At 70.6% G+C, this 57671-nt stretch carries 41 protein-coding genes (1 of these 41 only partly in view); 18 read left to right on the forward strand and 23 right to left on the reverse strand.

All coding sequences use genetic code 11. The features are described from left to right. The 5 genes from ACZ48Z_RS34495 to ACZ48Z_RS34515 form a co-directional block, all read right to left on the reverse strand. Nucleotides 1-1718 carry the 5' portion of a CocE/NonD family hydrolase gene (locus ACZ48Z_RS34495; RefSeq protein WP_468739841.1) on the reverse strand. It extends 37 nt beyond the left edge of the window, so the window shows 1718 of its 1755 coding nt (coding positions 1-1718); it begins with the start codon at nt 1716-1718; the stop codon falls past the left edge of the window. Between the two features lie 130 nt (nt 1719-1848). Next, nucleotides 1849-2772, reverse strand: coding sequence for a S66 peptidase family protein (locus ACZ48Z_RS34500; RefSeq protein ID WP_468739842.1), 924 nt, complete (start codon nt 2770-2772; stop codon nt 1849-1851). Then, nucleotides 2769-4730, reverse strand: a complete 1962-nt coding sequence (locus ACZ48Z_RS34505; protein WP_468739843.1) for a S9 family peptidase — start codon at nt 4728-4730, stop codon at nt 2769-2771. The genes ACZ48Z_RS34500 and ACZ48Z_RS34505 overlap by 4 nt, the downstream gene beginning before the upstream one ends. 5 nt (nt 4731-4735) lie before the next feature. After that, complete coding sequence (locus ACZ48Z_RS34510) at nt 4736-6040, reverse strand: M20/M25/M40 family metallo-hydrolase (RefSeq protein WP_468739844.1); 1305 nt, start codon at nt 6038-6040, stop codon at nt 4736-4738. After that, the gene (locus ACZ48Z_RS34515) at nt 6033-6866 is read right to left on the reverse strand and encodes a M55 family metallopeptidase (protein WP_468739845.1); all 834 of its coding nucleotides are present in this window, start codon (nt 6864-6866) and stop codon (nt 6033-6035) included. The genes ACZ48Z_RS34510 and ACZ48Z_RS34515 overlap by 8 nt, the downstream gene beginning before the upstream one ends. Nucleotides 6867-7012: 146 nt before the next feature. On the opposite strand from ACZ48Z_RS34515, the gene ACZ48Z_RS34520 reads away from it, so the two are divergent. Beyond that, on the forward strand, nt 7013-8128 hold the full coding sequence (locus tag ACZ48Z_RS34520) for an acyltransferase family protein (RefSeq protein ID WP_468739846.1): 1116 nt from the start codon (nt 7013-7015) through the stop codon (nt 8126-8128). A gap of 94 nt (nt 8129-8222) precedes the next feature. Here ACZ48Z_RS34520 and ACZ48Z_RS34525 read toward each other — a convergent pair whose 3' ends face one another. The 4 genes from ACZ48Z_RS34525 to ACZ48Z_RS34540 form a co-directional block, all read right to left on the reverse strand. Beyond that, nucleotides 8223-8948: a class I SAM-dependent methyltransferase gene (locus tag ACZ48Z_RS34525; RefSeq protein ID WP_468739847.1), complete on the reverse strand. Its 726-nt coding sequence runs from the start codon at nt 8946-8948 to the stop codon at nt 8223-8225. 140 nt (nt 8949-9088) lie between these two features. After that, nucleotides 9089-11557, reverse strand: a complete 2469-nt coding sequence (locus tag ACZ48Z_RS34530) for an ATP-binding SpoIIE family protein phosphatase (protein WP_468739848.1) — start codon at nt 11555-11557, stop codon at nt 9089-9091. A 178-nt stretch (nt 11558-11735) separates the two neighbouring features. Further along, complete coding sequence (locus tag ACZ48Z_RS34535; protein ID WP_468739849.1) at nt 11736-14102, reverse strand: MFS transporter; 2367 nt, start codon at nt 14100-14102, stop codon at nt 11736-11738. 148 nt (nt 14103-14250) lie between these two features. Beyond that, nucleotides 14251-14694: an SRPBCC family protein gene (locus ACZ48Z_RS34540; RefSeq protein ID WP_468739850.1), complete on the reverse strand. Its 444-nt coding sequence runs from the start codon at nt 14692-14694 to the stop codon at nt 14251-14253. Nucleotides 14695-14836: 142 nt separating this feature from the next. Here ACZ48Z_RS34540 and ACZ48Z_RS34545 point away from each other — a divergent pair, with 142 nt between their 5' ends. The 4 genes from ACZ48Z_RS34545 (at nt 14837) to ACZ48Z_RS34560 (ending at nt 18606) form a co-directional block, all read left to right on the forward strand. After that, nucleotides 14837-15868: an Rv2578c family radical SAM protein gene (locus tag ACZ48Z_RS34545; RefSeq protein ID WP_468739851.1), complete on the forward strand. Its 1032-nt coding sequence runs from the start codon at nt 14837-14839 to the stop codon at nt 15866-15868. 135 nt (nt 15869-16003) lie between these two features. Next, on the forward strand, nt 16004-17581 hold the full coding sequence (locus tag ACZ48Z_RS34550) for an alpha/beta hydrolase (protein WP_468739852.1): 1578 nt from the start codon (nt 16004-16006) through the stop codon (nt 17579-17581). 57 nt (nt 17582-17638) lie between these two features. Further along, nucleotides 17639-18037, forward strand: coding sequence for a RidA family protein (locus ACZ48Z_RS34555; RefSeq protein WP_468739853.1), 399 nt, complete (start codon nt 17639-17641; stop codon nt 18035-18037). A 41-nt stretch (nt 18038-18078) separates the two neighbouring features. Further along, entirely contained in the window at nt 18079-18606 is a 528-nt protein-coding gene (locus tag ACZ48Z_RS34560; protein ID WP_468739854.1) for a GNAT family N-acetyltransferase, read from the forward strand. Here the strand turns inward: ACZ48Z_RS34560 and ACZ48Z_RS34565 are convergent. Continuing rightward, entirely contained in the window at nt 18596-19186 is a 591-nt protein-coding gene (locus ACZ48Z_RS34565) for an adenylosuccinate lyase (RefSeq protein ID WP_468739855.1), read from the reverse strand. The genes ACZ48Z_RS34560 and ACZ48Z_RS34565 overlap by 11 nt on opposite strands. Nucleotides 19187-19568: 382 nt before the next feature. On the opposite strand from ACZ48Z_RS34565, the gene ACZ48Z_RS34570 reads away from it, so the two are divergent. From ACZ48Z_RS34570 to pssA, 9 genes are all read left to right on the forward strand, one after another. After that, nucleotides 19569-21374 carry a 3-hydroxyacyl-CoA dehydrogenase family protein gene (locus ACZ48Z_RS34570; RefSeq protein ID WP_468739856.1) on the forward strand — a complete coding sequence of 602 codons (1806 nt, stop codon included), beginning with the start codon at nt 19569-19571 and terminating at the stop codon, nt 21372-21374. A 142-nt stretch (nt 21375-21516) separates the two neighbouring features. Further along, on the forward strand, nt 21517-22344 hold the full coding sequence (locus ACZ48Z_RS34575) for a TetR family transcriptional regulator (RefSeq protein WP_468739857.1): 828 nt from the start codon (nt 21517-21519) through the stop codon (nt 22342-22344). A 698-nt stretch (nt 22345-23042) separates the two neighbouring features. Next, the gene (gene ccrA, locus ACZ48Z_RS34580) at nt 23043-24380 is read left to right on the forward strand and encodes a crotonyl-CoA carboxylase/reductase (protein WP_468739925.1); all 1338 of its coding nucleotides are present in this window, start codon (nt 23043-23045) and stop codon (nt 24378-24380) included. 122 nt (nt 24381-24502) lie between these two features. Continuing rightward, nucleotides 24503-26569, forward strand: a complete 2067-nt coding sequence (locus ACZ48Z_RS34585; protein WP_468739926.1) for a protein meaA — start codon at nt 24503-24505, stop codon at nt 26567-26569. Beyond that, entirely contained in the window at nt 26566-27525 is a 960-nt protein-coding gene (locus ACZ48Z_RS34590) for an HpcH/HpaI aldolase/citrate lyase family protein (protein WP_266820829.1), read from the forward strand. Before ACZ48Z_RS34585 ends, ACZ48Z_RS34590 begins: the two co-directional genes overlap by 4 nt. 2 nt (nt 27526-27527) lie before the next feature. Next, a complete protein-coding gene (locus ACZ48Z_RS34595) occupies nt 27528-28040 on the forward strand; it encodes a MaoC family dehydratase (RefSeq protein ID WP_468739927.1) in 513 nt (170 codons plus the stop codon). A gap of 2 nt (nt 28041-28042) precedes the next feature. Beyond that, entirely contained in the window at nt 28043-29248 is a 1206-nt protein-coding gene (locus ACZ48Z_RS34600) for an acyl-CoA dehydrogenase family protein (RefSeq protein ID WP_468739858.1), read from the forward strand. 170 nt (nt 29249-29418) lie between these two features. Next, nucleotides 29419-30075: a phosphatidylserine decarboxylase gene (locus tag ACZ48Z_RS34605; RefSeq protein ID WP_468739859.1), complete on the forward strand. Its 657-nt coding sequence runs from the start codon at nt 29419-29421 to the stop codon at nt 30073-30075. Nucleotides 30076-30097: 22 nt separating this feature from the next. Further along, on the forward strand, nt 30098-30916 hold the full coding sequence (gene pssA / locus ACZ48Z_RS34610) for a CDP-diacylglycerol--serine O-phosphatidyltransferase (RefSeq protein WP_328753447.1): 819 nt from the start codon (nt 30098-30100) through the stop codon (nt 30914-30916). 85 nt (nt 30917-31001) lie between these two features. On the opposite strand, the gene ACZ48Z_RS34615 is transcribed toward pssA, so the two are convergent. From ACZ48Z_RS34615 to ACZ48Z_RS34625, 3 genes are all read right to left on the reverse strand, one after another. Beyond that, entirely contained in the window at nt 31002-32120 is a 1119-nt protein-coding gene (locus tag ACZ48Z_RS34615) for a glycerate kinase (RefSeq protein WP_468739928.1), read from the reverse strand. Nucleotides 32121-32554: 434 nt separating this feature from the next. Further along, nucleotides 32555-34063: an arabinofuranosidase catalytic domain-containing protein gene (locus ACZ48Z_RS34620; protein ID WP_468739860.1), complete on the reverse strand. Its 1509-nt coding sequence runs from the start codon at nt 34061-34063 to the stop codon at nt 32555-32557. Nucleotides 34064-34252: 189 nt separating this feature from the next. Then, nucleotides 34253-35677 carry a non-reducing end alpha-L-arabinofuranosidase family hydrolase gene (locus ACZ48Z_RS34625; RefSeq protein WP_468739861.1) on the reverse strand — a complete coding sequence of 475 codons (1425 nt, stop codon included), beginning with the start codon at nt 35675-35677 and terminating at the stop codon, nt 34253-34255. An 833-nt stretch (nt 35678-36510) separates the two neighbouring features. Here ACZ48Z_RS34625 and ACZ48Z_RS34630 point away from each other — a divergent pair. Then, nucleotides 36511-37005 carry an NUDIX domain-containing protein gene (locus ACZ48Z_RS34630; protein WP_468739862.1) on the forward strand — a complete coding sequence of 165 codons (495 nt, stop codon included), beginning with the start codon at nt 36511-36513 and terminating at the stop codon, nt 37003-37005. A 22-nt stretch (nt 37006-37027) separates the two neighbouring features. Here the strand turns inward: ACZ48Z_RS34630 and ACZ48Z_RS34635 are convergent, their stop codons facing one another. After that, nucleotides 37028-39898 carry an ATP-binding protein gene (locus tag ACZ48Z_RS34635; RefSeq protein WP_468739863.1) on the reverse strand — a complete coding sequence of 957 codons (2871 nt, stop codon included), beginning with the start codon at nt 39896-39898 and terminating at the stop codon, nt 37028-37030. Nucleotides 39899-40154: 256 nt separating this feature from the next. On the opposite strand from ACZ48Z_RS34635, the gene ACZ48Z_RS34640 reads away from it, so the two are divergent. Together ACZ48Z_RS34640 and ACZ48Z_RS34645 are read left to right on the forward strand one after the other, a co-directional pair. Beyond that, nucleotides 40155-41066 carry a hypothetical protein gene (locus tag ACZ48Z_RS34640; RefSeq protein WP_468739864.1) on the forward strand — a complete coding sequence of 304 codons (912 nt, stop codon included), beginning with the start codon at nt 40155-40157 and terminating at the stop codon, nt 41064-41066. A gap of 89 nt (nt 41067-41155) precedes the next feature. After that, a complete protein-coding gene (locus tag ACZ48Z_RS34645) occupies nt 41156-42613 on the forward strand; it encodes an RICIN domain-containing protein (protein WP_468739865.1) in 1458 nt (485 codons plus the stop codon). Between the two features lie 384 nt (nt 42614-42997). On the opposite strand, the gene ACZ48Z_RS34650 is transcribed toward ACZ48Z_RS34645, so the two are convergent. From ACZ48Z_RS34650 to ACZ48Z_RS34660, 3 genes are read right to left on the reverse strand one after another with little or no spacing between them, the layout of a single operon-like run. After that, the gene (locus tag ACZ48Z_RS34650; RefSeq protein ID WP_468739866.1) at nt 42998-43483 is read right to left on the reverse strand and encodes a methylated-DNA--[protein]-cysteine S-methyltransferase; all 486 of its coding nucleotides are present in this window, start codon (nt 43481-43483) and stop codon (nt 42998-43000) included. 19 nt (nt 43484-43502) lie between these two features. Then, nucleotides 43503-44984, reverse strand: a complete 1482-nt coding sequence (locus tag ACZ48Z_RS34655) for an AlkA N-terminal domain-containing protein (protein ID WP_468739867.1) — start codon at nt 44982-44984, stop codon at nt 43503-43505. 49 nt (nt 44985-45033) lie between these two features. Next, complete coding sequence (locus tag ACZ48Z_RS34660) at nt 45034-47052, reverse strand: heavy metal translocating P-type ATPase (RefSeq protein ID WP_468739868.1); 2019 nt, start codon at nt 47050-47052, stop codon at nt 45034-45036. Nucleotides 47053-47087: 35 nt separating this feature from the next. Between ACZ48Z_RS34660 and ACZ48Z_RS34665 the strand changes: the two genes are divergently transcribed. Continuing rightward, nucleotides 47088-47444: an ArsR/SmtB family transcription factor gene (locus ACZ48Z_RS34665; protein WP_468739869.1), complete on the forward strand. Its 357-nt coding sequence runs from the start codon at nt 47088-47090 to the stop codon at nt 47442-47444. Nucleotides 47445-47481: 37 nt separating this feature from the next. Here the strand turns inward: ACZ48Z_RS34665 and ACZ48Z_RS34670 are convergent, their stop codons facing one another. The 6 genes from ACZ48Z_RS34670 to ACZ48Z_RS34695 form a co-directional block, all read right to left on the reverse strand. Beyond that, nucleotides 47482-51339, reverse strand: coding sequence for a glycoside hydrolase family 2 TIM barrel-domain containing protein (locus tag ACZ48Z_RS34670; RefSeq protein ID WP_468739870.1), 3858 nt, complete (start codon nt 51337-51339; stop codon nt 47482-47484). A gap of 256 nt (nt 51340-51595) precedes the next feature. Continuing rightward, nucleotides 51596-52189, reverse strand: coding sequence for a hypothetical protein (locus tag ACZ48Z_RS34675; RefSeq protein ID WP_468739871.1), 594 nt, complete (start codon nt 52187-52189; stop codon nt 51596-51598). A 194-nt stretch (nt 52190-52383) separates the two neighbouring features. Next, the gene (locus ACZ48Z_RS34680; RefSeq protein WP_468739872.1) at nt 52384-52893 is read right to left on the reverse strand and encodes an O-acetyl-ADP-ribose deacetylase; all 510 of its coding nucleotides are present in this window, start codon (nt 52891-52893) and stop codon (nt 52384-52386) included. Nucleotides 52894-53043: 150 nt separating this feature from the next. Beyond that, a complete protein-coding gene (locus ACZ48Z_RS34685; protein ID WP_468739873.1) occupies nt 53044-54453 on the reverse strand; it encodes a phytoene desaturase family protein in 1410 nt (469 codons plus the stop codon). Between the two features lie 150 nt (nt 54454-54603). Continuing rightward, complete coding sequence (locus ACZ48Z_RS34690; protein ID WP_468739874.1) at nt 54604-55449, reverse strand: inositol monophosphatase family protein; 846 nt, start codon at nt 55447-55449, stop codon at nt 54604-54606. Nucleotides 55450-55676: 227 nt separating this feature from the next. After that, nucleotides 55677-57506 carry a gamma-glutamyltransferase family protein gene (locus ACZ48Z_RS34695; RefSeq protein ID WP_468739875.1) on the reverse strand — a complete coding sequence of 610 codons (1830 nt, stop codon included), beginning with the start codon at nt 57504-57506 and terminating at the stop codon, nt 55677-55679. Nucleotides 57507-57671: the final 165 nt, after the last annotated feature.

Here is a 57671-nt window from a genome sequence, read left to right on the forward strand (position 1 = left end):
CTACGGGGCGCGCTCACCACGGTCACGGACTTGATCCCCCGGTTCCCGAAGTACGCGTCGTCGCTCGCCGCGATCACGAGCTGGAGCCGGTGTCCCTTCTCGTACCGGTGGACGACGCCCGGGAGGGTCACCGTGAACGGCTTCGTCACGTCGGGCACCCGGACCGGGGCCACGAGCCGGTGGGCGAGCGTCCTGGTGCCGTCGGGCGCGAGGTCGTAGATCTTGGCGAACAGGACCAGCTTGTCGGCCGCGTCGCCGGAGTCCTGGGTGCGCTCGGCCTCGGGGGACCTGACCTTGAGGGTGACCTTGGGGGCGCCGACGACGTCGAGGGTCCGGGTCAGTGGCGCGCTGGTCCAGTCGGCGTAGGTGCCGGCGGTGTCGTACGGCGCCGGGTCCGGGAGGCCGACGATGCCGGCCAGTGAACTCTCCGAATGGCTCGTGGGGGCAAGCTGGTTGCTGTACGACCGGCTCCCGCGCGCGACCTTGCGGCTGTTGTCGACGAGCTTGCCGTCGCCGGAGAGGTAGAGCCTGTGGCTGAGGGCGGGCAGGCGGCCGGCGGTGGCGTAGGTGCCGTTCGGGTCGGTGATCCAGTCGCGGTAGTAGGCGAAGGCCGGGCCGGTGTCGGTCTTCTTCTGCCGGTGCAGGTAGCGGTCGAACCAGGCGAGGATCCGCCGGCCGACATAGCTGGTCTCCAGGTTGCCCTGGGCGAAGTTGAGCTCACCGGCCGCCGGGTCGGTGACCCCTCCGCTGTGCCCCCAGGACTGCCAGATCATCTTGGCGGTCGTGCCCTGCGCCCTGAGCGTCTTGTACGTCGCCGTCGCCTCGTTGAGGTTGAAGAGGCTGTCGGCCTGCCCCTGGACCAGCAGGGTGGGTGCCGTGACGCGGCTCAGGTACGACACCGGCGAGACGCTGTGGGAGTAGTCGAGGAGCTCGGCCGTGCGGTCGGCCGGATAGGTCCCGGAGTTGAGGGTGCGGACGGTGTCGCAGGCCTTGGTGACGAAGTGCAGACAGCCGAGGGAGTTGATCCGGGTCGGGTCGAGGTTCGCCGCGGTCAGCGGCAGTCGCTCGCCGACGAGGTAGAAGCCGTTGGCCCACTGCCACTTGAAGGCACCCGGGACGCCTGTGCGGCCCGTCGTGTTGTTCGGGTCCAGGGAGTACGCCAGGTCGTTCCAGGTGATCATCGGCACCAGCGCGTCCACCCGGTGGTCCACGGCGGCGGTCGCCAGCTGGACGGCGCCGCCGTAGGAGCCGCCGATCATGCCGACGCGCGGGTCCCCGGGGCCGTCGAGGGTGACGAAGTCGGCCCTGGTCCCGTCATCGGCGGCGCGCTTGCCGGCCAGGAAGTCGATGAGCGCCGAGGCGGCCCTGGCGTCGATGCGGGGGTCGTCGAGGGAGATGAGACAGCCCGACCCGCCGAAGCCGAGCCCGGAGTAGGCGAGCGAGACATAGCCGCGCTGGGCGAAGGCCCTGGCGGTGGCGGCGGTGGAACCGTCGGACTTGCTGCCGCCGAAGCCGTTGGTGGTGAGCACGGCGGGTGCCCTGCCCACGCCGGAAGGGCGGTACAGGTCGGCGTCGACGGTGCAGGAGCGGCCGTCGGCCTGGACGGTGAACTTCAGTGCCGTGACGGTGTATTGGCCGTCCGCGGTGGCGGGAGCGGTGAGTGTGGCGCCGAGCAGGAGAGCGAGCGGAACACAGGATCCGAGCACACGACGGGACACAGGACCTCCACGCTGAGGACAACCCGACCTACCGACCGGTACGTACCGGTCGGTTGTCATGGTGTGACACGTGTCAGACAGGGTCAATCGCCGTGACGGGTGTTTCTGACAGAAGTTCAGCGAGCGGTGCTCATCGCAGGGCCGGTTCGTCGAGTGTCAACGTGCCCGCGTCGGCGTCGAGTTCGGCCGCCACCCCGAAGGGCACGGTCAACGCCCCCTCGCAGTGGCCGAATCCGAACTCCTCGACGACGGGCACTCCGAGACCACCGAGCCGGTCGAGCAGCAGCGCACGCACCCTCTCGTACGGATCGCACCTCTCCCACGACCCGAGGAGCACCCCACGCACCCCGTCGAGCCAGCCGGCGCGCAGGAGTTGGGTCAGATAGCGGTCGAGGCGGTACGTCTCCTCACCGACGTCCTCCAGACAGAGCAGCCCGCCGCGCGCACCCGTCCTGGCGTGCGCCGAGCCCAGTTCGGAGGCGAGCAGGCACAGACAGCCGCCGAGGGTGACACCGCGCGCCCGGCCGGGGACCAGGGCCGTGCCGCCGGAAGCGATCGTGCGGACCGTCTCCGGCGCGAACAGGGTCGCCTTCAGGTGCTCCTGGGCCCGTGCGTTCTTGATGAAGTCGGCGCCCGCGGCCATCGGCCCGTACAACGTGACCAGGCCGAGCCTGGCGGCGAACGCCTCGTGCAGCGCGGTGACGTCGCTGAACCCGACCAGCACCTTCGGCCCGGCCGCGCGCATCGCCTCCCAGTCGAGCAGTTCGACCATCCGCATCACGCCGTAACCGCCGCGGGCGCACAGCACCGCGTCCACGGACGGGTCGCACCAGGCGTTCTGGAGATCGGCCGCCCGGTCGGCGTCGGTGCCCGCGAGGTAGCCGAACTCGCCGTGCCGGTCCAGGACATGGGGCCCCGCCACGGGGTCGAGGTCCCAGCCGCGCAGTACGTCGAGTCCGGCCTGGAGCCGCTCCTCCGGTACGGGCCCGCTGGTCGCGACCACGGCCACGCGGGCGCCGGGTGCGAGTCTGGACGGCCTCAGCAGTGCTGTCACTTGGTGAGCTCCAAGGTCGGGACGCCGGGCGGGTTCAGCCCGAACACCTGGGCGTACAGGGAGAGTTCGGACTCCAGTGCCCGGGTCATCGTCTCGGCCCGCCGGAACCCGTGCCCCTCCCCCTCGAACGCGATGTACGCGTGCGGTACCTGGCGCCCCGAGATCCGGGAGAGGAACCGCTCGCACTGTGCGGGCGGGCAGATCACGTCGTCCAGGCCCTGGAGCAGCAGGAAGGGCACGGTGACCCGGTCGGCGTGCTCGACGGGTGAGCGTTCGGCGTATCGTCCGGGGACCTCGGCGAGCGGTCCGACCAGGCTCTCCAGGTACTGCGACTCGAAGTCGTGGGTCTCCCCGGTGCCCCAGCCCGCCAGGTCGAGGATCGGGTAGACGATCGTCCCGCAGGCGTAGACGTCGGTCACGGTGAGCGAGACGGCCGCGGTCCAGCCACCGGCACTGCCGCCGCGGACGGCCAGCCGGTCCCGGTCGGCGGTGCCCTCGTCGGCGAGGGCGAGCGCGACGGCCGCGCAGTCCTCGACGTCGACCACGCCCCACTGCTCGCGCAGCCGGTTACGGTACTCCCTGCCGTAGCCGGTCGAGCCGCCGTAGTTGACCTCGGCGACGCCGATGCCGCGGGAGGTGAAGTAGGCGATCGAGAGGTCGAGCACGAGCGGGGCGTGTCCGGTCGGGCCGCCGTGCGCCCACACGACGTAGGGCGGCAGCTCGCCGCCCGGCGCCACGTACCCGGGGTGGTGGGGCGGGTAGACGTGGGCGTGGATGTCCCGGCCGTCCGGTCCGGTGAAGGTGCGGATCTGCGGTTCGGGGTAGTGGACGGGGTCGACCGGGTCGTCGTGCCCGGCACCGATCACCCGGGCCCGGCCCGTGCGCGTGTCCAGCTCGACGACCTCGTAGGCGGTGCGCGGGCTGGCGCCGACGCCGACAACCCGCTCGCCGTGCACCGCGAGGGTGGGCGCGAACTCGGTCCAGGGGCCCGCCGCGTCGACGAGTTCACCGGTCTCGGGGTCGAGGATGCCGAGCGCGGTCGAGCCGCTGCCGTGCACGACGGCGATCAGACCGCTGTCCAGCGGGGCGAACCAGCGGTGGCCGAGCTTCCACAGGGCTCCGCCGAACTCCTCCTCGCGCGGGCAGAGTTGCTCGCCGTCGCGGTAGAGATTCCACCAGCCGGTGCGGTCGCTCGCGTACAGGAGACGGCCGTCGGGCGACCAGTCGGCCTGGGCAATGGACTCCTCCGGTCCGCCGGCCACCGTGCGGGGCTCCCGGAGCGTGCCCTGGTGGACCTCGGCGACGATCAGCTCCGTGCCGTCCCAGGGCATGCGCGGGTGGTCCCAGGCGAGCCAGGCGGCGCGTGAACCGTCGGGTGAGAGCCGGGGTCCGGTGACGAACCGGTGGCGGTCGTCGCTGAGTTCACGCACCGCGTCCCGGTCCTGTGCGGCCGAGCCGTCCAACGGCACCGCGGCGAGCACCCGGCGTACGTCGGTGGGCCCGTCGCCGGTGAACTCCTCCAGGACGCACCACACTTCGCCGAGGTCGAGCCTCACCTGCGGTTCCGCCCACCGGAGTCCGCCGCCCACCGGGGACACGGGGGTGAGGGGGCGCGGCTCGGCCCCGGGCTCGTACCGGTACAGCCGCTGGTCGGCGAAGTGCACGAACACCACGAGGGGTGCGCCGGCCATCACCGCACCGGCCCAGGGGTGACCGCCGTACTCGATGACCCGGCTGCGCACGTTCCACGGCGCGGGCAGCACCGACTCCTCCCGGCCGTCGGCGCGTCTGCGGACCAGGGTGCGGCGGCCGCCCTCGGCGGGCCGTGGTTCGGTCCACCACACCTCGTCCCCCACGAAGCCCAGCCATTCGGGGTGTCCGTCGTGCGCGGCCGCGAGCGCCGCATCGACGGGCGAGGGCCAGGAACCGTATGGCGACGTCTGCACGTTCTCCCCCATGGTGTTCAGGCTGTCCGCAGGAACCGGTCGAGTACCCGTACGCCGAAGTGCAGTGCCTCCACCGGGACGCGCTCGTCGACCCCGTGGAACAGGGCCTGGTAGTCGAAGCCCACCGGGAGCTTCAGGGGCGCGAACCCGTACCCGGTGATGCCGAGACGGGAGAACTGCTTGGCGTCCGTGCCACCGGACATGCAGTACGGCACGACGTGCCCCTCGGGCGCGAACTCCTCCACGGCGGCTCGCATACCGGCGTACGTCGGTGAGTCGACCGGAGCCTGGAGGGCGACCTCGCGATGGCTGAACTCCCAGTCCACGTCAGGCCCTGTGAGCTTGTCGAGGGTCTCGCGGAACTCGTCGTCGCCGCCGGGCAGACAGCGGCCGTCCACGTACGCAACGGCCTCCCCCGGGATGACGTTGACCTTGTAACCGGCGTCCAGCATGGTCGGGTTGGCGCTGTTGCGCACGGTCGCCTCGACCAGCTTGGCGGCGGGGCCCAGTTTCTCCAGCAGACCGTCCACGTCGGCGAGGTCGGTCTCGATGCCGTAGAGGGCGGCGAGTTCGGTGAGGGCGGCGCGGACGGTCGGGGTCAGCCGCAGCGGCCATTCGTGCTCGCCGATGCGGGTCACGGCGGCGGCGAGCCGCGTGACGGCGTTCTCCTTGTTGACCTTGGAGCCGTGTCCGGCGCGACCGCGTGCGGTGAGCTTCAGCCAGGCCGTACCGCGCTCCCCCGCCGCGATGGGGTAGATCTGCCGGCCCGCGCCGTCGTGGAAGGTGAACGCCCCCGACTCGCTGATCCCCTCCGTGCAGCCCTCGAACAGCTCGGGATGCCCGTCGGCGAGGAAGCCCGAGCCGTCCACGGCGCTGGCCTCCTCGTCCGCGGTGAACGCGATCACGAGGTCCCGCCGGGGCCGTACGCCCCGCCGGGCCCAGCTCCGCACGACGGCCAGGATCATCGCGTCCATGTTCTTCATGTCGACCGCGCCGCGCCCCCAGACGACCCCGTCGCGGATCTCCCCGGAGAAGGGGTGCACGCTCCAGTCCGCGGCCTCGGCGGGCACGACGTCCAGGTGACCGTGGACGAGCAGCGCGTCCGCCGACGGATCGGTGCCCTCGATGCGGGCGACGACGTTCGTACGGCCCTTGGTGCGCTCCAGCATCAGGGGCTCCAGGCCGGCTCCGGCCAGCTGCTCGGCCGCGTACTCGGCCGCGGGGCGTTCCCGGCAGTCGCCGCCGCCCCGGTTGGTGGTGTCGATACGGATGAGGTCGGAGGTGAACCGGACGACCTCGTCCAGTGCCTGCTGGTCAGCCATACTGCTCCTCCACGGCGGCCGAGACGATCGTCGTGACCGCCTTGAAGGTACGAATTCCCTCGTACATGGTCTCGTGGGTGTACGCCACCCTGCGCGCCCCGATCCGCTCCACGCCCGGCACGACGGTCGCCGCCATGGCGAGGTGCTCGGCGTCGAACTCGACGGCGATCGTGAACGGCCCCGCCTGGACCGGCTCCTGACGGACCGCCAGCCGGGCCGCCTCCTTGGCCGCGGCCCGGATGTCGGCGGCCGTGCGGGCCGGTGTACGGCACACGGCGGCATAACGCGAGACATGGTCCTTCACGGCGACCTTCAGCGCCTCGGGGGCGTAGCCGAGGGCGTCCTCGCAGGCCACGTCGTCCCCGGTGACCAGGACGACGGGGATGCCGTACTCGGCGACCACGTGCGCGTTGAGGTACCCCTCGCTCGCGGGTACGTCGTTCAGCCACACCCCGGTGATGGAGTTGGCGAGGTAGGTGTGGGCGAGGACGCCCTCCTGGCCCGCGCCCGCGTGGTAGCCGAGGAACGCGATGCCGTCGACGTCGCCGTGTTGGACACCCTCGACCATGGACAGCGACTTGTGCCGCCCGGTGAGCATCTGCGCGCGCTCGTCGAGCCGCTCCAGGAGCAGGTTGCGCATGGTCCAGTGGGCCTCGTTGACGAGTACCTCGTCGGCGCCCCCGTCGAAGAAGCCCAGCACGGCGGCGTTCACGTCCGAGGTGAACATCGACCGGCACCGCTCCCACTGCGGCGTCCCCGGCAGCACGTCGGCCGGCCAGGTCACGCCGGTGGCGCCCTCCATGTCGGCGCTGATGAGGATCTTCATGGTCCGCCACGTTACGCGTCGGAGAGGTTTACGTCGCCCGCACATGGTGAGGCGAGCAGAATGCCGCCCACCCCCGCCTCACAGCCAACTCATGGAAGACGCGTATCCTCCCTCGCGGGTTCCACAGGAGACGGACAGGGAGAAGCGTGAGCGACACCGCACGGCCCGCAGAGGCGGCACAACGGACGACCGCGGCCACCACGCCGGGGCCCCCGCCCGGACGTCCGAAGCAACGCGACGCGTTCTTCGACAACGCCAAGTACCTCGCGATCGTGCTGGTCGCGATGGGGCACGCCTGGGAACCCCTGCGCTCCGACAGCCGTGCGGTCACCGCGCTGTACACGGTCGTCTACGCCTTCCACATGCCGGCGTTCATCATCGTCTCGGGCTACTTCTCGCGCTCCTTCGACGCGAGCCCGGCGAAGATCAAGCGTCTGATCACCGGGGTCGTCGTCCCTTACGTCGTCTTCGAGACGGCGTACACCTTTTTCACCCGGTGGTCCGACGGTGTCCCGGATCGGGCGGTCAGCCTGCTGGACCCGCTGTATCTGACGTGGTTCCTGGCCGCGCTGTTCATCTGGCGGCTGACCACGCCGATCTGGCGGAGCGTGCGGTGGCCGCTGCCGATCGCCCTCGCGATCGCCGCGCTCGCCACCCTCAGCCCGTCCATCGGCCATGACCTCGACCTCCAGCGCACCCTGCAGTTCCTGCCGTACTTCGTGCTCGGTCTGTGTCTGCGCCCCGAGCACTTCTCGCTGGTGCGGCAGTGGCGGGTGCGGCTGGCGGCGGTGCCGGTGTTCGCGGCGGCGCTGGTGTTCTCGTACTGGGCGGTGCCGCGCATGGACTACGCGTGGTTCTTCCACCGCGACGCCGCCGAGCACTTCGGCGTGCCGGACTGGTACGGGCCGCTCATGACACTGGCCCTCTTCGGCTGCTCGCTGGTGCTGGTCGGCTGCTTCCTCTCCTGGGTGCCGGGGCGCCGGATGTGGTTCACGACGCTGGGCGCGGGCACGCTCTACGGCTATCTGCTGCACGGTTTCGTCGTCCAGGCCGGCAAGCACTGGGACTGGGCGGGTCACGCGTGGGCGCGCACCCCGCTCGGCGCGATCGCCGTCACTGTCGTCGCCGGCGTCGTCGTGACCGCCCTGTGCACCGCGCCCGTCCGGCGGGTCTTCCGGTGTGTGATGGAGCCGAGGATGGAGTGGGCGTTCCGAAGGACGTCGTCCGCCACCGGCGGGGTGCCCGCACAGGTGCGCCGATAGCCGATAGGGCGCGCGGGCCGAAGCTGGTGGGTCAGGTGGCCGCGGCGGAGCAGGGGGTGGCCGTCACAGGTGCTCCCCCGGCCCCGCCCGGGCGTCAGGCGGAGCGGCCCACCACCCACCACTTCGACGGCAGTTCGATCCGAGTGCCGTCGGCCCGGTACTCGGTGGTGACGAGCGGCAGTTCACCGCTCGCCACGACGGTGAGCCCGGCCGCTCCGAGGTACACCGGCACCGCGTCGTCGGCCACCTCACCGGGGGCGATGCCGTGCTGGAAGACGGGTGCCAGCTTCGCGGGCGGCCCGTCCGGGCTCTGCGCGAGGCCCATCAGGATGGGCTTGGCGGCCTCGGAGAGCTCGACGAGGAAGGCCCGGCCGCGCTCTCCGACGAGGGTGGCGACCCCGTCGACCATCTGCTGCCGGTCCTCGGGCGCGGCCTGGTGCAGTACGCCCCGCATATAGACGTTGGCGTCGCCGAGTTCGGCGTGCAGGTTCTCCGGCTCGCCCTTGTCCGAGGCGTCCAGCAGGCGGTACGTCACCTGCGCGTCGGGGTCGGCGTCACGCGCGTGGTCGAGGGCCGCGGCGGACAGGTCTACCCCGATCACCTGGGTGAAGTGGGCGGCGAGGAAACGGGCCTGGGTGCCGTTCCCGCAGCCCAGGTCCACCAGCGGCAGCCCGGGATCGACCAGCAGGGGCTCGAAGTGGGCGAGGTGGACACCAGAGGTCAACACCGGCTCCGCATCCCAGAACACGGCCCCCTGCCGCCCCGGAGCATCCCGCCAGAACCCCTCCCAGGACTCCCGGTAACGACTTGTCACGCTCATGCCCAACTCCCCAGGATACGAACACAACCCGCCAAAGTGACAGGCCAGTACGGTGTATCGCGCCGGGGTCACACGGACAAGCGCGTGGCGCAATCCTTCACGCCCAGTTCGAGAAACACGCACCCCGGCGGGGGCGCCGATCAGCGGCGGGGCAGGGTCAGTTCGAACCAGACGGTCTTCCCGGCCTTCGTACGGCTCGCACCCCACTCACGTGCCAGGGTGCTCACCACACGCAGCCCCCGCCCCTGCTCGTCGCCGGGGCCCGCGCTGAGCAGGGTGGGCAGGTCGTGGTCGTCGTCGTCCACCTCGCACAGCAAGGTGTCGCCCCGCACCAGCCGCAGTTCCACGGGCCGACTGTGCGAGTGCCGCACCGCGTTGGTCACCAGCTCGCTCACCAGGAGTTCCGCGGTCCCGGCCGGTTTCGCCAGCCCCCAGTCGTGCAGCTGCTCCCGCACCACCGCGCGGGCACGTCCCACCTCGGCCGGATCGAGCGAGATCCGCCACTCGGCCACGTCGTCCGGCTCGATGCCGTTGAGCCGGGCCATCAGAAGGGCCACGTCGTCCTTGCGGCCGCCCTCGGGGTTGAGCGCACGGATGATCGCGTCGCAGGCGTCGTCCATCGACACGGCCGGGTGCGCGGCCGACTCGGTGAGGGTCGCGAGCCCCACCCCGATGTCCTCGCCCCGCACCTCCACCAGCCCGTCGGTGCACATCAAGAGCCGGTCACCGGGCTCCACTCGTACGCGTACCGCCTCGAAGGGCACCCCACCGACGCCGATGGGCGCACCGGTGGGCAGGTCGAGCAGCTCGCTGCGCCCGTCACGGGCCCGCACGATCACCGGCGGGATGTGGCCCGCGTTGGCGAGGTGGAGTTCGCTCGCGATCGGGTCGTAGACGGCGTAGAGACAGGTCGCGAGGTAGGTGTCGCCGAGACGCTGGGCGAGGTCGTCGAGGTTGCGCAGCAGCTGCGCGGGCGGCAGGTCAAGCGCGGCCATGGTCTGCACGGCCGTACGCAACTGCCCCATCATGGCGGCCGAGTTGAGCCCGTGCCCCATGACGTCGCCGACCACCAGGGCGGTCCGCGCACCGGGCAGTTTGACCGCGTCGAACCAGTCGCCGCCGACGCGTCCCAGGAGCGTGCCCGGCAGATAGCGGGTGGCGATGTCGCAGCCCGCCACGCGCGGCGGGATGTGCGGCAGCATGCTGTCCTGGAGGGTCTCGGCGACGGACTCCTGGAAGGTGTACATGCGCGCGTTGTCGAGCACGAGGCCTGCTCGGGCGGCGAGTTCGGCGCCGGTGACCCGGTCCATGTCGTTGAACTCGACGCGCTCGGGGTGGCGCAGCAGGATCATGAAGCCGAGGACGACGTTACGGGCCTTGAGCGGTACGACCAGCATGGAGCGGCCGGTGATCAACGGCCGGATGTCGCGCTTCTCGAACTGCGAGGCGATCGCGTGCCCCATCTGCTCGCTGATGCGCGGCACGAGGACGGGTTCGCCGGTCGTCATGCACTGGAAGAACGGCGTGTGCGCGGGGAACGGCATGGCCTCCCCGACCGGCACGACGTCGTCCCAGCGGCCGGGTTCGTCGGTGTGTTCTAGGGCGACCCGGTGCCACATGGTGGTGGTGTCCGGCACGCCGTCGGGGAACCCCTCGCCGGCGACGACCTGTTCGCGCAGATAGGTGCCTGCGACGTCGGTGAAGCGGGGCACGACGGCCCTGCTGACCTCGACGATGGTCCGGGACAGGTCGAGGGAGGTGCCGATCTTTCCGCTGACCTCGTTGAGGAACTCCAGTCGCTCGCGCACGGCGACGTACTCGAGGTCCTCGCCCTCGTCCAGGTCGTCCTTCGGTACGGGCGCTCCCTGGGCGACCGCCCTGGCCGCCCGCTCACGGCGGGCCTTGCGCTCGGCACGGCGGGGAACGCCCCAGTCGGGGGTGACGGGCACCCGGTCGTTCTGGCTGAACTCCAGGACGGGATAGCCCAGTTCGAGGATCTGCGCGACGATGCGGGCGCTTTCGCCGACGCTCATGCTGGGCAGGATCTCGGGGAGCCGGCGGGCGAGTTCGTCGGCGCCCGGGAAGTCGGTGTGCAGGGCGAAGGCGGGCCCGATGCGCTCGAAGCCCGTGGCGCCCTCGTCCAGGTCGGGGTCCCGGTGGAGCCCGGCCGCGTCGGCGGCGAGGACCAGCAGGCGCTCCCGGCCGGGGCCCACCAGCGGGTAGGCCCACCACAGGACGTCGACGCGGTCGTCCCCGGGGACGGTCAGGCGGGCGCGTCCCGCGGCCGGGTAGGAGAGTCCGCCGTCGAGGGACGACTCCAGGTCGGGTCCGAGCCCGTCGTAGGCCGCGTGCCCGTCGTAGGACGCGGTGTCCTCGGCGTCGGGCAGCGCTCCGGAGACGGGCAGCAGGTCGACGGCCGTGCGGCCGATGGCCTCGTCCCGGTCGACGCCGAACAGCCGGCGGGCGCCGCGGCTCCAGTGGGACACCAGGCCGTCGCGGTCCACCACGACCACCGCCAGTGGGACACGGCCGGACGCGGCGGATCCGTCCGCCGCGCCGTTCCCAGCTCCGCGGCTGGGAGGCGTGCCCCTCTCGGTGCCATGGTCCATGGCCCAGGCCCTCTCTCCGCAAGATCTGTGCCGCCTGTTCCACCGTACGGCGCCGGTCGGTCACGGTGTGCCGCAATGCGTGAATTGGCCCGGACCGGCTCGCACCGGCGCGCGCCCCCGCTCCAGCCTGCCGTGCGGACGCCCCGGTCAGGGGCGTGGAGCGGCGTCTGACGGACTTTCAGTCCTCGTGCCCGAGCCGCAGATCCCGCTCCGTGCGGCCGCCTCCGGCCAGCTGGAGCACGGTGGCGACGGGCGGGTAGCCGGCGGCGATGACGGTGTACTCGCCCGAGGACAGGTCGGCGAAGCGGAAGGTGCCGTCGAGGCCGGTGGTGAGGGTGTGCACGACGTTGCCGGCCGGGTCCAGGAGCGTCACGCGCGCGTCCTCGACGGGACGGTCGCCGCCGGCCCGCACGGTGCCGCGCAGCACCGCGCCGCCGGTGAGTTCGACGTCCTGGCGGGTCTCCCGGGAGGCCCGGACGGTCACGGGGAGCGCGGTGGGGCGGAAGGCGGCCGCGCTCGCGGCGAGGGTGTACTCCCCGGCGACCAGTTCGGTGATGGCGAAGGCGCCCTCGGGTCCGCTGCGGGTGGTGGCCAGGACGTCGCCGTGCGCGTCGGTGAGGGTGACGGTGGCGCCCGGCACGGGGGTGCCGTCGGCGGTCCGCACCCTGCCCGCGAGCCGTCCGGCGCCGCCGAGGACGACGTCCAGTTCGACGGGGTGCTCGCCGATCGTCACCGACACGGCCTGCGGCTGGTGTCCGCCGGCGGCCGCGATCAGCACGTACGACCCGGAGCCGGGCGCCGGCAGCGTGTACCGCCCGTCCTCGCCGCTGGCACTGCGGCCGATCTGCACTCCGGCCACGTCGATGAGGGTGAGCGCGGCCCGGGGTACGACGGTCCCGTCGAAGTGCCGCACGGTGCCGCGGACGGGCGTCGTGGCCGCGTACGACGACCGGGCCTGCGGGATCGGGGTGTTCACCGGCGCGGTCTCCGTCTCGGGCGCGTTGTGGGCCACCAGCGGTTTCTCCTTGAGGAAGAAGGCGATGAACAGGCCGAGGACGAGCACCGGGACGAGGTAGAGGAAGATCCCCGGCATGGCGTCGGCGTAGGCCCGGACGTAGCCGTCGCGCAGCGCCGGGGGCAGGGTGCGGACGAGCTGCGGGGTGATGGCCTCGGGGTCGGGCAGTCCGGCGGCGGCGGGCAGTCGGTCGGTGAGCGCGTGGGCGAGCCGGTCGGCGAACAGGGTGCCGAAGACCGCCGCTCCCACGCTGCCGCCGATCTGCCGGAAGTAGGTGTTGGCACTGGTGGCGGTGCCGAGGTCGGCGGGGTGCACGGAGTTCTGCACGGCGAGGACGAGGACCGGCATCACCATGCCGATCCCGGCGCCGAGGACGGCCATCCAGACGCTGTAGTGCAGGCGGGGCGTGTCGGCGTCGAGGTGGGACAGCAGCCACATGCCGACGACGGCGAGGGCGCTGCCGAGGACCGGCCAGATCTTGTAGCGGCCGGTGTGGCTGATGAGCTGTCCGGCGACGACGGAGGCGCCGACGATCCCGGCCATCATGGGCAGCATCAGCAGCCCGGACTCGGTGGCGCTCGCGCCGTCGACCATCTGGAGGAAGGTCGGCAGATAGCCGGCCGCCCCGAAGAGCGCGACCCCGATCACCAGGCCCACCAGGGCGGTGACGTCGAAGACGGAGTCCCTGAACAGCCGGAGCGGGATGAGGGGTTCGGCGGCGAAGTGCTCGGCGACCAGGAAGAGTGCGGCGGATACGGCCGCCCCGGCGCCCAGGCCGAGGACGACCCGGGAGTCCCAGGCGTACTCGGTGCCGCCCCAGCTGGTCAGCAGGACCAGGCAGGTGGAGGCCGCGGCGAGCAGCAGCGCGCCGAGGACGTCGAACCGGGGCTTGGCCGTGGGCCTGGGGAGTTTCAGTACGGCGGTGACGACCGCCAGGGTCAGCAGGCCGAAGGGCACGTTGACGTAGAAGCACCAGCGCCAGGAGAGGTGGTCCGTGAAGTAGCCGCCCAGCAACGGGCCGGCGACGGAGGCGAGTCCGAAGGCGGCGCCGATCAGGCCCATGTAGCGACCGCGCTGCCGGGGCGGCACGATGTCGGCGATGATCGCCTGCACGCCGATCATGAGGCCGCCCGCGCCGACGCCCTGGACCGCGCGGAAGGCGATCAGCTGGTCCATGGTCCGGGCCCGTCCGGCCAGCGCGGAGCCGATGACGAAGACGACGATCGCGAACTGGAAGACGCCCTTGCGGCCGAGCAGGTCGCCGAGTTTGCCGTAGACCGGCAGTCCGATCGTGGCGGTGAGGAGGTAGGCGGTGATCGCCCAGGACATCCTGTCCAGGCCGTGCAGTTCACCGACGATCCTGGGGAGTGCGGTGGCGACGATCATCTGCTCCAGCGCGGCGAGAAGCAGCGCGAGCATCAGCCCGAAGAAGATCAACCGCACCCGGCGTGGGCCGAGTTCGACGGTGGGGGCGGGGGCCTCCGGGGGCGCTTCGGCCCGTTCCTCGTACACCGGAGCCGTCACGCCCACGTCCCGCTCCCCTCGTCGCACCTGCCACGCATTTCCCGCATAAGGCGACAACTACGAGCAAGCGCGACGAGTTACGGCACACCGGTGGGTCGTACGGAGATCCACTCGATCCGGTGACCGGGAGCAACGTCCGCCGGGCGGCGGGGACTTACTTCTCGACCTCGGTGGCGAGCCGGTCGAGGAGGGTGTCGTAGATCCGGCCGAGACCCTTGGGTGCGAAGGTCCGCTCGAAGAAGCCGCCGATGCCGCCGGCACCGTCCCAGGTGGTGGTCACGACGACCCGGGACTTGCCCTCGCCGGCCGGGGTGACCCGCCAGGTGGTGACCATGGAGGAGTTGCGGTCCTTCTCGACGAGCTCGCCGTCGGTGGGCTCGGTGACCTCCAGGAGGCAGTCGCGCACGCGCTTGCTGGTGGCCTGGAGCTTCCAGTGGACGAGGGTGCCCTCGCCGTCGCCGCCCTCGCGCACCTCGTACTCGCTGAACTGCTCGGGCATCACCTTCGCGCGCGTGCCGTTGTAGTCGGCGACGGCGTCGAACACCTTCTCCGCGTCCGCCGCGACGATCCGCTCCGTAGTGGCCTCGACCTGCGCCATCGACTTCCTCCAGGACTTCGGGTTCTCGGGTTCTCCGGCTGGGGGCAAGCCAACCACCCCCGCCCGCAGGCCCCCAAATCGGGGTTGCACAAGAATTCGAACAAGTGTTTCACTCGAAGGGCAGTGCTACCGAGGAGGCCTCATGCGCTGGGAGAACCTCACCGGCTCCGCCGAACACGGACGGGCCGACGCCGCCCTGTTCGGCGCCGACGCGGTGGTCAGCCGTACCTTCGACACACCCGAGTTCGCCGGGATCACGTTCCACGAGATCCGGGCCCGTTCGATCATCAACCGGGTGCCGGGCGCCTCCCGCATGCCCTTCGAGTGGACCGTGAACCCCTACCGGGGCTGCACGCACGCGTGCGTGTACTGCTTCGCCCGCAAGACGCACAGCTACCTTGACCTGGACACGGGGATCGACTTCGACTCGCAGATCGTGGTCAAGGTGAACGCGCCGGAGCTGCTGCGCCGCCAGCTGGGTTCGCGCCGCTGGACCGGTGAGCACATAGCGATGGGCACCAACGTCGACTGCTACCAGCGCGCGGAGGGCCGCTACCGGCTGATGCCGGGCATCCTCGCCGCCCTGCGCGACCACGCGAACCCCTTCTCGATCCTGACGAAGGGCACGCTGATCCTGCGCGACCTGGACCTGCTGAAGCAGGCAGCCGAGGTGACGGACGTCGGCATCTCCGTCTCGGTCGGCTTCACCGACCCCGAGCTGTGGCGCACCGTCGAGCCGGGCACACCCGCTCCGGAGCGGCGTCTGGAAGCGGTGCGGACGCTGGCCGAGCACGGCATCGGATGCGGGGTCCTGATGGCGCCGGTGATCCCGTTCCTGAGCGACAACCCGGCACAGCTGCGGGCCACCGTGCGCGCGATCGCCGCCGCGGGGGCCACCTCCGTGACCCCGCTGGTGCTGCATCTGCGGCCGGGCGCCCGGGAGTGGTTCATGGCCTGGCTGGACCGGGCGCACCCGCATCTGGTGCGCCGCTACGAGCGGCTGTACGCGGAGGGCACCTACGCCCCGAAGTGGTACCAGCGCCGGATCACCCGTCAGGTCCACGAACTGGCCCAGGAGTACGGCATCGGACCCGCGGGCGCGGGGATGCCGCGGCGGATCCGGGAGCCGGAGGCCGAGCCGATGTCCGAACCGACCCAACTCACGTTGATCTGAGAGCGTTCGAGCGCATCGGACGGCCCAATCGGGTCAAGTATTGTCAGAACAGGTTCTTCCGGACGTGCTTTCCGGGACGATGCCGCGTGGGCCGTGACCCTCGCGGCCCGAATCCCTCCGTCCTGGGAGGACTTCATGAGAAAACGCGCAGCCGTCCTGTGCGGTGCCGCGGTCGTCATGGCCGGAGCCCTCACCGCCGTCCCCGCCGACGCCGGCACCACACAGGCCGCCCACTCCGCCTCAGCCGCGCGACTCGCCTGGAAGAAGTGCGGCACCACCAACTACCCGACCCTTCAGTGCGCGTCCCTCGAAGTGCCGCTCGACCACGCGAGCCCGCGCGGGAAACAGATCACCCTCGCGCTGTCCCGCGTCCCGCACACCGCGAAGAAGTACCAGGGCCCGCTGCTGGTCAACCCCGGCGGCCCCGGCGGCAGCGGTCTGACCTTCGCCGGGTTCATCGCCTCCGGCCTGCCCAAGGCCGTCGCGGCCCGGTACGACGTCATCGGCTTCGACCCTCGCGGTGTGGGCAGGAGCAAGCCCGCCCTCGACTGCAAGCCGGGCCACTTCAACCCGGTGCGCCCGGACTCCGTGCCGAGCACCCCCGCAATCGAGAAGGCCAACCTCAAGCGCGCCCAGTCCTTCGCCGCCGCCTGCGGCCGCAAGTACGCGAGCGTGCTGCCGTACATCGACACCATCAGCGCCGTGCGGGACATGGACTCGATCCGCCGGGCGCTCGGCGCCGAGAAGATCAACTACTTCGGCTACTCGTACGGCACCTATCTGGGCGCGGTCTACGCCAAGCTCTTCCCGCACCAGGTGCGCCGCCTGGTCCTGGACTCGATCGTCGACCCGACCGGCGTCTGGTACGACGACAACCTCGCCCAGGACTACGCCTTCAACGACCGGCACCGCGCGCTCATGGCCTGGATCGCCAAGTACGACGCGACGTACAAGCTCGGCACCGATCCGGAGAAAATCGAGGCCAAGTGGTACGCGATGCGGGCGGCCCTGGCCAAGAAGCCCGCGGGCGGCAAGGTCGGCCCCTCGGAGCTGGAGGACACCTACATCCCCGGCGGCTACTACAACGGCTACTGGCCCTATCTCGCCGAGGCGTTCTCGGCGTACGTGAACGGCAAGAACGCCGACCCGCTCGTCGAGGCGTACGAGAACTTCGGCGCCGTCGACGCGTCCGGGGACAACGGCTACAGCGTCTACACGTCCGTGCAGTGCCGTGACGCCGCCTGGCCGCGCGACTGGAACCAGTGGCACAAGGACAACTGGGCCGTGTACAAGGAGGCCCCGTTCATGACCTGGAGCAACGCCTGGTACAACGCGCCGTGCGCGTTCTGGCCCACGGACACGCTCGACCCGGTGAACATCGCCAACGGCAAGCTGCCGCCGGCGCTGCTCTTCCAGGCGACGAACGACGCGGCCACCCCGTACCAGGGCGGCGCGACGGTCCACCGCCTGCTGGCCGGCTCCAGCCTGGTCGTCGAGCAGGGCGGCGGGAACCACGGCATCACGCTGAGCGGGAACACGTGCCTGGACAAGTACCTGGCCGCGTATCTGACCGACGGCACTGTGCCCCGCGGCCACGGCGAGGCCGACGCGGTGTGCAAGGCGATGCCCGATCCCAAGCCGCTGAGTTCCAAGGCCGCGTCCACGTCCTCGCGCGGCTCGGCCCTGCACGGGCTGCTCGGCTTCCGCAGCTGAGCGCCTGAGGCTCCGTCGGGGACGGGCGTTGTCAGTGCCGTGGTCCACCATGGACGCATGAGTGAGCTGACCAGGATTCCCGCCCCCGCCGGGGTCGCCCCCGCGGCCCAGTACTCCCACGTGGTGCTGGGCCGCGGGCGTTTCGTCGCAGTGTCGGGCCAGGTCGCCCTCGACGAGGACGGCAGGCTCGTCGGCGAGGGCGACGCCGCCGCCCAGGCCCGCCAGGTCTTCGAGAACCTCCGCCGCTGCCTGACCGCCGCCGGAGCGGACTTCGGCGACGTCGTCAAACTCACCTTCTTCGTCACGGACATGGCCCACATGCCGGCGATCCGGGCGGCCCGCGCCGAGCACATACCCGACGACCGCTTGCCCGCGGCCTCCGCCGTGCAGGTCGCCGGGCTGGTGCGGCCGGAGTTCCTGATGGAGATCGAGGCGTTCGCGGTGATCGGCGGGTAATTCGGAGGCCTCCTGGGGCGGACGCTGCCTAGGGTTCCGACATGGACGCCCCTCTCCTCATCCGCGAGATGACCCTCGACGACTGCGACCGTGTCTCGGAGATCCGGATCGGGGGCTGGCAGAGCGGGTACCGCGGCCTCATGCCCCAGCCGTTCCTCGACGCGCTGAGCGTGCCGGCGGACGCCGAGCGCCGCCGCGCCCGTTTCGGACAGGGCGGCGGCCGCGTGGTGGATCTGGTCGCCGAACGGGACGGCGAGATTCTCGGCTGGGCCTGCCACGGCCCCTACCGGGACGGTGAACTGCGCACCGAGGACGCCGAGTTGTACGCGATCTACGTCGACGCACAGCGGTTCGGGACCGGCATCGGACGCGCCCTGCTCCAGGAGTCCGTACGCCGCACCTCGGCCGCCGGGCACCCCCGCATGCTCCTGTGGGTCCTCAAGGGCAACACGCGCGCCCGGCGCTTCTACGAACGCCAGGGCTTCGCGGCAGACGGCGCCGAGGAGCCCTTCGAGGTGGACGGCGTTCCGGTGCCGGAGGTGCGGTACACCAAGGCGCTCACTCCCTGACCTCGCGCCGCGGCCGCGGGATCCTCGCCAGCGCCCGCACCGCCTCCTCCGCGAGCGAGGGATGCGCGAGTGCCTCGTTCAGTACGGGCCGGGCCCGGGCGTCGGCCAGGGCGCCGAGGCCCTCCACGCAGGCGAGTGCCACGCGGCGGTACGGGTCGTGCGGGCGCAGCCGGCGTTCCAGCGTGGTGATCAGGGCGGGCACCGACTCGGGGGCGCGCAGTTCGGCCAGCAGCCGGACCGGATGCAGGGCGTAGGCGACCCGGAGTTCGTTGGTGGCCAGGGTGGCGGCAGCGCGGGCCGTGCGCGGGTCTCCCAGCCGGGCGAGGGCGTAGGCGGCGGTGGCACAGCGCGGCGGGTCGCGGTGGTTCAGCAGCAGGACGAGTGCCTCGAAGGCCCGGCGGTCCCCCGCGAGCCCGAGCCGGAACGCGGCCAACTCCCGGGCCCACAAAGGTTGTCCGGGCTCGGTGAGCACTCCGGCCAGCTCATCGCGGTCCTCGGTGTCCACAAGTCGCTCGTAGGCGGCCGATGCTCCCGACTCCTGCCGTAAGCGCTCCGTGAGCGATCGCAACTCTTCGTCCATGAACCCGAGGTTAGGGGGCTCGCCGGGGGCGCGGGACGTACATCACAAATCCGGGGGCTGGCGCGCTCGTTACCCACCGGTTAAGCTCAGACGAGCGAGTTACCCACTCGTGGAACTCCTTGCGGTGGCCTGGTGACGCAGCCGCCGCGAGAGCTGTCGGTTCGGTGCCTCAGGTACCGCAGTACTCAGTGCGACCCGGCTTGGGACAGGGCCGGTCGGCTTCCACCGTTCTCCGGGCGTGTGCACGCCCGCGACGACGGCCCGGGCGTGTGCGCCAGCAGCCCGGCACCACCCGCATTCCGCAGTTCCTCACGCACCCGGTGCGCCTGTCGGCGTACCGGGTCGCGTTCCCAGTCGTCACCCTCATTCCTGGAGTTCCGCGATGGCCACTCCCCTGTCCGACCCCTCTTCGTCCCCGCTCCAGACGATCGCCGTCGTCGGCCTCGGCACCATGGGCACCGGCATCGCCGAGGTCCTCGCCAAGGCCGGCCGCGAGGTCGTCGGCATCGACGTCGGTGAGGCGCAGACCGCCAGGGCCGTCGAGGCCCTGGAGACCGCGACCGCCCGTGCCGTGGAGCGCGGCCGGCTCACCGAGCAGGAGCGCGCCGACGTCCTCGCCCGCTTCCGCACCTCCACCGACCTGCGGGCCGCGGCCGACGCCGACCTCGTCATCGAGGTGGTCCCGGAGTCGTACGAGATCAAGCACCAGATCTTCCGTGAGCTCGACGGGATCGTGCGCCCCGAGACGATCCTCGCGACCGGCACCAACGCCCTGTCCGTGACCCGGCTGGCCGCCGACTCGGCCCGCCCCGAGCGCGTGCTCGGCCTGCACTTCTTCAACCCGGCGCCCGCGATGAAGCTCGTCGAGGTCGTCTCCTCGGTGCTCACCGCGCCGACGGCCGTCACCGCGGTCACCAACCTCGCCCTCGACCTCGGCAAGGAGCCCGTCGCGGTCGGCGACCGGCCCGGTTTCGTCGCCGACGGGCTGCTGTTCGGCTACCTCAACCAGGCAGCCGCCATGTACGAGGCGAAGTACGCCTCCCGCGAGGACATCGACGCCGCGATGCGGCTCGGCTGCGGCCTGCCCATGGGCCCCCTCGCCCTGCTGGACCTGATCGGCGTCGACACCGCCCGCACGGTCCTCGACGCCATGTACGCCGAGTCCCACGACCGGCTGCACGCCCCCGCCCCGATCCTCAAGCAGCTCAGCGAGGCGGGCCTGACCGGCCGTAAGTCGGGACGCGGCTTCTACACCTACGACGCTCCGGGCAGCGCGACGGTGGTGCGGGACGCGCTGACGCCCCTGGAGAGTGCCGCGCGGGTCCCGGGCCGCGAGGTCCGCTCCGTCGGGGTCGCGGGCTCCGGGACCATGGCGTCCGGCATCGCCGAGGTGTTCGCCAAGGCCGGGTACGAGGTCGTCCTCGCCGCCCGCAGTGAGGAGAAGGCGCAGACGGCGAAGGCCCGGATCGGCAAGTCCCTTTCCCGCTCTGTCGACAAGGGCCGGATGACCGCCGAGGCGGCCGCTCAGACCCTGGACCGCATCACCGCGGCGGGCTCCTACGAGGCCTTCGCCGACGTCGACCTGGCGGTCGAGGCCGTCGCCGAGGACCTGGAGGTCAAGCAGCAGCTCTTCCAGGCGCTGGACAAGGTCTGCAAGCCGGGCGCCGTCCTGGCCACCACGACCTCCTCGCTGCCCGTCGTCGCCTGCGCCCGCGCCACCTCGCGCCCGCAGGACGTGATCGGCATGCACTTCTTCAACCCGGCGCCCGCGATGAAGCTGGTCGAGGTCGTCCGTACGGTCCTGACGGCCGACGACGTCCACGCGACGGTCCGCGAGGTCTGCGTCCGGATCAAGAAGCACGCGGTGGACTGCGGGGACCGGGCGGGCTTCATCGTGAACGCCCTGCTGTTCCCGTACCTCAACAACGCGATCAAGATGGTCCAGGAGCACTACGCGTCCCTCGACGACATCGACGCGGCGATGAAGCTGGGCGGCGGCTACCCGATGGGCCCCTTCGAGCTCCTGGACGTGGTCGGCCTCGATGTCTCGCTCGCGATCGAGAAGGTCCTGCACCGGGAGTTCCGCGACCCGGGCCTGGCACCGGCGCCGCTCCTGGAGCACCTGGTGGCCGCGGGCTGCCTCGGCCGCAAGACCGGCCGTGGCTTCCGCGAATATGCCCGGCGCTGAGCGTCCCGGCGACTGGTTCACCGACGGTGAGGACTGGGGCGGACTGCTCGACCCGGGCAGTCATCCCCCGCTGACAGGAGCCGGCATATGCCCGCCGGTCCCGCGCGGGGGAACCCCCGGACACGCGCACCAACCTGCGCACATGCAGTACGTTCGGGTCATGCCCCAGCCCGCCAGGTCCTCCCGTACACCAGCCACGCCCGACGCGCCGGAAAGTGCGGCAGGCAGCCGCGCGGCCGCCCAGCGGCTCAAGATGCGCCGAGAACTGGCGGCAGCCGCGATGGAGCTGTTCTCCACCAAGGGGTACGAGGCGACCACCGTCGACGAGATCGCGGCCGCTGCAGGGGTCGCCCGTCGCACCTTCTTCCGCCACTTCCGCTCCAAGGAAGAGGCGATCTTCCCCGACCACGACGACACCCTGATCCGGGCCGAGGCGGTGCTCAACGCGGCCCCCGCGCACGAGCATCCGCTCGACACGGTGTGCCGCGGCATCAAGGAAGTCATGAAGATGTACGCGGGCCGTCCGGAGATCTCGGTCGCCCGCTACAAGCTGACGCGCGAGGTGCCGACACTGCGGGAGGCCGAGATCGCGTCGGTGGCCCGCTACGAGCGGCTCTTCACGCGGTACCTGCTGGGGCATTTCGACGAGCACGCGCACGACGACGAGGCGAACGACGATCCGCTGCTGGCGGAGGTCGCCGCGTCGGCCGTGGTCACCGCCCACAACCATGTGCTGCGGCGGTGGCTCCGGGCCGGCGGGCAGGGGGACGTGGAAAGCCAGTTGGACCACGCCTTCGCGATCGTCCAGAAGACGTTCGGGAGGGGGATCGGGGCGGGCCGGGACGCGTCGCCGCGCCCGGCACCGGCTTCGGTGGCCTCTCAGGGCGAGGTTCTGGTGACGGTTGCCCGCACGGATGCGCCGCTCGACGAAGTGATGCGGGCCATCGAGCAGGCCCTCAAGGAGCGGTGACGGTTCTCGCGCCTTGCCGGTGAGAACCCGGCCGCCCGCTCCGGGCCCGCCTCCGGCGCCACCGACCCGGTGATCAGCCGTCCCGGCGCAGCCGCTCGGTGAGCGTGGCGACGAACCGGCCGGGGCCAGCGACCATGGGCGCTCGACAAGGAACCCGCCCCGGGCGGCAGGTCCCGGCGTCGGCCCCGCCCCGGCGACGACGACGGGCCCCCTCGGCAGAGCACCGCGCGGTGCGCCGAGCCTGCCGAAGCCCGCGAGTCCGTGCCGCGCGCCTCGTAGGACGCGCAGGCGAACAGGAAGCGCACCTCCGTGCCGCGCGGCCCAGGCCGCCACGTCCGCGACGTCCGCCAGGTGACCGATAGCGCCCGATTGATGCCTACTCACCGGTAGCTTTGATCGATCATCGCTCATTTGTTACGTAAAGATTTCATCTGAGAGCAATCTCTGGCACTCAGTGCCTTGCACGGTGGCACGCGGTGTCTTACTTTGAAGGAGTCCGGGCGGCCGGCGTGCAGCGACCTTTCGCACGTCGGCTGTCCCAGCAACTCATCGAGCTGCTCGCCCGGACGCCTGCGTCACAGGCAACCTCCCGCGCCACAAAGCGCTGCCGAGCAAGAACACCGCCGAACCGACGGCACCGACGTAACCCTCAGCGTCCCTCCCTCAGGACGCGTATCGCCGGAGGCAACACCGTGACCGTGAAGGACATCCTGGACGCGATCCAGTCGCCGGACTCGACTCCGGCCGACTTCGCCGCTCTGCCGCTCCCCGAGTCGTACCGCGCGATCACCGTGCACAAGGACGAGACGGAGATGTTCGCGGGCCTTGAGACCCGCGACAAGGACCCGCGCAAGTCGATCCACCTCGACGAGGTCGCCCTGCCCGAGCTGGGCCCGGGCGAGGCCCTGGTCGCCGTCATGGCGTCGAGCGTCAACTACAACTCCGTGTGGACGTCGATCTTCGAGCCCCTGTCGACGTTCGGGTTCCTGGAGCGCTACGGCAAGCTCTCCGAGCTGACCAAGCGCCACGACCTGCCGTACCACATCATCGGCTCCGACCTCGCGGGCGTCGTCCTGCGCACCGGCCCGGGCGTCAACGCCTGGCGGCCCGGTGACGAGGTCGTCGCGCACTGCCTGAGCGTGGAGCTGGAGTCCTCGGACGGCCACAACGACACGATGCTCGACCCCGAGCAGCGGATCTGGGGCTTCGAGACCAACTTCGGCGGCCTGGCAGAGATCGCACTTGTCAAGTCCAACCAGCTGATGCCGAAGCCGGATCACCTGAGCTGGGAGGAGGCCGCCGCCCCCGGGCTCGTGAACTCCACCGCCTACCGGCAGCTGGTCTCCCGCAACGGTGCCGGCATGAAGCAGGGCGACAACGTCCTGATCTGGGGCGCGAGCGGCGGGCTCGGCTCGTACGCCACCCAGTTCGCGCTGGCCGGCGGCGCCAACCCGATCTGTGTCGTCTCCTCGCCCCAGAAGGCGGACATCTGCCGGGCGATGGGCGCCGAGGCGATCATCGACCGCAATGCCGAGGACTACAAGTTCTGGAAGAACGAGCACGAGCAGGACCCGCGGGAGTGGAAGCGCTTCGGCAAGCGCATCCGTGAGCTCACCGGCGGCGAGGACGTGGACATCGTCTTCGAGCACCCCGGCCGCGAGACCTTCGGCGCCTCGGTCTACGTCACGCGCAAGGGCGGCACCATCGTCACCTGCGCCTCCACCTCGGGCTTCAACCACGAGTACGACAACCGCTACCTGTGGATGTCCCTGAAGCGGATCATCGGCTCGCACTTCGCCAACTACCGCGAGGCCTGGGAGGCCAACCGGCTCATCGCGAAGGGCAAGATCCACCCGACTCTGTCCAAGGTCTACTCCCTGGAGGAGACCGGACAGGCCGCCTACGACGTGCACCGCAACCTCCACCAGGGCAAGGTCGGCGTCCTGTGCCTCGCCCCCGAGGAAGGCCTGGGTGTGCGCGACGAGGAGATGCGCGCCAAGCACATCGACGGCATCAACCGCTTCCGCAACATCTGAGACACCCGGGGTCATAGATGACAGAGCGTCAGAACGCCGACGGGGCAAGGGAGCCCGCGTCTGCGGCGCAGTGCGCGCCGGTGTCGAAAGAGACGAAGCCAAGGGAGCGCAGCGACCGCGGGCTGAGGAACGTCGACACCGGCACAGAGCGCACTGCGCCGCAGACGCCCAAGGAAAGGGACCGGCCGTGGCTCATGCGCACGTATGCCGGCCACTCCACGGCCGAGGCGTCCAACGAGTTGTACCGGCGCAACCTCGCCAAGGGCCAGACCGGTCTGTCGGTGGCGTTCGACCTGCCGACGCAGACCGGCTACGACTCCGACCACATCCTCGCCCGCGGCGAGGTGGGCCGGGTCGGCGTGCCGATCGCGCACCTCGGTGACATGCGCCGACTGTTCCAGGACATCCCCCTGGAGCAGATGAACACCTCGATGACGATCAACGCCACCGCCATGTGGCTGCTGGCGCTCTACCAGGTCGTCGCCGAGGAGCAGGGTGCGGACATCACCCAGCTCCAGGGCACGACCCAGAACGACATCGTCAAGGAGTACCTGTCGCGGGGCACGCATGTGTTCCCGCCGGTGCCCTCCCTCCGGCTGACGACCGACATGATCGCGTACACGGTCTCCCACATCCCGAAGTGGAACCCGATCAACATCTGCAGCTACCACCTGCAGGAGGCGGGCGCCACGCCGGTCCAGGAGATCGCGTACGCGATGTCGACGGCGATCGCGGTGCTGGACGCCGTCCGGGACTCCGGGCAGGTTCCCGCCGAGAAGTTCGGTGAGGTCGTGGCCCGTATCTCCTTCTTCGTGAACGCGGGCGTCCGCTTCGTCGAGGAGATGTGCAAGATGCGCGCGTTCGGGCGGATCTGGGACCGGATCACGCGCGAGCGCTACGGCATCGAGAACGCCAAGCAGCGCCGCTTCCGGTACGGCGTCCAGGTCAACTCCCTCGGTCTGACCGAGGCGCAGCCGGAGAACAACATCCAGCGGATCGTGCTGGAGATGCTGGCGGTGACGCTCTCGAAGGACGCACGCGCGCGTGCCGTGCAGCTGCCGGCCTGGAACGAGGCCCTGGGCCTGCCCCGGCCCTGGGACCAGCAGTGGTCGCTGCGGATGCAGCAGGTACTGGCCTACGAGAGCGACCTGCTGGAGTACGAGGACATCTTCGAGGGCTCGCACGTCATCGAGGCGAAGGTGGCCAAGCTGGTCGAGGACTCGTTCGCGGAGATCGACCGGATCCAGGAGATGGGCGGCGCGATGGCCGCCGTCGAGTCGGGCTACCTCAAGTCGCAGCTCGTCTCCTCGCACGCCGAGCGCAGGGCCCGGATCGAGTCCGGGCAGGAGAAGATCATCGGCGTCAACATCTTCGAGACGACCGAGCCGAACCCGCTCACGGCCGACCTGGACACCGCGATCCAGACGGTCGACCCGGCCGTCGAGGCCCGGGTGGTCGCGGGACTCCAGCACTGGCGCGACACGCGGTACCAGCCGCCCTTCAACCACCCGCGTCCCTGCAAGGCGCTGGAGAAGCTGAAGGAGGCCGCCAAGGGCACCGGCAACCTCATGGAGGCCACCCTGGAGTGCGCCCGCGCGGGTGTCACGACCGGCGAGTGGTCCGGGGCCCTGCGGGAGGTGTTCGGCGAGTTCCGGGCGCCCACGGGCGTCTCCTCCGCGCCGGTCGCGGTCCCCGCGGAAGCGGGCTCGCCCATGGCCGACGTCCGCCGCAGGGTCGAGGTGACCGCCAGGGACCTCGGCGTCGGCAAGCTGCGCTTCCTGGTCGGCAAGCCCGGTCTGGACGGGCACTCCAACGGGGCCGAGCAGATCGCCGTCCGCGCGCGGGACGCCGGCTTCGAGGTGGTGTACCAGGGCATCCGGCTCACCCCGGAGCAGATCGTGGACGCGGCGCTCGCCGAGGACGTGCACGCGGTCGGCCTGTCCATCCTGTCCGGCTCGCACGCGCAGCTGGTGCCGGACGTCCTGGAGAGGCTGCATGTGGCAGGCGCCACAGATGTACCCGTCATCGCCGGTGGGATCATCCCCAGTGGAGACGCCGAGCAATTGCGGGCAGCCGGAGTGGCCGCTGTCTTCACCCCGAAGGACTTCGACATCACCGGCATCATCGGCCGCATCGTCGACGAGATCCGGAAAGCGAACAAGCTCGACCCCCTGGAGGTCCCCGCATGACCGTCAACCGTCTGCGTCCCCGCCGCTCGTGTCTCGCGGTACCGGGAAGCAACCCCCGCTTCCTGGAGAAGGCGCAGGGCCTCCCGGCGGACCAGGTCTTCCTCGACCTGGAGGACGCGTGCGCCCCGCTCGCCAAGCCCGAGGCGCGGCACACCATCGTCAAGTTCCTCAACGAGGGTGACTGGACGGGCAAGACGAGGGTCGTGCGCGTCAACGACTGGACGACCGAGTGGACGTACCGCGATGTCGTCACGGTCGTCGAGGGTGCGGGCCAGAACCTCGACTGCATCATGCTGCCGAAGGTGCAGACGGCCCAGCAGGTCGTCGCCCTCGACCTGCTGCTGACGCAGATCGAGAAGACGATGGGCTTCGAGGTCGGCAAGATCGGCATCGAGGCGCAGATCGAGAACGCCCAGGGCCTCAACAACGTCAACGAGATCGCGACGGCCTCCCAGCGCGTCGAGACGATCATCTTCGGCCCGGCCGACTTCATGGCGTCGATCAACATGAAGTCGCTGGTCGTGGGCGAGCAGCCGCCCGGCTACCCGGCGGACGCCTACCACTACATCCTGATGAAGATCCTGATGGCCGCCCGCGCCAACAACCTCCAGGCGATCGACGGCCCCTACCTGCAGATCCGCAACGTCGACGGCTACCGCGAGGTCGCCCAGCGCGCCGCGGCCCTCGGCTTCGACGGCAAGTGGGTGCTGCACCCGGGCCAGGTCGAGGCGTCCAACGAGATCTTCTCGCCCTCGCAGGAGGACTTCGACCACGCCGAGCTGATCCTGGACGCGTACGAGTACTACACGTCCGAGGCCGGCGGCAAGAAGGGCTCCGCGATGATCGGCGACGAGATGATCGACGAGGCCAGCCGCAAGATGGCGCTGGTCATCTCCGGCAAGGGCCGCGCGGCGGGCATGCAGCGCACGTCCAAGTTCGAGATTCCGGAGGCGTGAGCATGCAGTTCGGGCGCACCTACGAGGAGTTCGAGGTCGGGGCTGTCTACAAGCACTGGCCCGGGAAGACGGTCACGGAGTACGACGACCACCTCTTCTGTCTCCTCACCATGAACCACCACCCGCTCCACATGGACGTCAACTACGCCGAGAAGACGACGGACTTCGGCAAGAACGTCGTGGTCGGGAACTACATCTACTCCCTGCTGCTCGGCATGTCGGTGCCGGACGTCTCCGGCAAGGCGATCGCGAACCTGGAGATCGAGTCGCTCAAGCACGTGGCGCCGACCTTCCACGGCGACACGCTCTACGGCGAGACGACCGTGCTCGACAAGTGGCCGTCCAAGTCGAAGGACGACCGCGGGATCGTGTACGTAGAGACCAAGGGCTACAAGCAGGACGGCACGCTGGTCTGCGTGTTCCGCCGCAAGGTGCTGGTGCCGACCGAGACGTACATCAAGGAGCGCGGCGGCGAGCAGCCGGGCCGTCCCGAGCTCAAGGAACAGGGGAAGTAGTCATGGCGCGACTCGCCCAGACCGCCGGTCTGACCGACGTCCAGCAGGAAATCCTCTCCACGGTCCGCGATTTCGTGGACAAGGAGATCATCCCGGTCGCCACCGAGCTTGAGCACCGCGACGAGTACCCGCAGCAGATCGTCGACGGGCTCAAGGAGTTGGGCCTGTTCGGGCTGATGATCCCCGAGGAGTACGGCGGTCTGGGCGAGTCGCTCCTGACGTACGCGCTGTGCGTCGAGGAGATCGCCCGCGGCTGGATGTCGGTGTCCGGCATCATCAACACCCACTTCATCGTGGCGTACATGCTCAAGCAGCACGGCACGCAGGAGCAGAAGGACCACTTCCTGCCCCGCATGGCGGCCGGCGACATCCGCGGCGCCTTCTCGATGTCGGAACCGGCGCTGGGTTCCGACGTGTCCGCCATCACCTCGAAGGCGGTCAGGGACGGCGAGGAATACGTCCTCAACGGCCAGAAAATGTGGCTGACGAACGGCGGAACGTCAAGTCTGGTGGCCGTTCTCGTCCGAAGTGATGAAGGACACCCTGAGGGCACCGCGCCCCACAAGTCGATGACGACCTTCCTGATCGAGAAGGAACCCGGTTTCGGAGAGGTCCACCCCGGCCTCACCATCCCCGGGAAGATCGACAAGATGGGCTACAAGGGCGTCGACACCACCGAGATGATCATGGATGGCCTGCGACTTCCGGCCGATCGGGTGCTCGGCGGGGTCACCGGCCGAGGTTTTTACCAAATGATGGACGGGGTCGAGGTGGGCCGCGTCAACGTGGCGGCGCGTGGCTGCGGCGTCGCTCAGCGTGCCTTCGAGCTGGGCGTCCGGTACGCCCAGCAGCGCCACACCTTCGGCAAGGCGATCGCCCAGCACCAGGCGATTCAGTTCAAGCTGGCCGAGATGGCTACCAAGGTCGAGGCCGCGCATGCGATGATGGTCAACGCGGCACGCAAAAAGGACTCCGGGGAGCGAAACGACCTTGAGGCAGGGATGGCGAAGTACCTCGCCTCCGAGTACTGCAAAGAGGTCGTGGAGGACGCCTTCCGGATCCACGGCGGCTACGGCTTCTCCAAGGAGTACGAGATCGAGCGCCTCTACCGTGAGGCCCCGATGCTGCTGATCGGTGAAGGTACCGCCGAGATCCAGAAAATGATCATCGGTCGCAGGCTGCTCGAAGAGTATCGGTTCCAGGGCTAGAAGTCCGGATACGGGGTGTTTTCTTGGAGAAGAAGATCACACCCCGTCAACGTGCTTCAAACCCCGACTCGGCTTCCTGGCTTGCCCAGTTGTGGCCCTCGACCGGTACGATCCCGGAAAGCCGCCGTCCCCCGTCTAGTGCGCGGCATCATCCGCTACGAAGGTCATCCATGCCCCACAGCCAAACCTCTGCACCTCGCGACAGCCTGGCAGGCGTACGCCTCGCGCGCGGAGCATCGCCGTGGCTCCTTCCGACCGTCGCCACCGCAGCCGTCAGCCTGCTGCGCGCACGCCGCTCCGGCGTCGCCAAGGCAGTCGCCGTGCCCACCACCGCGCTGGCGGCGGGCATGCTGTGGTTCTTCCGCGACCCCGAGCGCGAGATCACCCAGGGCCGGGTCATCTCCCCCGCCGACGGCGTGGTGCAGAGCATCATGCCGTGGAAGGACGGTCGCACCCGCGTCGCGATCTTCATGAGCCCGCTCAACGTCCACGTCAACCGCGCGCCGCTCTCCGGCACGGTGACGTCGGTCGAGCACATCCCCGGCGGGTTCGTTCCGGCGTTCAACAAGGAGAGCGAGAACAACGAGCGCGTCGTCTGGCACTTCGACACCGAACTCGGTGACATCGAGATGATCCAGATCGCCGGCGCGGTGGCCCGCCGTATCGTCCCCTACATCCCGCAGGGCACGAAGGTCGAGCAGGGCGAACGCATCGGTCTGATCCGCTTCGGCTCGCGCGTCGACATCTACCTGCCGGAGGGCGTGGAGGTCGCGGTCGAGGTCGGCGAGAAGACGGTGGCTGGGGTGACTCGCATTGACCGTGATTGATCCTGAGACCCAGGCGGGCTGGGTGCCCGAGGCCGACGAGGTGGACGACGAGGAGGAGATGCCTCTTTCTCTCCGCCTCTCAATAGCGGACACCCTCACCCTCGGCAACGCCACGTGCGGCTTCATGGCGGTGTACTTCACCACCACCGGCATCCTGATCCCGCACCTCACCGACAGCCAGGAATCCGGCATGGCCCGCAACAGCGCGGCCACGGCGGTCATCCTGATGCTGTGCGCGGCGGTCTTCGACCTCTTCGACGGCCTGGTGGCACGCAAGCTGCGCTCCTCGCCGATGGGCGCGGAGCTGGACAACCTCTCCGACCTGATCAGCTTCGGCCTCGCGCCGGCGTACTTCGTGCTCGTCTACGGCATGGTCGCGGACGACGCGTCGCAGAAGGTCGCCGCCGTCGGGGCGGTGGTGGTGCTTCTCGCAGTGGTGCTGAGACTCGCGCGGTTCTCCTGTGTGACGGTGAAGGACGGCACCTTCCAGGGCATGCCCTCGCCGTTCGGCGCGCTGACGGTGGTCTCGATCGTGCTCCTGGAGCTGCCGTTCGTGGCGACGCTCCTGGCGATCGTGGGTACGGCCTGGCTGATGGTGAGCCGGGTGGAGTACCCGAAGCCGCGGGGCCGCCTCGCGGTCGCGATGCTCTCCTGGATCGTCCTGGGGATGGGTCTCCTGGCAGCCTGGGCGTTCGGCGCCCCTGGCGGTCAGCTCCTCCTCCAGACGGGCTGCGCCCTCCAGCTGGTGATGGGCGCGGTGATCCCCCTGTTCGCCACGGCCCGCCGAGTGAACAACTTCCGCGGCAACCGGCGTGAGGCCCGCGCGGCCCAGCTGCCGTAAGGCTCCGCCGTACCGCTCCGAAAGGGCCCGAACCGTCATCGGTTCGGGCCCTTTCTCTGTGTCGGCGGAGCCTTAGGGCAACGGGTCAGCTCAGGAAGTCCCGGCCGATCTGCTCGGCCACGTCCTCCAGGATCGGTCCGGCCTCGGCGATGCACCGCTGGATGTCCGGCTCGGCGTCGGTGAGCGGGTAGACGCGGCGGATGCCCGCCCGGCCGAGAGCCTCCGGGGGCAGCGCGAGGCGGCCGCACACGGCGATGACCTCCTTGTTCTTCGCGCGGGCGGCCGCGGCGACGCCCGCCGGGGCCTTGCCGTGCAGGGTCTGCTCGTCCAGCGAGCCCTCGCCGGTGATCACCAGGTCCGCCCGCTCCAGCGCGGGCGCGAACCCGAGGACGTCGAGCATGACCTCGATGCCGGGTCGGAACCGGGCGCCGACGAGGAGGGCGCCGTAGCCGATGCCGCCGGCCGCGCCCGCACCCGGCGAGGACGCGTACGCGGCGGCCTTCGCGCCGACGGACTCCTCCAGCACCTTCGCGTAGTGGGCCAGCGCCGAGTCGAGGGCCTCCACGTCGTCCGGGGCGGCGCCCTTCTGCGGACCGTAGACCGCGGGGGCGCCCTTGGGCCCGGTCAGCGGGTTGTCGACATCGCTGGCCAGGACGAAGTCGACGTCGGCGAGCCGCGGGTCCAGGCCCGACAGGTCGGCCGAGGCGAGATCGGCGAGGCCTCCGCCGCCGGGTGCCACGGGCTCGCCGTCGGCGTCCACGAAGCGGGCGCCGAGCGCGGAGAGCATCCCGGCACCGCCGTCGGTGGTGGCGCTGCCGCCGACCCCGAACACGATCGTGCGCGCACCGGCGTCCAGCGCGGCGCGCAGGAGCTCTCCGGAGCCGTACGTGGACGCCGTGAGCGGGGCGAAGACACCCGCGGGCAGCCGCTGGAGGCCACTGGCCTCGGCCATCTCCACGACCGCGGTGTCCCCGCGCAGCGCGAAGGCGGCGGTGATCTCCTGTCCGAGGGGACCGGCGACCGCCACCTCCCGGCGCTCGAATCCGGCCGCGACCGCCGCGGCGACGGTGCCGTCACCGCCGTCGGCGACGGGCAACGACTCGACCTCCACGCCCGGCACGACCCGGCGCAGCCCGGCCGTCACACGCTCCGCGACCTGTACGGCCGTGAGCGAGCCCTTGAACTTGTCCGCGGCGATGAGCACGCGCTGAATCACGTTTTCCCCTTGCTCTAGGGCCTCGCGCACGTCAAGGCCAGTCGCGCCGCTGCGACCCTAACCGCAGACGCCCCCCGCCGTCATGCCCCGACCGGACCCTGACAAGGTCCTGCCAACCCTCTGTGCTGACTCCCGGAATCGGGTAGAGCGGAGCTATGGCCCCTGTGGGCACTGGGCAACAGCTCGCGACCGTGCGGCCGGCGGCGGTGATGGTCGGGCCACCTCCGCACAGGTGCGCCCGGTATGGCCGCTGTGCTGAAGGATGCTGTCCCAAGACCCTCCTCGTGGAAGGGGCAGGCACGTCCGCGCCTGACCCCTTCCACGAGGTTCAACCTGCGCAGGGTTTATCGGCACATCTGGCGACGCGGAGCCGCCGCCTTGGAGCGGCAGCGGCACCGCTTGTACCCGTCAGGCCGGTCTGGTCATCGGTAGCCGGCGGCGGCGATGTTCGCCTGGACTGCATTTTCGGTCGCATCCGACGGGTAGCCCGAGACCATGGCACCCTCGTAGAACGTGCCCGCGCTGTCGTTGATGTTGCCCACCTCGGGTGAGCAGCAGTCGCCGCCACTGCCCAGGACGATGGCGCCTTGCTTCTTCATCGGGGTGTAGACGTTGGGCTCGTTGGGAAGCGCGCCGTCCCAGAGGGTGTTGAGGCTTGCGGCCTGGGCGTCGCTGCCCTTGATCGCGAATCGCGACGTCCCGTTGTTCTTGAGTGTCGCTGTGACGAACTTGCTGCTGAACGCCTGCTGGTTCGGGTTCCACGTGCTGCTGCCACCTGGGAACAGGCCCCATTCGAGGTCGGCCTGCACCCAGGGTCCGGTTCCGGAGCAGCCGCCGAACCAGCAGCTCGTCCCGAAGTAGATGGCGTCCATGGCACCTGGCCCGTCGGCCTTGCGGGTGGTTTCGCTGTTGCCGTAGTCGAAGCAGCAGCCGCTGTTGACATGCGTACCGCTGGTGACCATGTACATGCCCTCGGGTGCGCTGCCCGTCGGGATACCCGTCAGGTGGCCGTCACGCCAGTAGCTGGTCCCGGGGTTGATGTACAGCGAGTAGGCCTTGCTGCCACCGACCGTCAGCGATTCGGTGGTCGCTACGGCCGGGCGGGTCTGTGGTGAGCCCGGGACCACGCTGGAACCCTGGTACCACAGGTCGTTGCCGCGCCCGGACTGATCGAACACGACCGTGATGACACACGTGGTGTTTGCGCAGAAGGAGTCCTGGGCCGCCGCGTCGGCGACGCCGCCAGGGGTCAGTACGCCGATGTTGCGGGTTGTGTTGTCTGAGCGTCTGACCTGATACAGGTCGCCGTTGTAGGCGCTGTAGAGGGCGCGCGTTGTGCTGTGCGCCGCCACGCAGGGCGTACCACCTGCGCCGTAGATGTCGCACGGACCGGAGCCGGTGCCCGCATCCACCCGGACGAGTTGCCACTGCTGGTTGGTGCCGCCCCAGTCGCTGTACTGCACGACGTTGGCGCCGTCGTCGGTCGCCGCGTTCTGGACCTCGACCGCCTTGTTGCTGTTGCGGTTGATCAGCCGGACGTAGCCGCCGTCGGAGTCGGCCAACCGGAACTGCTGGTTGGCGCCGCCGTGGTCGGTCCACTGGTGGATGGCGGCACCGTCGGCTGTCGACCAGCTGGACACGTCGATCATCTTGCCCGAGTGCCGCGCCTTGATCCGGTAGTAGCCGTCGCTGGAGTCCACGAACTGGAACTGCTGGTTGTTGGCGCTCGTGCGGGTCCACTGGACGACGCCGGCACCGTCGGCGGTGGAGGAGTTGTAGACGTCGAGGGCCTTGCCGCTGTTGCGGTTCACCAGTACGTACCAGGCGTTCGTGTCCACAGTGGCCGCTTGCGCCGCCGGCGCTCCGAACACGATCAGTAAACCGGCCATCAGGGCGGTGACCATGCCGATCACCGTTGTTCGACTGCCCATTTCACCATCTTTCTCATTCGTCGGCCCGAGTGGGCTCAGCGCTGGACGCGCCCGAAGTCGTGGCACCGCTTGGTTGCGATGGTCAGGGTGACTCCACTGTGGAGTGCCGGTGGTACCGCCCACGCGGTGAACAGCTCGTCAACGCGTCGGCGGACCGCACCACATCGCGATCACCGCGGCTCAGGCGGGTCAGCGCTGCAGGGTGAGCAGGCCCGGCCGGTACGGCAGGCTCGGGTAGTCGGTGCCCGCCGGTATGTCTTTGGGGAGGCCCTGGTAGAGGAACTGCAGGTTGCAGGGATCGATGGCCTTGCTCTGGTCGGGGTTGACGCGGACCAGGTCACCGTGGCTGACGCCCTGGGCCCAGGTGGAACCGCTGTTGGCCTGGCCCGCGAAGGGGCTGCTCTCGCTGCCGGCCTGGACGGTCCACGGACCGTTCAGGCCGGAGGCGGTGAACGAGCGGAAGTAGCGGTTCGAACCCTGCGCCTCAACGATCATGAGGTACTGGTTCCGGCCCTGGACCTTGTAGACCTCCGGTGCCTCGAACAGAAGGTCCTTGTTTGTGTCGCTCATGACCGTGGTGTACGAGGAGCCGAAGTTGCCCGGGAAGTTCCCGAGCGGCATGCTCGCCCGGTAGATCTTGCCGTTGTCACCGGCGAAGAACAGGTACATGTTCTGGTCGTCGCCGATCATGGTCGGGTCGATCGGGCCGCCGCCGTCACCGGCGGGGAGGCTGCCGGTGAACAGGGGCTGCCGGGCGGACCAGCCGTTGGGGTTGGTGGGGTCGCTGGACGTGCGGTAGTAGAACGGCCACTGACCCCACTGGTCCACCAGCACCCAGACGTTCTTGGGCGCGAAGTAGAACAGTTGGGGCGCCACCGCGGTCTCGTTCATCCCGGTCTGGCCGGCCGTCGCCATGTCCGACCAGTTCGTGAACGGACTGAACCCCATCGAGCCCCACGACGTTCCGTCGGAGGTGGTCGCGTAGACCAGGTGCTTGCCGTTGTACATGGTGGTGGTGAAGTCCTTCAGCGAGGCCCACCCCGACTTCGGCTGCGCCAGCGGAGCCGACGAGGTCCACCGGTAGGCCGACGGAAGAGCACACGCGTTGCTCGCCCCGGACAGGCCGGTCCACTTCTGGTTGGCGCCGCCGGTGCACGACCAGAGCCTCGCCTCAGTGCCATTGGCCTTGCCCCAGCCCGAGGCTTCCAGGCACAGCCCGGACCGCACGCCGACGATCGTGCCGTCGGGGTTCACCCGCCACTGCTGGTTGTCAGTGCCGGTGCACGTCCAGATCTGCACCGGGGTCCCGGCCGTGGTGCCGCCGTTCCGGGCATCCAGGCACTTGTTGCCGTACACGGTCAGCTGGGCGCTGTCCGTCAGCGTCCACTGCTGGTTGGTTCCACCGTGGCAGTCCCAGATCTGCACGTTCGCGCCGTCGGTCTGGCTGAAGCCCGACACATCGAGACACTTGCCGGAATCAACACCGCGCACGTCGCTGGTGGTGGCCGCCTGGGCCGGGCCGGCGACGAGCAGCGCCGCCAACGCGGCCAGGGCCGCGACCACGGCGGCGAGCACCGCGGACGGGCGTCTGCGGTTGGAACTACGTCTGCGCATGAGGACCTCGTCATCCTTGAGCAAGCGACCCCGGTCTTCCCCGTCAGAGGCTGCCCGGATCTGTCCGATATACCGAACAAGGGTCGACGTGTCGATCGGGAGAATGTTAGACATCCCATGAATCACGTCAATACTTCTCACAAGATCCGGGGACAGAAACGTTCGCAAGCTCAAACCAGGCGGCTTCAAGTCCCGTGGTTGCAAGGGTCTTTGACGCGAGAGTCAGGTAGCGGTGCGGGCGCGGGCCTGGACAGGCACCGTTGCAGTACTGGTTGCCGCCGCTCCCGAAAAGGTTGCCGCCCGACCCAAGTTGAGGGCGTGAGGGGCAGCGGGGGCAGACGGGTGCGTTCGACCGTACAGCGCGGAGGCCGGCGCCCTGCTTGTCTCGCGGTGGACGCGGGTGTTGACCTGCCAGCAGAAGATCGCGCACGCCCCGCGGAGTTCGGCGAAGCTAGCGTGCTTCTCCCGCGAGTTCGCGGAGGTCGGGATCAGGTCCGTCTTCGCGATACGGACGGTTGCCTCCCTGCCCCCCATTTGGACTCGGGATCGAACAGGAAGCAGGCGGGCACTTGCAGGCCGTAGTGGCGCCCTGCGGCCACGACTTGAGGATGACAGACCGCGATCCCGGCGACCGGGTCGATGGTCATCGCCTTCTCGTTGTCGGTGAGTAGACAGGTCGGTGCCCCGCCGATCGTCCGCGAAGTGGCGTCAATGAAACGCCCGGGGGCCTTCGGAAGCCGGTGCGGACGAGGGTGAGCGGGGACATCCGTGCCCGGTTCCGGCCATCCGGTCCTGCGGCGTCGCAGTCCGCTCCGGCTGGTTACCCTTCGGAGGTGACCACCTCCCAGGACTTCGCCACGTACATCGCCGGACTCCCCCGGATCATCGCCGGTGCCGCCGCTCTCTTCCGTGACGCCGCCGGCCGGGTGCTGCTCGTCGAGCCCAACTACCGTGAGGGCTGGGCGCTTCCGGGCGGCACGATCGAGTCCGACCAGGGCGAGACCCCGCGCCAGGGCGCGCGTCGCGAGACCGCCGAGGAGATCGGTCTGGACCGTGAACTCGGGCGGCTGCTGGCGGTGGACTGGGTGCCCGGGACGGCCCGCCCACCGCTGGTCGCCTACCTGTACGACGGCGGTGTGCTCGCCGAGGACGACTTCAAGTCGATCCGCCTCCAGGAGGAGGAGCTGCTGTCGTGGCGGCTGGTGCCGCGCGAGGAACTCGCGGACCATCTGCCGGGCGCGCTCGGCCGCCGGGTACTGGCCGCCCTGGACGTTCTCAGGGACGGTTCGGGGACGGTGGAGCTGGAGAACGGCCGCCCGGTCTCCTGACGTTCACACTCGACAGGCAAGGTCAGGCGGGGGAGTCCGGCGGGGCGGTGTGGACGTCCTTCCTCGACCTGCCGAGCTTCGTCAGCACCCGGGCCACGTGTTTCTCGACGGTGCGCGGGGACAGGAACAGGGTCTCGGCGATGTCCTGGTTGGTGGCGCCGCCCGCCAGCAGCTCGGCGACCTCCAGTTCCCGGGGCGACAGATCGCTCCCGTAGCCGCGCCGGCCACGGCGCCCCACCGCCGCCACGCCGAGTTCACGCAGGCGGTGCTGGCAGCGCGCGGCGTCACCGGTCGCGCCCAGGTCGGTGTAGGCACGCAGGGCCTCGGCCAGGTGTCCGGCCGCGTCCTCCGGTTCGGCGCACGTCAGCGCGTCGCCCCGGTGTTCCGCGGCCTTGGCCACCTCGTAGGGGCGGCCGATCTCCTGCCACCTCCGCTGCGACTCGGCGAAGTGCTCGGCGGCTTTCACCCGCTCGGTGGTTGCGGTCGGTCCGGTGGCGCGGAGCAGCAGCAGCCCCTGGGCCAGGTCCAGTTCTGCCAGGGCAGCCGGTGCGTCCCGGTCGCGGACACCCGACTCGGCGTCCGTCACGAGACGTTCGGCCGCCCCGCGGTGCCCGCAGGCCAACGCAGCCTCGACCGCGACGGGAAGCAGGCCGAAGGTCCGCGTCCAGGAACCGAGTCCACGCAACGTCGACAACGCCGGTTCGGCGGCTGCCCAGGCCGCCTGCGGGTCGTGCTGGGCGAGCCGGACAGCCGTGAGGGCGGCGGCGATCCCCACGGTGCTGTCCGCCGAGGTGCCCCCGTGCTCCGCGGCGGCGACGAAGTGGTCGAGGGCCCGGGAGTGCCGGCCCTGGGCGAGGGCACGGTGTCCCTGGTACAGCAGTCGGTCGACCTCGACCTGTCTCATATCGGGGTGGGCGCGTTCCAGGGCGGCGTACTCGCCGTCCAGGCCGGCCCAGCAGCAGACCAAATGGTCGACGCGCAGCTCCTGGATGCGGACGAGGCACTCGAACGGCCGACCGTCCACGCCGTCGGCCAGGTCTCTCACCTCGAGCAGCAGGGCGCGGGCCCGCCGGTCGTGGCCGAGCTGGATGGCCGCGAGGGTGAGGTTGTACAGGGCGAAAATGGTCTGGCTCAGCACCACGCCGTCAGCGCCGCGCCGCGGCAGCCGGTCCACCAAGGGCCAGACGGCGGGATCACCGTCCCTGGCCATCAACAGCAGTCGGATGTTCCTGACCATCGTCCGGCTCGCCTCGTCGGTACCGTCCGCCACGGCCTGCTCGGCCCGGCCGAGCCATTTCCACCCCTGCGTGGCGGCGCCGTCGAGGTCGTGCAGGGCCAGCGCGATCATCGCCTTCACCGCCTTGTGCGGGAGGGTGGCCAGCTCGTCGATGGCGTGTTCGAGCTCGCGGAAGCCGGCAGGGTCGCGGTCGATGTTGAGCATGGTCAGACCGAGTTCCAGGCGGATCTCGCCCCGGGTGGCCGCAGGCAGCCGCGGATCGGCCAGTACGGCGCGCAGCTCGCGGACGGTCGCCGCGTAGTCGACGCCGAAGTTGACGATACGGGCGAGCGCGAGCGCGGCCCGGGAACGTCGCTCGGCGTCCGCCCCGGACTGGGCCAGGATCTGGTGCAGAAGCGTGCCCGCGGTGCCGGTGTCACCCAGCGCGACGGCCTGTTCAGCGGCCTGCTCGGTGCGATCGAGCCAGCCCTTCTGGTCGCCGGCGGCGAGCGTGTGGTGCGCGATCTGCACCAGCGGCAGCGGGTCGTGCGTCTGGAGTTCGTCGATGGCACGCCGGTGCAGGCGGACCCGGCGCGGCCCGAGGATCTGCCGGTAGGCGACCTGCTGGGCCAGCACGTGGCGGAAGGCGTACCGGCCGGTGTCGGTCTCGCGCAGCACCGCTGCCCGCAACGCCTCGGTCAGGGCTCCGGCGGCCATGTCGCCGTCCAGTCCCGCGACCTCGGCGAGCAGCGCCTCAGTGGCGGGCACTCCCAGTACGGCCGCCGCGTCCACGACCGCCGTCCCGGCCTGTGACAGCGATGTCAGACGCTCGGTGACCGCTTCCCGCAGACCGCTGGGCACAGCGGCCCGCTCCAGCTCCCCGACGTCGCGGCGATCCTGGTCCCGGAGCGTGAGCAGGTCTTCCTCGGCGACCAGCGGCAGGCCCTCGCTGCGGCGGTGGAGCGCCGCGCACAGCTCGGGCGTGGCTTGGGCGCCGAGCGCGGCACCGGCCAGTTCGGCCACGTCGGTCCTGGTCAGCGGCGACAGCCGGATCACCGTGCCGCCGGCGCAGGGTGGCGGGCGGTAGGCGGCGCCCAAGGCCGCGGCCCCGGGCGGCAAGTCCTCGGCCCGGTAGGTGACCACCAGCGCGAACTGGTCGGGCAGGTCGCGGGCGAGCAGCAGGAGCAGTTCGCGGGTGGCATCGTCGACCCAGTGCACGTCCTCGACGACCAGGACCACCCGCCCGACCGCGTCGAGCACGGAGCGGACGGCCTGGATCATCTGGTGGCGCGCTGCGCCCGGGCCCTGCGGCTTTGCCGGCGCCGGCGGTAGGCGGTCGGCCAGGTCCGGGAGCAGCGGGGCCAGGGCGCCGGTGGTCGGCGGCAGGGCGGCGTCCGGCAGCCACGGACCGATCTTGCCGAGCGCGTCGATCACCGGCCCGTACGGCAGGGGCTCACGCAGTGGGTGGCAGAAGCCTGTCATCACCCGCCACCCTTCCGACTTCAGGATCGTGGTGGCTTCGCGTACCAGCCGGGACTTACCCATGCCGGCGTCGCCCTCGACCATCACCACGGCCGGTGGCTGTCGGATGGCGGCGAGCACCAGGTCGAGTTCGTGGCGGCGACCGACGAACACGAAGCCCCGGCCAAGCCCCTGAGATCCCTGCTGGGTCGCCACACCACCACCGTCTTTCACGGGAAGCCCCGATCCGGTTACCCGCAGTGGCCGCCGGGGCCGACGTCATCGGCCCTACCCATCCTAGGACGGCCGCCTACCCATTCAATGCGTCCCCCATTGTTTCGGCCTGTCCTTCACCTGCATTTTCGATTCCATCCACGCAGGTGGAAGCCGCGATAACGCGTGAGGACGCTCTCGCACTTTAACCGGCGCGTGCAGTAGCACGGCCGCAACCACTCCCCGACACGGAGAGCTCATGTTCAATCGAGCAGAAACGCTTCTGCCTATGTGGCGAATGCGCTACCGGATATCAGCACTCGCGGCGCTCCTCGCCGCCGTCGCGATCATCCTGACCCAGGCCATCGTCTCGACCAGCCCTGCGCACGCGGCAGGGTTCTTCGACTGCCCGCGAGGCTTCGGCAACTCCTCCTCGTGTTCCAACATTGTCAACAACGACACCGTCAACGAACGGCAGTTGCCGGCCCAGGTGTACCGCGGGGACTCGCGGTCGCCGTACGAGATCTTCACTCACGGCTTCACGGCGGTCGGGACCGACTACGATCTCCGGCGCCACATACAAGGCCGCGACGGCAGCGGCTACATCTCCACGAGCGCGGATCTGTCGCAGTCGGAACGCTTCGCCCGCAGCCAGGGTGGCCGCAATCTGGGTGCGGCGATGGCGAATCCCAACTGCCGGACCGGCCGCCCGGTTGCGATGTGGACTCCCTTTCCGGGGATGGGTTGGACGCTGACCGGTCAGTGCACCAACCGCTGGGTGGAGGCGGACACCTACGTGTACCAAATCGATTCCCACATGGCGCGAAACGCTCTTTACACCGACGACCAGGTGCGCGGAGACCCCGCGCTGGCGCGCTTCGGGGGCCAGCAGGAGTGGGCGTACATCCACCACATCCCGAACACCGCGATCGTCGGCGTGCGCGTTTACCGCATGAGGGCGCAGGTCCACAATGGCCAGCTCGAATACCGGGGTCAGACGTTCACGTTCGACCGCTTCATCGGCAATCCCGCCCATGCCGAGGCGCGGAGCACCTATAACCCGGCCGCTGACCCGAGCGCCCAGTTCGGCACGAACACCAACCTCGGCACGCCCGCGATCGCGGCGAACCCGTATACCCGCGGCTGCGAAGCGATCACCCGGTGCAGGTGATGACCATGGCTGAAACCGGCTCGACTCCCGACACAACCGGCCACGCGGACGCCGCCGTGATCGCCCTCCCCTCGGACCCAAGGAAGACCATGTCGAAAAACGCATCGACAGCGCCGCACCGCACGCGCTCCGCGCCGCGGGAGCGGCAGCGCTCCGCCCTGCTCGCCCTCCTGTCGCTTCTGCTGGCGAGCGGGTCGCTGCTGCCGGCCGCGGCCGCACACGCCGACACTGCCACTGGTTCCGACTGGGAGGAGGTTGTGGAACTCGCGGGCTACAACGGCGCCCTGACCGCGTTCGACGACCCGAAAAGCGGCCCGACGATCATCTTCCCGTCCGACTACACCGGTGACATCCACAACCTGAAACACCCGAGCGACTGGACCGACTCCACAGGCGCCACGCCGACCAGTTGGCCCACCCCCACGACCGCCACAAGCCTCATGTTCACGCAGGACCAGCTCAACAACGTGCAGAACGCGGTCCTCGACGCCATCCAGCCCGGCGACGACACCACCACCTACTCCCTGGCTGCCGCCTACGACGGCGCGAGCGACCGGGTGATCGTGCAGACCAACGCCCCCTCGTCCGTCACCGACCCGCTGGCCGCCAAGTACCCCGACCAGGTCGCCATCCAGGGCCCGCCCGCGAGCACCCCGCCCGCCATGTGCACGCAGCAGACCTCGCTCACGTCCAACCCCGGCAACACCCACGGCGCGACCGTGGCGAGCGAGCAGTTGCAGGCCATGGCCGACTACAACTGCGCCCTGTCCGCCTACCAGGACCCGAACAACGGCCCGGTGATCACCTTCCCGTCCGACCACGCCGGTGACATCAACAACCTGCAGATCCCGCAGCACTGGACCGACTCCAACGGCGACACCCCGACCAGTTGGCCCACCCCGACCACCACCCGCAGCGTCAAGTTCACCGCCGCGCAGGTCCAGAAGATCATCACCGCCGCCGTCGACCAGATCGAGCCGGTCGGCTCGACGATCTACTACGCCGCCGCCCACTACGACGGGATGAGCGACCGGATCGTGGTGAACACCGACGCCCCCTCCTCGGTCACCGACCCACTGGTGGCCGCCTACCCCGACCAGGTCACCATCCACAGCCAGACGGCCCCGGCGATGCAGATCGTCAACAAGCACAGCAACCTCGACCTGGGGATCGACGGCGCCTCCACCGCGTACAGCGCTGGGGTCAAGCAGCAGACCGCGGACGCCACCGCCAACCAGCAGTGGCGGCTGATCCCCGCCGGCGACGGCCAGTACAAGCTCAAGAACGTCAACAGCGGCCTGCTGCTCGGCATCGCCGGCGGCGTCGGCAACCCGGGCGCCCCCGCCGTGCAATGGGACGACAACGGCCACGACGACCACCTGTGGAAGGTGATCAACGCCGACCACGGCTACGTCAAGCTGGTCAACGTGCGCAGCGGGCTCGCGTTGGACGTCGACGGAGCCTCGACCGACCCCGGAGCGAGCGCGCTCCAGAACACCGACAACGGGGCCGATTCCGAACTCTGGCAGCTGACTCCGATCAGCTGACGAGTGGCGGTCGCCGCCGCGGGCATGGCCCGGGCGGACGGCGAACCGGCCCGGGCCGCGCACCTGTCGTGCGCAACCCGGGCCGGTTCATGTGTCGCGCTCCGCTCCCTCGTTGTCGATCATCGGCCGTTCAAGTCGCCGCCAACCGAGTACCGCGAGAGACCGAGATGCAGGGCCGAATGTTTGTCCGCGGCCCTCAGCTTGGTCTCTGAAGCTCCTATAGATCGTCAAGTGGCTGGAGATGTCGATGGTGCGCTGCCGATCGGCACGGCGCTGCCTGGGCTCCTTCGCACGCTGGCCGTCCAGGGCTGACATCGGCGAGGGGGCGGTCGGTGCGACTGTGCGGGCGGGTGCTGCCCCAGGCCCCGGTTTCTCCCCGTGGGCTCAGAAGAGGGCCGCTCCCCGCTCGAAGTCCAGCAGTCGCTGCTTGCGCTCCAGGCCGCCGCCGTATCCCGTGAGGCCGCCGTCGGCGCCGACCACTCGGTGGCAGGGGACGATGATGCCGATCGGGTTCCTTCCGTTGGCGAGACCGACCGCGCGGGAGGCCTTGGGGTTGCCGAGGGCGTGGGCGAGTTCGCCGTAGGTGCGGGTCTCGCCGTAGGGGATCTTCTGGAGCTGGTCCCAGACCAGGCGCTGGAACGGCGTTCCGTGCAGGCGGAGTCGGAGTGAGAACTCCTTCACCTCACCCGCGAAGTAGGCCGTCAGCTGGGCCCCGGTCTCCTTGAACGGGCCGTCGTCGGGCTCCCCGAAGGTCTCCTGCGGTGGGCGGTGGCGTTGGTCGGTCATGTAGAGGCCGCACAGGACGCCGTCGTCGGCGACGAGCGTCAGGGGGCCGTAGGGGCTGTCGATCACCGTGTGCTGCTTGGTCATGGGACGTCCTTGAACGGGCTTATGCGGGAAGGAAGTTGATCGGGTGGCTGTCGGTCGCCCACAGGTACTGGACCGCGTAGGCCCGCCAGGGCCGCCAGGCCGCCGCTCGGGCCGTCAGCGCGGCGGGGGTGGCGGGCAGGCCCAACTCCTGGGCCGCGCGGCGGATTCCGAGGTCGGTCGGGAGGAAGGCGTCCGGGTCGCCGAGGGCGCGCATGGCGATGACGTCGACCGTCCAGGGGCCGAAGCCGGGGAGGCCGAGGAGGCGGGCGCGGGTCTGTGACCAGTCGCTCTCCACGCCCAACTGAAGGGAGCCGTCGGCCAGTTGGTGCACCAGGGTGGTGAAGGTGGTGCGGCGGGTGCGGGGCATCGCGAGCGAGGCGGGGTCCACCGCGGCCAGTGCCTCGGGGGACGGGAAGAGGTGCGTGAGGCCGCCCTCGGGATCGTCCACCGGTTCGCCGTGAGCGGTCACCAGCCGGCCGGCGTGGGTGCGGGCCGCCGCCGTGGAGACCTGCTGGCCCAGGACGGCCCGTACCGCGAACTCCGCCTCGTCGACCGTGCGCGGGACACGGCGGCCGGGCGCCTTGTCCACCAGGGGTGCCAGGAGCGGGTCCGTGCGCAGCTGGTCGTCGACCGCGACCGGATCGGCGTCCAGGTCGAGCATGCGGCGGCAGCGGCTGATGGCGACGGTCAGATCGCGCAGGTCACCGAGTGTCAACCGGCAGGCGATGTGGTCCGGTTGGGGCGTGAGGGCCACGATGCCGTGTCCGTACGGCAGTCGCAGCGTGCGCCGGTACGCCCCGTCCCGCCACTCCTCCACACCCGGGACGGCGGTCGCCGCGAGGTGGCCGAACAGGTTGTCGGGGTTGAGGGGCGCGCGGAACGGCAGGCGCAGACTCAACACACCCCGCGTGTCTCCCGGCGCCCTCCTCGGCGCCCGGGCCCGCAGGTCGCTCGGCGCGAGCGCGAAGACCTCGCGCACGGTGTCGTTGAAGGTGCGGATCGCCGAGAACCCTGCGGCGAAGGCGATGTCCGCCATCGGGAGCGCGGTCGTCTCGATGAGGATCCTCGCCGTCTGGGCCCGCTGGGCCCGGGCGAGGGCGAGCGGGCCCGCGCCGAGCTCGGCGAGCAGCTGGCGTTCGATCTGGCGGGTGCTGTAGCCGAGCCGGGCTGCGAGGCCGGACACGCCCTCGCGGTCGACCACGCCGTCGGCGATCAGGCGCATCGCGCGGGCCACGAGGTCGGCGCGCCGGTTCCACTCCGGCGAGCCGGGGCTGGTGTCGGGCCGGCACCGCTTGCAGGCCCGGAAACCCGCCTGCTGGCAGGCCGCCGCGCTCGGGTGGAAGGTCATGTTCTCGGGCTTGGGCGGTACGACCGGGCAGCTGGGCCGGCAGTAGATGCCGGTCGTCAGGACGGCGGTGAAGAACCATCCGTCGAATCGCGCGTCCTTCGATCGCACCGCGCGCACGCAGCGCTCGGTCTCGGTGTACATCCCCGTCTGCATACGTCCAGCATCGGCCACCGGCCGGGCCCGGGCTGGCGGGAATCCGACATCAGCCTCGCGTGTGCCGGACCCAGGCGGACTCCTTCAGCAGCCGCAGCCCGTTCAGGCCCACGAGGACGGTCGAGCCCTCGTGTCCCGCGACACCGAGCGGCAGCGGGAGGTGGCCGAGGAGGTCCCACAGGACGAGTCCGGTGATGAAGGTGCCCGCGATCACGAGGTTCTGGACGACCAGCCGGCGGGCGGCCCGGGACAGCCGTACGACCGCCGGAACGGTCGTGAGCTCGTCCCGTACGACGACCGCGTCGGCCGTCTCCAGCGCCAGGTCTGAGCCTGCGCGCCCCATCGCGATGCCGGAGTGGGCGGCGGCGAGGGCGGGCGCGTCGTTGACGCCGTCCCCGACGAACAGCACCTTGCGTCCGGCGTCCTGGAGCTCTCGTACGGCGTTCACCTTGTCCTCGGGCAGCAGGTCCGCGCGGACGTCCACCAGGCCGGTGGCGTCGGCGACGCGGGCGGCGGCCCGGGCGTTGTCGCCGGTGAGCAGGACGGGGGCGGTGCCGGTCAGCGCCGTGAGCGCGGCGGTGGTGGCGGGGGCACCGGGGCGGATCCGGTCGGTGAGCGCGAGGGTGCCGAGGGGGACGCCGTCGCCGGTCACCAGCACGACCGTGGCGCCGCCCTCGGCCTGCCCGGGCTCCACTCCGGTGCCCGGAAGGACGTCGTCCACCGTGTCACTCGGCACCCGGCCGACCTCGATCACCCGTCCCGCGACCACCGCCGTCACCCCGTGTCCGGGCACGGCGGCGAAGTCCCGCGCGTCCGCCCAGCGCAGCCCCCGCTCCCGGGCCGCCCGCACGATCGCCCCTGCCAGCGGATGCTCGCTCGGGTGCTCGGCCGCCGCCGCCAGCGCGAGCAGCCCGTCCTCGTCGAGTCCCGCTCCCGGCAGTGGCCGTACCGCTGTCACCTCGGGCATGCCCTCCGTCAGCGTCCCCGTCTTGTCGAGGGCCACGGCGTCCACCTCGCCCAGCCGCTCCATCGCGACCGCCGACTTGACCAGGACGCCGTGCCGACCGGCGTTGGCGATGGCGGACAGCAACGGCGGCATGGTCGCGAGGACGACCGCGCACGGCGAGGCGACGATCATGAAGGTCATCGCGCGCAACAGCGCGTCCGTGAGGTCGGCGCCGGACAGCAGCGGGATGCCGAACACGGCGAGCGTGGCCACCACCATCCCGACCGCGTACCGCTGCTCGACCTTCTCGATGAACAGCTGCGTCGGCGCCTTGGTGCGCGAGGCCTCCTCGACCAGCGTCACGATGCGGGCGATCACGGAGTCGGCGGGGTCGCGCTCGACGCGTACGCGCAGCGCGCCGGTGCCGTTGAGGGTGCCGGCGAAGACCTCGTCTCCGGGGCCCTTGGCGACCGGGAGGGGTTCGCCGGTGATGGTGGCCTGGTCGGCCTCGCTCGCCCCGTCCAGGACACGGCCGTCGGCGCCGATGCGCTCACCCGGGCGGACCAACAGGACGTCTCCCACGGCGAGTTCATCGGTCGGGACGGTCTCCTCGCCGAATCCGAAGCCGAAGCCGATGCCGATGCCGTCGCCGGTCAGCCGGGTGGCGACGGACGGTGCGAGATCCAGCAGCCCCCGCACCGAGTCGGCGGTGCGGGCGGTGGCCAGGGCCTCCAGGGCGCCGGACGTGGCGAAGATGACGATCAGCAGGGCGCCGTCCAGGACCTGTCCGATCGCGGCCGCGCCGAGCGCCGCGACGATCATCAGCAGGTCGACGTCCAGCGTTCTCCCGCGCAGCGCCCGCAGCCCTTCGAGGGCCGGTTCCCAGCCGCCGGTGACATAGGCGACCGCGTACAGGGGGCCGTACGCCCACCACGGCAGGCCGCCGAGGTCCAGTGCGAGGCCGAGCAGGAACGCGACCGTCGACGCCAGCGCCCAGCGGGCTTCCGGCAGGGCCAGGACCCGGGTGCGGCGGTGGGGCGCCGGGTGAGCGGTCGGGGGGACGCGAACAGGGGTGAGAGTCGTGGACACCCGAGCACCATACAGGAACACATGAAGACTCATTCATCTGTTCATGTACGGCGGGTAGGATGCCTCCCATGGGTCATGGAGCCGTCACCACCACCGCCGAAGAGCGCGTACGCCTGGACGCGGACAATGTCGCCAAGGTGGCCACCACGCTCCAGGCCCTCTCCACCCCGTCCCGTCTGCTGATCCTGGCGAGGCTGCGCGAAGGACCGCTGCCGGCCACGGAGTTGGCCGCCGAGGTCGGCCTGGAGCAGTCCGCGTGCTCGCACCAGCTGAGGCTGCTGCGCAACCTGGGCCTCGTCGTGGGCGAGCGCAGCGGCCGGTCGGTGGTGTACGCGCTGCACGACCACCACGTCGCCGAACTCCTCGACCAGGCCGTGTACCACGTGGAGCACCTGCGGCTGGGACTCAGCGACACGGCGGAGTAGGGCACCCGGAGCGAACCTCCCCCGAGCGCCCCTGTGTCTACTCCCCCGCCGTCGGCCGTCGCGAGGCTGCCGTGGCCCGGCTCACGTCCGTGAGCGGGCGCAGCCGATAGGTGTACGAGTAGTCCCTGTCGGCGAACAGCTTGTACTCGTCATGCGTGTGCGCGCCCCAGCTGTTGTCGCCGCCGACGCCCATCTGCCGGTGGTTCACCCGCAGGACGACCGCGTCGCGCGGGGTGAGCTGGTAGTCGTGGCGCACCCCGTTGGACAGGTCCTCCGGGGTGAAGTGCGAGGCGTTGACCTCCAGGAGGGGCTCACCCGAGACGAGCAGTCCGACGCCGTGCCGGTCGGTCAGCGCGGCCCAGCGCACGTCCGTCTTGTTGCCGTTCTCCTGTGGGCGGATGTAGGAGGTCCACTGCTCGGCGACGGTCCCGGACCAGAGCCCCACGTCCGTGCCGTCGTTGCGGTCCCAGTGGTTCTCCTCGGGTCCGCGGCCGTAGTAGTGCAGCCGGTCCAGGCGCCGCGGCAGGAACAGCATCGCGCCGACCTCCGGGATGTACGGCAGTGAACTCGCCCCCGGGTGCAGGGTGTTGTCGACCCTGACCTCGCCGTTGCCGAAGACCGTGTAGGTGGTGGTGTACGTCGACACGGTCGTCGTGGGCAGGGTGCCGGCGACCTTGATCTCGACGGCCCTGTCCTCCAGTGCCCGCACGCTCACGCCGGTGACCTGGCGGTTCGCGCCTGCGTCGCGCCAGGTCTGGTTGCGGGTGTGCTGCCCGTTGCCGTGGTCGTTGTCGGTGGGCGCCCGCCAGAAGTTCGGCACGGGCCCACCGCTGATCAGCCGGGTGCCACGGGCCACGTACGACGTGATGGTCCCGCTGCCCTTGTCGACGGTGACGGAGAACCCCTTGCCGGTGACGGCGACGTGGTCCGTGGTGTCCTCGTACGTCAGCGCCGGGACGTTCTTCAGCGGCACCGGTGTCACGGCCGGGCTGCCCGCGTCGACGGCGAGTTGCTGCGCGGCCACCTCGAAGCCGGCCTTCGCCCAGGGCATGGACTCCTTGGTGGTGAAGGAGAGCCGGAGGAAGTACTCCGTGCCCGGCGCGGGGGCGCTCGGCAGCTTGTACGGGACGGTGATCTCCTTGTCGGACAGCGGCGCCAGATTCAGCTGGTCCCGCGTCAGCTTTCCGCGCTGCACCACCCTGCCATCGGCGACGAGTGTCCAACTCCCGTCGAACTCACGGAGGTTGGTGAACAGGTACTCGTTGGTCAGGGTCACCGCCCCGCCCTGTCCCCAGGCCGCGTTGACCGCCTGGTAGATCCGCTTGACCTCGGCGGCCTTGCCGGTGTGCCCGCGGTCGGCGGTGACGATGCCGTCCGCGACGAAGGCGCCGTCGTTGGGGTTGTCGCCCCAGTCGCCGCCGAACGCGAAGAAGGTCTTCTCGGCGGACCGCTTCTCGCTCAGTCCGACGGTGGCCGCGTCGAACCAGAACCGCACTCCCCGGTCACCCGATTGCCTGCTGTCGGAGGCCAGTTCGGCGGCGTTCAGGGCGCGGGCGTACACACGCGCCTTCCGGATGGAACCGCTGAACTCCCGGGTGGGGTTGTCGACATCGACGGCCAGCGCGAGGGGCGCGGTGTTGCCGCTGGGACGCTGTGTAGTGGTGCGAGTCGCTCTGACCTGTCCGTCCACGTGGAGGGTCAGCGTGCCCGCGTCCGCGTCGAAGACACCGGCGACATGGTGTTCCCGGCCCGTCCAGTCGTCCGGGAGCGCCCAGGTGGCGCTGGCCCACTGACCGCCGCCGTAGATGAAGAACTCCAGTGTCCTGCCGGACTGTTTGAGGGCGTACTGGGTGTCGCCCTTGGCGATGAGGGGCTGGTGACCACCCGTCACCTTCGGGGTGACCCAGGCCTCCAGTGTCAGCGAGCCGCGGAGGTCGAGGCCGGGGTCGCGGGCGAAGACCGTAGCGCCGTCGACCCCCTTGGTGCGGTCGAACCTGGCGCTCGCCGGGAGGACTTCGCCCGTCAGCGCGCCGGGACCGGTCTCGGTCAGCAACTGGCGTACCGGGACCCGCTCGGTCAGGGACTGGTCCACGAAGTCCCAGATCCAGCCGCCCTGGAGGACGGGATGGCGGCGGACGATGTCCCAGTACTTCTTGAAGTTGCCGTTGGAGTTCCCCATCGCGTGGCAGTACTCGATCATCACGTACGGCCGGGTGTCCGCGCTGTCCCTGGCCCGCTGCTCGACGCGTGCGGGGCTCTCGTACATCTCGGATCGGATGTCGCTGATGGTGGGCCGGTCGTCGCCCTCGTACTGGACGACCCGAGTGGTGTCGTACGACTTGATCCAGTCGCGCATGTTCACGAAGGTGCTGCCGCCGCCCGCCTCGTTGCCCAGCGACCAGATGACCACCGAGGCGTGGTTCTTGTCGCGGTGGACCATGTTCTGGGCGCGGGCCACGCAGGCCGCGCTCCAGTCGGGGTGGTTGCCGGGGTACTCGTCGCGGATGCCGTGGGTCTCCAGGTTGGTCTCGTCGACCAGGTAGAGGCCGTACTCGTCGGCGAGTTCGTACCACAGCGGGTTGTTGGGGTAGTGCGAGGTGCGGACGGAGTTGATGTTCAGCCGCTTGATGATTGTGATGTCCTTCACGAGGTCCGCGCGGCTGAGCGCGGTGCCGCGGTCCGGGTGCATCTCGTGACGGTTGGTGCCGCGGAGGGAGACGGGCTTGCCGTTGATGCGCATCAGCCCGTCCGTCAGGGCGAACTCGCGCAGGCCGACGCGGTGCGACAGCGTCTCGATCACCTTGCCCGCCGGATCGCGCAGCCGCAGGACGGCGGTGTACAGGTTCGGGTGCTCGGCCGACCACAGCTTGGGCGCCGGTACGGCCTTCGCGGCCTGGACGGTCGTCTCGGCTCCGGCGTCGAGGGCCACGGCCTGCTGGAGGGGGCGTGACCAGACCGCGTGGCCGCCGGCGTCGTAGAGCTGGGTCTCGACCGTGTAGCGGCCCTGGTTGCCGCCGCCGTAGTCGCGCACGCTCGCGGTGACCGAGAGTTCGGCAGTCGTGTGGTTGTCGCCGAGCGGGGTGTCCAGCTTGAAGTCGCGCAGGTGGACGGCCGGGGTGGAGTAGAGGTAGACCGAGCGGAAGATGCCGCTCAGCCGGATCATGTCCTGGTCCTCCAGCCAGTCGCCGTCGGAGTAGCGGTAGACCTCGACGGCTATCTGGTTGGTGCCCGCCCTCAGGTGCGGGGTGATGTCGTACTCGGCGGGGGTGTAGGAGTCCTCGTGGTAGCCGACGAGTTCGCCGTTGATCCACACGTAGTGGGCGGACTTCACCCCCTCGAAATGCAGGAAGGTCCGCCGCCCCGACCAGTTCTTGGGGACGGTGAAGGTACGCCTGTACTGGCCGACGGGGTTGTAGCGGGTCGGGGCGGCGGGCGGCTGGGCCTCCTCGCCGAGGCCGTTGGGGCCCCACCACGGGTAGGTGATGTTGATGTAGATCGGCATGTCATAGCCATGCACCTGCCAAACCGAGGGGACGGGAACGGTGTCCCAGTCCCTGTCGTCCACGTCGGTGCCGTAGAAGTCGGGGTTCCGGTCGTCGGGGCGGTCGGCGTAGGCGAACTTCCATGTGCCGTCGAGGCTGAGGCGGTACGGCGAGCGGGTGCGGTCGGCGGTGAGCGCCTGGCCGGTGTCCGCGTACGGCATGAGGGTGGTGTGTGCGGGCTGGGTGCCCACCCGGAAGAGGCCGATGGAGCCGTTCCACTCCGGGGAGCCGTCCGCCGCGTGACCCCGGCCGGTCAGCGGACCGGAGGAGAGGGCGAGTGCGCCGAGGACGGCCGCGCCTCCCTCCAGCAGACGCCGGCGGCTGAGGGGGGCGGACGGATACGGATGGGACATGAGCGGAACCTTCCTCGGGACGACAGTGCGGTGTACGTACTGAGGGAGCGTCAACTCCTGTGCACTATTGGTGACTTTGAGGCACAGGATGCGACTCAACCTAGGTCCCTGAGCGTTCCTGGGCAATGACCTTGTCGGACTTTGTGTGGTCCTGGGGGCAAGGCGACACCACGGCACCCCCGCGTGCGATCACGCGGGGGTGCCGTGGTGCGGTGCTGCGTGGTGCGGCGCTGCGTGGTGCCGTCGTGCCGTGCTGTCAGGTGGCCGGCAGCGACGGCAGGGACGGGACGGACGGCAGGGCGGGCAGCGAGGGGAGGCCGCCGCCGAGGAGACCGGTGACGGCGCCGAGCACGGAGCCCAGGAGGCCCGTGACCGCGCTCAGCACACCGCCCAGGTCCAGCGAGGTCAGTGACTTGATGAGGCTGTCGATGGTCGACTGCAGCGAGGCCACGAGGTCGGAGACCGGGTCGGCCGCCGCCGCGGACCTGTCCGTGCCGCTCAGCTGCCGCAGCCGCTCCTGGACCTGGGCGTTCGCCGCCTCGACCGCCTTCGCGTGGGCGGCCGCCTCGCTCGCGTCGAGGTGGGTGCCGTCGAGAGCGGTGATGTCGGCCACGGCGTCCAGGAGGGGCTGGAGGACGCTGCCGCGCTCGGCCCGGTCCAGTGCGTCGAGGCGGTCCACGACGGTGTCCGCGTCGTCGGTGCCGTACCAGGTGGCGAGCTGTGCCACCTGGTGGTCCGACGCGCTGCGGCCCGCGTCGGCGACGGCGGCCGCGGTGCCGACCGGGCCGAGGATCAGCGCGGCACAGACCAGGGGCGGCAGGAGCAGGCCGCGGGAGACGAGGGGGCGCATGAACGTTCCTTTCGGAGAACTTCCTTGGCCCCACCGTCCAAAGCGGTCCGGCCTCCCGCAACCGGTCACGGAACGCCGGGCCTCCCCCGTCACACCGCTCACACCACCGCGACCAGGCTCTTTGCCCCACGCGGTCATGTCCTCAGCGCTCGGAACACGTTCGTCCGTATGAGTGGGCAGCCCGTGACGGCGGGTCAGCGCAGGTGCCGTGCGAACGCCCGGTACGTCCTGTCGTCGAAGAGCACGAACCGGACCTCCTCGACCGCGGTCGGCGTCTCCCGTACGGTCGCCACCGCGATCCGGGCGGCGTCGTCGATCGGCCATCCGTAGATACCGGCGGAGACGGCGGGGAAGGCCACGGTCCGGGCGCCGAGTTCGTCGGCGACGCGCAGGGACTCGCGGTAGCAGGAGGTCAGCAGGGCCGAGCGGTCCTCCTCGGCGCTGTGCCGGGGGCCGACGGTGTGGATCACCCACCGGGCGTCCAGCTCGCCCGCGGTGGTGGCAACCGCCCGGCCCGTGGCCAGGCCCTTGCCGTAATGAGAGGCGCGCAGCTTGCGGCAGTCCGCCAGGATCGCCGGGCCGCCCCGGCGGTGGATGGCGCCGTCGACGCCTCCCCCGCCGAGGAGGGAGGAGTTCGCGGCATTGACGATCGCGTCGGCGCTCTCCTGCGTGATGTCGCCCTGGACGAGACGGATGGTGGTCATGACCGCCACTCTCCCAGCCCGGCTCGCCGGGAGCAGCCGGATTACCGGGCCACGGACAGCGTCTGCACATGGCCGGAACTCACGTATCGAACGTGCGTCTTCATCGCCGATTGCCAGGAGGAACATCGGCAACGAGGACGGGCCTTTCTCTCAGCCCTTCCGCAGCTTCCGCCACACCGCTTTCGCCGCGTTGTGTCCCGACATGCCGTGCACGCCCGGTCCCGGCGGGGTCGCCGAGGAGCAGATGAAGACGGCCGGGTGCGGGGTGCCGTACGGGGACAGGGAGAGCTTGGGGCGCAGCATGGTCTGGAGTCCGCTGACCGCGCCGGAGGCGATGTCGCCGCCGATGTAGTTGGCGTTGCGGGCGGCCAGTTCGGGTGGGCCGGCGGTGGCGCGGGCCAGGACGCGGTCGCGGAATCCCGGGGCGAAGCGCTCCAGTTGGCGTTCGAGGGCGTCGGTGAGGTCGCCCGTCCAGCCGCTGGGGACATGGCCGTAGGCCCAGAACACGTGCTTTCCGGCCGGGGCCCGGCCGGGGTCGGCGACACTGGGCTGCACGGTGATCATGAAGGGCCGGTCGGGTGCGCGGCCCTCCCGGGACGCGGCCCGCAGGGCGGCACCGATCTCCGCGGTGTCGGCGCCGATCTGCACGGTGCCCGCGCTGCGCGCCTCCTTCGCGGTCCACGGCACGGGTCCGTCGAGGGCGTAGTCGACCTTGAAGACGCCCGGGCCGTAGCGGTAGCCGTCGTAGTAGCTGCCGAAGCCGGCGATACGGGCGAGGGCGGTGGGCGAGGTGTCGAAGACGTAGGCGCGCGCGGGCGGCAGGTCGTCGAGGCGCTTGACCTCGTAGTCGGTGTGGACGGTGCCGCCGAGGTCCTTGAGGTACGCGGTGAGCGCGTCGGAGATGGACTGGGAACCGCCACGGGCCACGGGCCAGCCGCGGGCGTGCGCCGCGAGGGCGAAGACCAGCCCGACGGCACCGGTGGCGAGCCCGTCGAGCGGGGCCATGACATGCGCGACGAGACCGGCGAACAGGGTCTTCGCGCGCTCGTCACGGAAGCGGCGCATCAGCCATGTCGACGGCGGCAGACCGACGAGACCGAAGCGGGCGAGGGTGACCGGGTCGCGGGGCAGCGCGGTCAGGGGCAGCGACATGAAGTCGCGGGCCAGGGTGTCCCACTTGGGCAGGAACGGCTCGACGAGCCTGCGGTACGTGCCCGCGTCGCGCGGTCCGAACGAGGCTGCCGTCTCGGCGACCGACCTCGACAGGACGGCGGCGGTGCCGTCGGTGAAGGGGTGAGCCATGGGCAGTTCGGCGTGCAGCCACTCCAGGCCGTAGCGCTCCAGGGGCAGGGCACGGAACGCCGGGGAGTTGATACCGAGCGGGTGGGCCGCCGAACACGGGTCGTGCCGGAAACCGGGGAGGGTCAGCTCCTCGGTGCGGGCTCCTCCGCCCACGGTGTCACGCGCTTCGAAGACGGCCACGGAGAAGCCGCGGCGGGCAAGCTCCACGGCAGCCGTCAGTCCGTTCGGTCCCGCACCCACCACGACCACATCGAGCATCGACGGCACCTTCGGACCCCTTCGTCAGCCGATGGCCAGAGGATCAGGATATGCCGGGGCACCGACAGCCCCGGGGTTCGGGGGTAAGTCGGGGCAGGCGGACATCGAGGTCCGGTGTGCCCGCCCTCCCCCGCGTGCCACGGTGTCGGGTCAGGCCTGGCCCGCCAGCAGGCCCCGTACCCTGCGGGCCGTCGCCGCGTCCCGGGCTGCCGTGAAGGGCAGGGTGTTGCCTCCCGTGATGCGGAACGGCTCACCGGCGCGGGTCAGATGGGCGCCGCCCGCCTCCTCGACCAGCAACAGGCCCGCCGCATGGTCCCAGGCCGCCTCCCAGGAGAACGCGACCGCGTCCAACTCGCCTCGGGCTACGGCGAGATACTCCAGACCGGCCGAGCCGCACGGGCGTGGCGCGACACCGTCCGTCCACAGGCTGAGCAGGGCTCGCTTCTCCTCGTCCGTCGTGTAGTCCGGGTGGGAGGTGGCCACCCGGAGGTCCCGCTCCGGGTCGGGGGCACCCGTGTGCAGCCGCTCGCCGTCGAGGAACGCGCCCTGGCCCCGTACCGCTGTGGCCAGCTGGTCGCGGGCGGGGGCGTAGGTCCAGGAGGCGAGCAGGACGCCGTTCGCCGCGAGCGCGACCAGCGTGCAGAAGCCGGGGTCGCCGTGGACGAACTGCCGGGTGCCGTCGACGGGGTCGACGATCCAGACCGGGGTGTCGCCCTGTATCGCCTCGTACGACGCCGGGTTGGCGTGGACCGCCTCCTCGCCGACCACCACGGAGCCGGGAAGGAGGGCGCCGAGCGCCTCGGTGAGGTACCGCTCGGCCAGCCGGTCGGCGTCCGTGACCAGGTCGTGGGGGCCGCTCTTCTGGTCCACCTCGTGCGCGGCGAGCCGGCGGAAGCGCGGCATGATCTCGGCCGCGGCGGCCTTGCGCACCGCCTCTTCCACGTCGTCCGTGTGCCGGTCGAGAAACTCGTCGATGGTTTCCATGTGTCCGATCATGACTCCATGAGAGCACGCGGGACTGACAATCCCTCCCGGACCGGTGGACAGCGGCTGGAATCGCCGTGAACACCGGGGTCGGGCCGGGCCGGGCGCTCGGGCTGTGCGGAAGTGGGTCGACCGGTCACGTACCCGGCATGACCACGGGACCCGCGGGACCCGTCCGGTCGCCTTCGCGGGCGCACCTCCTCCCCTGTGCCGGGGCACCCCCTCCCATGTGCCGGGGCTCACCGTCCCACCGCGTACCCCTGCATTCCCCGGGGATTCGCCGCCGCCGACAGCACCCCCGTCGCCGGGTCCCGGGCCACCGCGCACAGCCGTCCCTCCGACCAGGGCTCGCCCACCGTCACGTCGTGCCCCCGCCGCCGTAGCCCCGCCACCACCTCCGGGTCCGTCCGCGCCTCCACGGTGACGCTTCCGGGCCGCATGCCGCGCGGATAGAAGGAGCCGGGGAAGCTGTCGTTGTGCCAGTTCGGGGCGTCGATGGCGCCCTGGAGGTCGAGGCCGCCGCGGACCGGGGAGCGCAGGGCGAGGGCGAGGAAGAAGTGGAGCTGCCACTGGTCCTGCTGGTCCCCGCCGGGTGTGCCGAAGGCGAGGACCGGGACCCCGGCGCGCAGGGCGATCGAGGGGGTGAGGGTGGTGCGGGGGCGGCGGCCGGGGGTGAGGGAGTTCGGCAGGCCGTCCTCCAGCCAGGCCATCTGGAGCCGGGTGCCGAGCGGAAAGCCCAGTTCGGGGACGACGGGGTTGGACTGGAGCCAGCCTCCGCTGGGCGTGGCGGCGACCATGTTGCCCCAGCGGTCGACGACGTCCAGGTGGCAGGTGTCGCCCCGGGTGGTGCCGTCGGAACCGACCTCGGGCTCACCCGGCACGGGGGATGTGGGGTTCTTGGCGACCGTCGGCTCACCGGCGCCCATCGGGCTAAACCCCGGCTCGTCGGTGACCACCACGCGCGCGTGCGCGCTCAGCCGTGGGACACGCCCGCCGGGGCTGCCCGGCCGCAGCTCGTGGGATGCCTTGTCGCCGACGAGTTCACGCCGTCCCGCGTTGTACTCCCCCGACAACAGCTCACCGAGCGGCACCTCGGCCGCGTCCCCGTACCAGGCCTCCCGGTCGGCCATGGCCAGCTTGCATCCCTCGACCAGCAGATGGACGTACTCGGCGGACCCGTACCGGGGCAGTTCGGGCGGCAGCAGCGCGAGCTGCTGGAGGAGCACCGGGCCCTGGCTCCAGGGGCCGGCCTTGCACAGGGTCCAGCCGTTCCAGTCGTACGTCGCCGGCGCCTCGTAGGTCGCGGACCATCCGGCGAGGTCGGCGGCCGTCAGCGTGCCGGTGTGCCGCGCACCGCTGGTGTCCATGGTGGGCCGCCGGGTCTGCCGTACGAGCGCCTCGGCGATGAATCCGCTGCGCCACACCTCGCGCGCCGCCTCGATCTGCGCGACCCGGTCGCCCGCTCCCGCCACCTCGTCGATCAGTCGTCTCCAGGTGGCGGCGAGCGTGGGGTTGCGGAACAGCGAACCGGGCCGGGGAGCCTGTCCTTCGGGCAGGTAGACCTCCGCCGACGAGGTCCACTCCGTCTCGAACAGCTTCCGCACGCTCTCGACGGTCGCGCCGACGTTCTCGACGGGCGCGTGCCCGTCCTCGGCGTACCCGACGGCGTACTTCAGGACGTCGGCGAGGGGCTTGGTGCCGTGGTCGCGCAGGAGCAGCATCCAGGCGTCGAAGGCGCCCGGGACGGCGGCGGCGAGGGGGCCGGTGCCGGGCACCAGTTCCAGGCCGAGTCCCCGGTAGTGCGCGACGGTGGCCCCGGCGGGCGCGACGCCCTGACCGCACAGCACCCGCACCTCCCCGCCGGCCGGCGCGAGCAGGATCGGCACCTCACCGGCGGGACCGTTGAGGTGCGGCTCGACGACGTGCAGGACGAAGGCACCGGCCACCGCGGCGTCGAAGGCGTTGCCGCCGTCCTCCAGCACCGCCATCGCCGACTGCGAGGCCAGCCAGTGAGTGGAGGACACCATGCCGAAGGTGCCCTGGAGGGTCGGCCGGGTGGTGAACGACATCTCTCACCTCGCTGGTCGGGCGCGCCTCGGCCGGTCCGAAGCGGGTCGTGTGCACGGATCCTTTCATTCCCCCCGGGGTGGGCCAACGAAGATTTTGCGATCACACGAGAACTCCATGAATCGGCTCCCACCTGCACGAAGTCCCTTTTGCCCGCCCGTACGGAC

The organism is Streptomyces sp. NPDC031225 (assembly GCF_055570355.1).

Excerpts from the sequence above, each read along its gene's own strand:
- ACZ48Z_RS34505 (WP_468739843.1), bottom strand. The coding sequence starts at position 4,730 with ATGGGGGAGAACGTGCAGACGTCGCCATACGGTTCCTGGCCCTCGCCC.
- ACZ48Z_RS34510 (WP_468739844.1), bottom strand. The coding sequence starts at position 6,040 with ATGGCTGACCAGCAGGCACTGGACGAGGTCGTCCGGTTCACCTCCGAC.
- ACZ48Z_RS34515 (WP_468739845.1), bottom strand. The coding sequence starts at position 6,866 with ATGAAGATCCTCATCAGCGCCGACATGGAGGGCGCCACCGGCGTGACC.
- ACZ48Z_RS34525 (WP_468739847.1), bottom strand. The coding sequence starts at position 8,948 with ATGAGCGTGACAAGTCGTTACCGGGAGTCCTGGGAGGGGTTCTGGCGG.
- ACZ48Z_RS34530 (WP_468739848.1), bottom strand. The coding sequence starts at position 11,557 with ATGGACCATGGCACCGAGAGGGGCACGCCTCCCAGCCGCGGAGCTGGG.
- ACZ48Z_RS34540 (WP_468739850.1), bottom strand. The coding sequence starts at position 14,694 with ATGGCGCAGGTCGAGGCCACTACGGAGCGGATCGTCGCGGCGGACGCG.
- ACZ48Z_RS34545 (WP_468739851.1), top strand. The coding sequence starts at position 14,837 with ATGCGCTGGGAGAACCTCACCGGCTCCGCCGAACACGGACGGGCCGAC.
- ACZ48Z_RS34550 (WP_468739852.1), top strand. The coding sequence starts at position 16,004 with ATGAGAAAACGCGCAGCCGTCCTGTGCGGTGCCGCGGTCGTCATGGCC.
- ACZ48Z_RS34555 (WP_468739853.1), top strand. The coding sequence starts at position 17,639 with ATGAGTGAGCTGACCAGGATTCCCGCCCCCGCCGGGGTCGCCCCCGCG.
- ACZ48Z_RS34560 (WP_468739854.1), top strand. The coding sequence starts at position 18,079 with ATGGACGCCCCTCTCCTCATCCGCGAGATGACCCTCGACGACTGCGAC.
- ACZ48Z_RS34565 (WP_468739855.1), bottom strand. The coding sequence starts at position 19,186 with ATGGACGAAGAGTTGCGATCGCTCACGGAGCGCTTACGGCAGGAGTCG.
- ACZ48Z_RS34570 (WP_468739856.1), top strand. The coding sequence starts at position 19,569 with ATGGCCACTCCCCTGTCCGACCCCTCTTCGTCCCCGCTCCAGACGATC.
- ACZ48Z_RS34575 (WP_468739857.1), top strand. The coding sequence starts at position 21,517 with ATGCAGTACGTTCGGGTCATGCCCCAGCCCGCCAGGTCCTCCCGTACA.
- ACZ48Z_RS34590 (WP_266820829.1), top strand. The coding sequence starts at position 26,566 with ATGACCGTCAACCGTCTGCGTCCCCGCCGCTCGTGTCTCGCGGTACCG.
- ACZ48Z_RS34595 (WP_468739927.1), top strand. The coding sequence starts at position 27,528 with ATGCAGTTCGGGCGCACCTACGAGGAGTTCGAGGTCGGGGCTGTCTAC.
- ACZ48Z_RS34600 (WP_468739858.1), top strand. The coding sequence starts at position 28,043 with ATGGCGCGACTCGCCCAGACCGCCGGTCTGACCGACGTCCAGCAGGAA.
- ACZ48Z_RS34605 (WP_468739859.1), top strand. The coding sequence starts at position 29,419 with ATGCCCCACAGCCAAACCTCTGCACCTCGCGACAGCCTGGCAGGCGTA.
- ACZ48Z_RS34620 (WP_468739860.1), bottom strand. The coding sequence starts at position 34,063 with ATGGGCAGTCGAACAACGGTGATCGGCATGGTCACCGCCCTGATGGCC.
- ACZ48Z_RS34625 (WP_468739861.1), bottom strand. The coding sequence starts at position 35,677 with ATGCGCAGACGTAGTTCCAACCGCAGACGCCCGTCCGCGGTGCTCGCC.
- ACZ48Z_RS34640 (WP_468739864.1), top strand. The coding sequence starts at position 40,155 with ATGTTCAATCGAGCAGAAACGCTTCTGCCTATGTGGCGAATGCGCTAC.
- ACZ48Z_RS34645 (WP_468739865.1), top strand. The coding sequence starts at position 41,156 with ATGTCGAAAAACGCATCGACAGCGCCGCACCGCACGCGCTCCGCGCCG.
- ACZ48Z_RS34650 (WP_468739866.1), bottom strand. The coding sequence starts at position 43,483 with ATGACCAAGCAGCACACGGTGATCGACAGCCCCTACGGCCCCCTGACG.
- ACZ48Z_RS34655 (WP_468739867.1), bottom strand. The coding sequence starts at position 44,984 with ATGCAGACGGGGATGTACACCGAGACCGAGCGCTGCGTGCGCGCGGTG.
- ACZ48Z_RS34660 (WP_468739868.1), bottom strand. The coding sequence starts at position 47,052 with ATGAGTCTTCATGTGTTCCTGTATGGTGCTCGGGTGTCCACGACTCTC.
- ACZ48Z_RS34665 (WP_468739869.1), top strand. The coding sequence starts at position 47,088 with ATGGGTCATGGAGCCGTCACCACCACCGCCGAAGAGCGCGTACGCCTG.
- ACZ48Z_RS34670 (WP_468739870.1), bottom strand. The coding sequence starts at position 51,339 with ATGTCCCATCCGTATCCGTCCGCCCCCCTCAGCCGCCGGCGTCTGCTG.
- ACZ48Z_RS34675 (WP_468739871.1), bottom strand. The coding sequence starts at position 52,189 with ATGCGCCCCCTCGTCTCCCGCGGCCTGCTCCTGCCGCCCCTGGTCTGT.
- ACZ48Z_RS34680 (WP_468739872.1), bottom strand. The coding sequence starts at position 52,893 with ATGACCACCATCCGTCTCGTCCAGGGCGACATCACGCAGGAGAGCGCC.
- ACZ48Z_RS34685 (WP_468739873.1), bottom strand. The coding sequence starts at position 54,453 with ATGCTCGATGTGGTCGTGGTGGGTGCGGGACCGAACGGACTGACGGCT.
- ACZ48Z_RS34690 (WP_468739874.1), bottom strand. The coding sequence starts at position 55,449 with ATGATCGGACACATGGAAACCATCGACGAGTTTCTCGACCGGCACACG.
- ACZ48Z_RS34695 (WP_468739875.1), bottom strand. The coding sequence starts at position 57,506 with ATGTCGTTCACCACCCGGCCGACCCTCCAGGGCACCTTCGGCATGGTG.